The 55166-nt window shown below is 73.3% G+C and carries 55 protein-coding genes and 2 pseudogenes (2 of these 57 cut by a window edge); 31 read left to right on the top strand and 26 right to left on the bottom strand.

Features of this window, described 5'->3' with window-relative positions:
* Positions 1 to 2269, top strand: partial view of a cation-translocating P-type ATPase gene (locus tag C3492_RS32430; protein ID WP_103816209.1) — the 3' portion only. The gene continues 2021 nt to the left of window position 1, outside the view; the window shows 2269 of its 4290 coding nt (coding positions 2022–4290); its start codon lies off the left edge, out of view; it ends in the stop codon at positions 2267 to 2269.
* 40 nt (positions 2270 to 2309) lie between these two features.
* On the opposite strand, the gene C3492_RS32425 is transcribed toward C3492_RS32430, so the two are convergent.
* Entirely contained in the window at positions 2310 to 3389 is a 1080-nt protein-coding gene (locus C3492_RS32425; protein ID WP_103816237.1) for an NADH:flavin oxidoreductase/NADH oxidase, read from the bottom strand.
* A gap of 132 nt (positions 3390 to 3521) precedes the next feature.
* Here C3492_RS32425 and C3492_RS32420 point away from each other — a divergent pair, with 132 nt between their 5' ends.
* Complete coding sequence (locus C3492_RS32420) at positions 3522 to 3878, top strand: helix-turn-helix transcriptional regulator (protein ID WP_103816208.1); 357 nt, start codon at positions 3522 to 3524, stop codon at positions 3876 to 3878.
* On the opposite strand, the gene C3492_RS32415 is transcribed toward C3492_RS32420, so the two are convergent.
* Both C3492_RS32415 and C3492_RS32410 read right to left on the bottom strand, forming a co-directional pair.
* Positions 3795 to 5186, bottom strand: a complete 1392-nt coding sequence (locus tag C3492_RS32415) for a nucleobase:cation symporter-2 family protein (protein ID WP_103816207.1) — start codon at positions 5184 to 5186, stop codon at positions 3795 to 3797. The two genes, C3492_RS32420 and C3492_RS32415, sit on opposite strands and share 84 nt — an antisense overlap.
* Before the next feature lie 124 nt (positions 5187 to 5310).
* The gene (locus C3492_RS32410; RefSeq protein WP_103816206.1) at positions 5311 to 6651 is read right to left on the bottom strand and encodes an FAD-dependent oxidoreductase; all 1341 of its coding nucleotides are present in this window, start codon (positions 6649 to 6651) and stop codon (positions 5311 to 5313) included.
* A gap of 198 nt (positions 6652 to 6849) precedes the next feature.
* Here C3492_RS32410 and C3492_RS32405 point away from each other — a divergent pair, with 198 nt between their 5' ends.
* On the top strand, positions 6850 to 7410 hold the full coding sequence (locus C3492_RS32405; protein ID WP_103816205.1) for a DUF6214 family protein: 561 nt from the start codon (positions 6850 to 6852) through the stop codon (positions 7408 to 7410).
* A gap of 17 nt (positions 7411 to 7427) precedes the next feature.
* On the opposite strand, the gene C3492_RS32400 is transcribed toward C3492_RS32405, so the two are convergent.
* The 4 genes and pseudogenes from C3492_RS32400 to C3492_RS32385 all read right to left on the bottom strand — a co-directional run bounded on the left by C3492_RS32400 (position 7428) and on the right by C3492_RS32385 (position 10328).
* Positions 7428 to 8096 (bottom strand): TetR/AcrR family transcriptional regulator, encoded by a 669-nt coding sequence (locus C3492_RS32400; protein ID WP_103816204.1) that lies wholly within the window; start codon positions 8094 to 8096, stop codon positions 7428 to 7430.
* Between the two features lie 154 nt (positions 8097 to 8250).
* Positions 8251 to 8795: pseudogene (locus C3492_RS32395) on the bottom strand (hydrolase).
* Between the two features lie 10 nt (positions 8796 to 8805).
* Entirely contained in the window at positions 8806 to 9519 is a 714-nt protein-coding gene (locus C3492_RS32390) for a phosphatase PAP2 family protein (RefSeq protein ID WP_258056027.1), read from the bottom strand.
* Positions 9520 to 9722: 203 nt separating this feature from the next.
* A complete protein-coding gene (locus tag C3492_RS32385) occupies positions 9723 to 10328 on the bottom strand; it encodes a DUF5134 domain-containing protein (RefSeq protein WP_103816202.1) in 606 nt (201 codons plus the stop codon).
* A 163-nt stretch (positions 10329 to 10491) separates the two neighbouring features.
* Between C3492_RS32385 and C3492_RS32380 the strand changes: the two genes are divergently transcribed.
* The 3 genes from C3492_RS32380 (at position 10492) to C3492_RS32370 (ending at position 13478) form a co-directional block, all read left to right on the top strand.
* On the top strand, positions 10492 to 12204 hold the full coding sequence (locus C3492_RS32380; RefSeq protein WP_103816201.1) for an FUSC family protein: 1713 nt from the start codon (positions 10492 to 10494) through the stop codon (positions 12202 to 12204).
* On the top strand, positions 12201 to 12794 hold the full coding sequence (locus C3492_RS32375) for a MarR family winged helix-turn-helix transcriptional regulator (protein WP_103816200.1): 594 nt from the start codon (positions 12201 to 12203) through the stop codon (positions 12792 to 12794). The genes C3492_RS32380 and C3492_RS32375 overlap by 4 nt, the downstream gene beginning before the upstream one ends.
* Before the next feature lie 129 nt (positions 12795 to 12923).
* Positions 12924 to 13478 (top strand): GNAT family N-acetyltransferase, encoded by a 555-nt coding sequence (locus tag C3492_RS32370; protein ID WP_103816199.1) that lies wholly within the window; start codon positions 12924 to 12926, stop codon positions 13476 to 13478.
* A gap of 3 nt (positions 13479 to 13481) precedes the next feature.
* Here the strand turns inward: C3492_RS32370 and C3492_RS32365 are convergent, their stop codons facing one another.
* Complete coding sequence (locus tag C3492_RS32365) at positions 13482 to 14795, bottom strand: cytochrome P450 (RefSeq protein ID WP_258056026.1); 1314 nt, start codon at positions 14793 to 14795, stop codon at positions 13482 to 13484.
* A 524-nt stretch (positions 14796 to 15319) separates the two neighbouring features.
* Here C3492_RS32365 and C3492_RS32360 point away from each other — a divergent pair.
* The gene (locus C3492_RS32360) at positions 15320 to 16228 is read left to right on the top strand and encodes a GNAT family N-acetyltransferase (protein ID WP_103816198.1); all 909 of its coding nucleotides are present in this window, start codon (positions 15320 to 15322) and stop codon (positions 16226 to 16228) included.
* 28 nt (positions 16229 to 16256) lie between these two features.
* On the opposite strand, the gene C3492_RS32355 is transcribed toward C3492_RS32360, so the two are convergent.
* Complete coding sequence (locus tag C3492_RS32355) at positions 16257 to 16649, bottom strand: VOC family protein (protein WP_103816197.1); 393 nt, start codon at positions 16647 to 16649, stop codon at positions 16257 to 16259.
* Between the two features lie 70 nt (positions 16650 to 16719).
* On the opposite strand from C3492_RS32355, the gene C3492_RS32350 reads away from it, so the two are divergent.
* The gene (locus C3492_RS32350) at positions 16720 to 17259 is read left to right on the top strand and encodes a GNAT family N-acetyltransferase (RefSeq protein WP_103816196.1); all 540 of its coding nucleotides are present in this window, start codon (positions 16720 to 16722) and stop codon (positions 17257 to 17259) included.
* Positions 17260 to 17299: 40 nt separating this feature from the next.
* On the opposite strand, the gene C3492_RS32345 is transcribed toward C3492_RS32350, so the two are convergent.
* Positions 17300 to 17983, bottom strand: a complete 684-nt coding sequence (locus tag C3492_RS32345; RefSeq protein ID WP_103816195.1) for a glycerophosphodiester phosphodiesterase family protein — start codon at positions 17981 to 17983, stop codon at positions 17300 to 17302.
* A 355-nt stretch (positions 17984 to 18338) separates the two neighbouring features.
* Here C3492_RS32345 and C3492_RS32340 point away from each other — a divergent pair, with 355 nt between their 5' ends.
* The 4 genes from C3492_RS32340 (at position 18339) to C3492_RS32325 (ending at position 22280) form a co-directional block, all read left to right on the top strand.
* Complete coding sequence (locus C3492_RS32340) at positions 18339 to 19736, top strand: DUF6421 family protein (protein WP_103816194.1); 1398 nt, start codon at positions 18339 to 18341, stop codon at positions 19734 to 19736.
* A 38-nt stretch (positions 19737 to 19774) separates the two neighbouring features.
* Positions 19775 to 20530 carry an SDR family NAD(P)-dependent oxidoreductase gene (locus C3492_RS32335; protein WP_103816193.1) on the top strand — a complete coding sequence of 252 codons (756 nt, stop codon included), beginning with the start codon at positions 19775 to 19777 and terminating at the stop codon, positions 20528 to 20530.
* A complete protein-coding gene (locus C3492_RS32330) occupies positions 20527 to 21597 on the top strand; it encodes a low specificity L-threonine aldolase (RefSeq protein WP_103816192.1) in 1071 nt (356 codons plus the stop codon). Before C3492_RS32335 ends, C3492_RS32330 begins: the two co-directional genes overlap by 4 nt.
* Positions 21598 to 21689: 92 nt before the next feature.
* Positions 21690 to 22280, top strand: coding sequence for a transglutaminase family protein (locus tag C3492_RS32325; protein ID WP_103816191.1), 591 nt, complete (start codon positions 21690 to 21692; stop codon positions 22278 to 22280).
* A 322-nt stretch (positions 22281 to 22602) separates the two neighbouring features.
* On the opposite strand, the gene C3492_RS32315 is transcribed toward C3492_RS32325, so the two are convergent.
* Positions 22603 to 23331: a 1-acyl-sn-glycerol-3-phosphate acyltransferase gene (locus C3492_RS32315; RefSeq protein WP_103816189.1), complete on the bottom strand. Its 729-nt coding sequence runs from the start codon at positions 23329 to 23331 to the stop codon at positions 22603 to 22605.
* Positions 23332 to 23641: 310 nt separating this feature from the next.
* On the opposite strand from C3492_RS32315, the gene C3492_RS32310 reads away from it, so the two are divergent.
* The 5 genes from C3492_RS32310 (at position 23642) to C3492_RS32290 (ending at position 28274) form a co-directional block, all read left to right on the top strand.
* On the top strand, positions 23642 to 24043 hold the full coding sequence (locus C3492_RS32310; RefSeq protein WP_103816188.1) for a thioredoxin family protein: 402 nt from the start codon (positions 23642 to 23644) through the stop codon (positions 24041 to 24043).
* A 208-nt stretch (positions 24044 to 24251) separates the two neighbouring features.
* Entirely contained in the window at positions 24252 to 24761 is a 510-nt protein-coding gene (locus C3492_RS32305; RefSeq protein ID WP_103816187.1) for a flavin reductase family protein, read from the top strand.
* Between the two features lie 227 nt (positions 24762 to 24988).
* A complete protein-coding gene (locus tag C3492_RS32300; protein WP_103816186.1) occupies positions 24989 to 25774 on the top strand; it encodes an electron transfer flavoprotein subunit beta/FixA family protein in 786 nt (261 codons plus the stop codon).
* A gap of 52 nt (positions 25775 to 25826) precedes the next feature.
* Positions 25827 to 26789, top strand: a complete 963-nt coding sequence (locus C3492_RS32295; protein ID WP_103816185.1) for an electron transfer flavoprotein subunit alpha/FixB family protein — start codon at positions 25827 to 25829, stop codon at positions 26787 to 26789.
* Between the two features lie 186 nt (positions 26790 to 26975).
* A complete protein-coding gene (locus tag C3492_RS32290) occupies positions 26976 to 28274 on the top strand; it encodes a DUF6986 family protein (RefSeq protein ID WP_103816184.1) in 1299 nt (432 codons plus the stop codon).
* Positions 28275 to 28456: 182 nt separating this feature from the next.
* On the opposite strand, the gene C3492_RS32285 is transcribed toward C3492_RS32290, so the two are convergent.
* The gene (locus C3492_RS32285) at positions 28457 to 29506 is read right to left on the bottom strand and encodes a LacI family DNA-binding transcriptional regulator (RefSeq protein ID WP_103816235.1); all 1050 of its coding nucleotides are present in this window, start codon (positions 29504 to 29506) and stop codon (positions 28457 to 28459) included.
* Between the two features lie 211 nt (positions 29507 to 29717).
* Between C3492_RS32285 and C3492_RS32280 the strand changes: the two genes are divergently transcribed.
* On the top strand, positions 29718 to 30671 hold the full coding sequence (locus C3492_RS32280; RefSeq protein ID WP_103816183.1) for an ROK family protein: 954 nt from the start codon (positions 29718 to 29720) through the stop codon (positions 30669 to 30671).
* A gap of 341 nt (positions 30672 to 31012) precedes the next feature.
* Here the strand turns inward: C3492_RS32280 and C3492_RS32275 are convergent, their stop codons facing one another.
* Complete coding sequence (locus C3492_RS32275) at positions 31013 to 33043, bottom strand: NPCBM/NEW2 domain-containing protein (protein ID WP_103816182.1); 2031 nt, start codon at positions 33041 to 33043, stop codon at positions 31013 to 31015.
* 197 nt (positions 33044 to 33240) lie between these two features.
* Here C3492_RS32275 and C3492_RS32270 point away from each other — a divergent pair, with 197 nt between their 5' ends.
* Both C3492_RS32270 and C3492_RS32265 read left to right on the top strand, forming a co-directional pair.
* The gene (locus C3492_RS32270) at positions 33241 to 33432 is read left to right on the top strand and encodes a hypothetical protein (RefSeq protein WP_103816181.1); all 192 of its coding nucleotides are present in this window, start codon (positions 33241 to 33243) and stop codon (positions 33430 to 33432) included.
* A gap of 154 nt (positions 33433 to 33586) precedes the next feature.
* Positions 33587 to 34630, top strand: coding sequence for an NUDIX domain-containing protein (locus C3492_RS32265; protein ID WP_103816180.1), 1044 nt, complete (start codon positions 33587 to 33589; stop codon positions 34628 to 34630).
* Here C3492_RS32265 and C3492_RS32260 read toward each other — a convergent pair.
* Together C3492_RS32260 and C3492_RS32255 are read right to left on the bottom strand one after the other, a co-directional pair.
* Positions 34600 to 35334, bottom strand: a complete 735-nt coding sequence (locus C3492_RS32260; RefSeq protein ID WP_103816179.1) for an MBL fold metallo-hydrolase — start codon at positions 35332 to 35334, stop codon at positions 34600 to 34602. The two genes, C3492_RS32265 and C3492_RS32260, sit on opposite strands and share 31 nt — an antisense overlap.
* 62 nt (positions 35335 to 35396) lie before the next feature.
* Entirely contained in the window at positions 35397 to 36752 is a 1356-nt protein-coding gene (locus tag C3492_RS32255; protein WP_103816178.1) for a dipeptidase, read from the bottom strand.
* A 128-nt stretch (positions 36753 to 36880) separates the two neighbouring features.
* On the opposite strand from C3492_RS32255, the gene C3492_RS32250 reads away from it, so the two are divergent.
* Entirely contained in the window at positions 36881 to 38122 is a 1242-nt protein-coding gene (locus C3492_RS32250; protein WP_103816177.1) for a geranylgeranyl reductase family protein, read from the top strand.
* On the opposite strand, the gene C3492_RS32245 is transcribed toward C3492_RS32250, so the two are convergent.
* On the bottom strand, positions 38112 to 38561 hold the full coding sequence (locus C3492_RS32245; RefSeq protein WP_103816234.1) for a nitroreductase family deazaflavin-dependent oxidoreductase: 450 nt from the start codon (positions 38559 to 38561) through the stop codon (positions 38112 to 38114). The two genes, C3492_RS32250 and C3492_RS32245, sit on opposite strands and share 11 nt — an antisense overlap.
* A 165-nt stretch (positions 38562 to 38726) precedes the next feature.
* Here C3492_RS32245 and C3492_RS32240 point away from each other — a divergent pair, with 165 nt between their 5' ends.
* From C3492_RS32240 to C3492_RS32230, 3 genes are all read left to right on the top strand, one after another.
* Positions 38727 to 39419 carry a TetR/AcrR family transcriptional regulator gene (locus C3492_RS32240; RefSeq protein WP_103816176.1) on the top strand — a complete coding sequence of 231 codons (693 nt, stop codon included), beginning with the start codon at positions 38727 to 38729 and terminating at the stop codon, positions 39417 to 39419.
* Between the two features lie 172 nt (positions 39420 to 39591).
* The gene (locus tag C3492_RS32235) at positions 39592 to 40812 is read left to right on the top strand and encodes a sensor histidine kinase (protein ID WP_103816175.1); all 1221 of its coding nucleotides are present in this window, start codon (positions 39592 to 39594) and stop codon (positions 40810 to 40812) included.
* Positions 40809 to 41474, top strand: coding sequence for a response regulator transcription factor (locus C3492_RS32230; RefSeq protein WP_103816174.1), 666 nt, complete (start codon positions 40809 to 40811; stop codon positions 41472 to 41474). The genes C3492_RS32235 and C3492_RS32230 overlap by 4 nt, the downstream gene beginning before the upstream one ends.
* Here C3492_RS32230 and C3492_RS32225 read toward each other — a convergent pair.
* Complete coding sequence (locus C3492_RS32225; protein ID WP_103816173.1) at positions 41435 to 41719, bottom strand: DUF6332 family protein; 285 nt, start codon at positions 41717 to 41719, stop codon at positions 41435 to 41437. The two genes, C3492_RS32230 and C3492_RS32225, sit on opposite strands and share 40 nt — an antisense overlap.
* A 79-nt stretch (positions 41720 to 41798) precedes the next feature.
* Positions 41799 to 43289 carry an MFS transporter gene (locus C3492_RS32220; RefSeq protein WP_103816172.1) on the bottom strand — a complete coding sequence of 497 codons (1491 nt, stop codon included), beginning with the start codon at positions 43287 to 43289 and terminating at the stop codon, positions 41799 to 41801.
* A gap of 86 nt (positions 43290 to 43375) precedes the next feature.
* Here C3492_RS32220 and C3492_RS32215 point away from each other — a divergent pair, with 86 nt between their 5' ends.
* On the top strand, positions 43376 to 43777 hold the full coding sequence (locus tag C3492_RS32215; protein WP_103816171.1) for a MarR family winged helix-turn-helix transcriptional regulator: 402 nt from the start codon (positions 43376 to 43378) through the stop codon (positions 43775 to 43777).
* Positions 43778 to 43884: 107 nt separating this feature from the next.
* On the opposite strand, the gene C3492_RS32210 is transcribed toward C3492_RS32215, so the two are convergent.
* On the bottom strand, positions 43885 to 44625 hold the full coding sequence (locus C3492_RS32210; protein ID WP_103816170.1) for a maleylpyruvate isomerase family mycothiol-dependent enzyme: 741 nt from the start codon (positions 44623 to 44625) through the stop codon (positions 43885 to 43887).
* A 114-nt stretch (positions 44626 to 44739) separates the two neighbouring features.
* On the opposite strand from C3492_RS32210, the gene C3492_RS32205 reads away from it, so the two are divergent.
* Positions 44740 to 45213, top strand: a complete 474-nt coding sequence (locus tag C3492_RS32205; protein ID WP_103816169.1) for a hypothetical protein — start codon at positions 44740 to 44742, stop codon at positions 45211 to 45213.
* 41 nt (positions 45214 to 45254) lie between these two features.
* Here C3492_RS32205 and C3492_RS32200 read toward each other — a convergent pair whose 3' ends face one another.
* Positions 45255 to 46616 (bottom strand): aminopeptidase C, encoded by a 1362-nt coding sequence (locus tag C3492_RS32200; RefSeq protein ID WP_219822107.1) that lies wholly within the window; start codon positions 46614 to 46616, stop codon positions 45255 to 45257.
* Positions 46617 to 46841: 225 nt separating this feature from the next.
* Between C3492_RS32200 and C3492_RS32195 the strand changes: the two genes are divergently transcribed.
* A complete protein-coding gene (locus C3492_RS32195) occupies positions 46842 to 47237 on the top strand; it encodes a luciferase family protein (protein ID WP_181140665.1) in 396 nt (131 codons plus the stop codon).
* 38 nt (positions 47238 to 47275) lie between these two features.
* Here the strand turns inward: C3492_RS32195 and C3492_RS32190 are convergent, their stop codons facing one another.
* Positions 47276 to 48055 carry a DeoR/GlpR family DNA-binding transcription regulator gene (locus C3492_RS32190; RefSeq protein ID WP_103816168.1) on the bottom strand — a complete coding sequence of 260 codons (780 nt, stop codon included), beginning with the start codon at positions 48053 to 48055 and terminating at the stop codon, positions 47276 to 47278.
* A gap of 125 nt (positions 48056 to 48180) precedes the next feature.
* On the opposite strand from C3492_RS32190, the gene C3492_RS32185 reads away from it, so the two are divergent.
* Together C3492_RS32185 and C3492_RS32180 are read left to right on the top strand one after the other, a co-directional pair.
* Entirely contained in the window at positions 48181 to 49062 is an 882-nt protein-coding gene (locus tag C3492_RS32185; RefSeq protein ID WP_103816167.1) for an SIS domain-containing protein, read from the top strand.
* Positions 49063 to 49093: 31 nt separating this feature from the next.
* Positions 49094 to 49954, top strand: coding sequence for a class II fructose-bisphosphate aldolase (locus tag C3492_RS32180; RefSeq protein ID WP_103816166.1), 861 nt, complete (start codon positions 49094 to 49096; stop codon positions 49952 to 49954).
* A 24-nt stretch (positions 49955 to 49978) separates the two neighbouring features.
* Here the strand turns inward: C3492_RS32180 and C3492_RS32175 are convergent, their stop codons facing one another.
* On the bottom strand, positions 49979 to 51112 hold the full coding sequence (locus C3492_RS32175; RefSeq protein ID WP_103816165.1) for a methyltransferase: 1134 nt from the start codon (positions 51110 to 51112) through the stop codon (positions 49979 to 49981).
* 67 nt (positions 51113 to 51179) lie between these two features.
* Here C3492_RS32175 and C3492_RS32170 point away from each other — a divergent pair, with 67 nt between their 5' ends.
* Complete coding sequence (locus C3492_RS32170) at positions 51180 to 51830, top strand: alpha-ketoglutarate-dependent dioxygenase AlkB (protein ID WP_103816164.1); 651 nt, start codon at positions 51180 to 51182, stop codon at positions 51828 to 51830.
* A gap of 48 nt (positions 51831 to 51878) precedes the next feature.
* Positions 51879 to 53126 carry an ROK family protein gene (locus tag C3492_RS32165; protein ID WP_103816163.1) on the top strand — a complete coding sequence of 416 codons (1248 nt, stop codon included), beginning with the start codon at positions 51879 to 51881 and terminating at the stop codon, positions 53124 to 53126.
* On the opposite strand, the gene C3492_RS32160 is transcribed toward C3492_RS32165, so the two are convergent.
* From C3492_RS32160 to C3492_RS32145, 4 genes and pseudogenes are all read right to left on the bottom strand, one after another.
* On the bottom strand, positions 53123 to 53521 hold the full coding sequence (locus C3492_RS32160) for a hypothetical protein (protein WP_258056023.1): 399 nt from the start codon (positions 53519 to 53521) through the stop codon (positions 53123 to 53125). The genes C3492_RS32165 and C3492_RS32160 overlap by 4 nt on opposite strands.
* A 321-nt stretch (positions 53522 to 53842) precedes the next feature.
* Positions 53843 to 54025, bottom strand: a pseudogene (locus C3492_RS46190) (DUF1272 domain-containing protein); the annotation flags it as partial.
* 140 nt (positions 54026 to 54165) lie between these two features.
* Positions 54166 to 55077: a phosphotriesterase gene (locus tag C3492_RS32150; protein WP_103816231.1), complete on the bottom strand. Its 912-nt coding sequence runs from the start codon at positions 55075 to 55077 to the stop codon at positions 54166 to 54168.
* Positions 55074 to 55166: the final stretch of a DUF4865 family protein gene (locus tag C3492_RS32145; RefSeq protein WP_103816160.1), read on the bottom strand. The gene runs 486 nt beyond the window's last position; 93 of the gene's 579 nt are visible here — the last part of the coding sequence; its start codon lies off the right edge, out of view; its stop codon occupies positions 55074 to 55076. Before C3492_RS32145 ends, C3492_RS32150 begins: the two co-directional genes overlap by 4 nt.

Below are 55166 nucleotides of genomic sequence, written 5' to 3'. Positions count from 1 at the left end.
GAACGCCCTGGTCGGCGGTATTCAGCGGCTGCGGGCCGAGCGGGCGCTGTCCGGGCTGGTCGCGGAGCAGAAGCAGCGGGCGCGCCTGGTACCGCCGGAGACCGAGGCCCCGGTCGGCGGCACCCGCACCGTGGAGGCGGGCAAGCTGCGACCGGGCGACGTGATCCAGCTCAAGACGGACGACGTGGTCCCCGCCGACGCCAGGCTGCTGTGGCAGGAGGGCCTGGAGGTGGACGAGTCGGCCCTGACGGGCGAGTCGCTGCCGGTGGAGAAGCAGACGGACCCCACCCCGCACGCCCCGGTGGCCGACCGGCGGTGCATGCTCTTCGAGGGCACGACCGTGGTGGCGGGTGATGCCCGGGCCATCGTGGTCGACACCGGCGACCGCACCGAGGCCGCCCGTGCCGTCCACCTCGCCGCCCGTACGCCCCCGGCCGCCGGCGTCCAGGCCAGGCTCCAGGAACTCACCCGCAAGGCGCTGCCGCTGACCCTGGCGGGCGGCGCCGCGGTGACGGGGCTGGCGCTGCTGCGCGGCACCCCGATCCGCGAGGCGGTCAGCGGCGGGGTGGCGGTGGCCGTGGCGGCCGTACCGGAAGGGCTTCCGCTGGTGGCGACGGTCGCGCAGCTCGCGGCCGCCCGGCGGCTGAGCCGGGGCGGTGTCCTGGTGCGCACCCCGCGCACCCTGGAGGCGCTGGGCCGCATGGACACCATCTGCTTCGACAAGACCGGCACGCTCACCGAGAACCGGCTGCGGCTGGTGCGCACCTCCGACGCCGAGGGCACGGTCCGCGCGGTGGACGACGCCGGCTCCGAGGGGACGATCCGGGCCGCCGCGCGGGCCTGCCCGCGGCTGAACGGCGGCTCCGACCGGCCGGTGCACGCCACCGACGAGGCCGTGCTGGCCGCCGCGCCGCCCGACCCCGAGTGGACCCAGCTCGCCGACCTGCCGTTCGAGGCCGCGCGCGGGTACGCCGCCGCTGTCGGCCGGAGCGGGAACGGCCCGGCCGCCCTGGTGGTCAAGGGCGCCCCGGAGACCGTGCTGCCCGCCTGCACCGGACTGCCCGCGCACGCCTCCGAGTCCGCCCACGCCCTGGCCGGGGCCGGTCTGCGGGTCCTGGCGGTGGCCGAACGCCGGCTCGGCGCGGGGGAGCGGGAGTCGGACGTCCTCGAAGAGCCGCTGCGGGACCTGGAGTTCATCGGTCTGCTCGCGCTGTCCGACGTACCGCGCGAGACCTCCACGGCACTGGTGAACGGGCTGAACGGGGCGGGTGTACGACCGGTCATGCTCACCGGCGACCATCCGCAGACCGCGCGGGCCATCGCCGCCGACCTGGGCTGGCCGGAGGACACCGTGGTGGTGACCGGCGACGAGCTGGCCGCTGCCGACCGCGCGTCCCGGGCCCGGATGCTGCGCGACGCGGGTGTGGTGGCCCGGGTGGCGCCCGAGCAGAAACTCCAGGTCGTGGAGGCGCTGCGGGACGCGGGCCGGGTGGTCGGCATGGTCGGCGACGGCGCCAACGACGCCGCGGCCATCCGCGCGGCCGACATCGGCGTCGGCATCAACGCGCGCGGGTCCGCCGCCGCGCGCAACGCCGCGGACATCGTGCTGACCGACGACGATCTGACGGTGCTGATCGACGCGGTGGGCGAGGGACGCGCGCTGTGGCACAGCGTGGCCGACGCGATCGCCATCCTGATCGGCGGCAACGCGGGCGAGGTCGGGTTCGGCATCCTCGGCACACTGCTGTCCGGCCGGGCGCCGCTGTCCACCCGGCAGATGCTCATGGTGAACCTCTTCACCGACCTGTTCCCGTCGATGGCGGTGGCGGTGACCGAGAAGGAGGGCGAGGCGGACCTGGGCCATGTGGAGGAGGCTGCCGGAGTGCTGGGCGACCCCCTGCTGCGGCAGATCCGGCACCGGGCCCTGACCACCTGCCTGGGCGCGCTCACGGCCTGGCTGATCGGCCGCTTCACGCCGGGCACCGCCCGCCGCTCCAGCACCATGGCGCTGTGCGGGGTGGTCGGCACCCAGCTCGTGCAGACCCTGCTCGACCGGCGCGACAGCCGCCTGGTGCAGATCACCTCGCTGGGTTCCGCGCTGGCCCTGGTGGCCGTGGTCCAGACCCCCGGCATCAGCCGCGTCTTCGGCTGCACCCCGCTCGGCCCGGTCGCCTGGGCGGGTGTCGTGGCCGCGATCGCCCTCGCCCTGGCGGGCCAGCGCACACTGCCCCGGCTGGAGCGGACCGTCGGGCGGCTGCTGCCGACCTGACCCGTGCCGCCGACCGGGGAACCGGACCGGCGGCCCTCGCTCAGACGGAGCGGTGGTACTGGTCCGGGACCCGGACCTGTGCCTTGAGTTCGCGTGCCGCCTGGCGTGCCCAGGACGGGTTGCGCAGGAGCTCCCGGCCGAGCAGGACCGCGTCCGCCTCGCCGTTCGCCACGATCTTCTCGGCCTGCTCGGGCTCGGTGATCAGACCCACGGCGGCGACGGGCATCGGAGTCTCGTCCTTCACCCGGGCGGCGAACGGGACCTGGTAGCCCGGCCCGGTCGGGATGGTGACGCCGGAGGCGTTCCCGCCGGTGGAGACGTCGAGCAGGTCGACACCGTGGGTGTGCAGGTCGCGGGCGAAGCGGACGGTGTCCTCGGGGGTCCAGCCGCCGTCCTGGAGCCAGTCGGTGGCCGAGATGCGGAAGAACACCGGCTTGTCGGCGGGCCACACCTCCCGTACGGCGTCGACGACCTCCAGGGCGAACCGGGTGCGGTTCTCGTACGAGCCGCCGTAGGCGTCGGTGCGGTGGTTGGAGTGCGGGGAGAGGAACTCGTTGATCAGATAGCCGTGGGCACCGTGGATCTCGACGGCCTGGAACCCGGCGGCGAGCGCCCGGCGCGCGGCGGCGGCGAACTGCCCGACGATCTCCGTGATCTGATCCACCGTCAGCTCGGTCGGAACCGGGTGGCGTTCGTCGAACGGCAGCGCGCTCGGGGCGAGCGGCTGCCAGCCGTGCGCCTCCGGCCCGACGGGCGCACCGCCCTTCCACGGCCGGTCGGTGGACGCCTTGCGGCCGCTGTGGCCGATCTGGACCGCCGGCACGGTGCCCTGGGCGGTGAGGAAGCGGGTGATCCGGCGGAAGGCCTCCACCTGGGTGTCGTTCCACAGCCCGAGGTCGTACGGGGAGATCCGGCCCTCGGGCGAGACCGCGGTGGCCTCCACCACGATCAGACCGGTGCCGCCGGCGGCCCGCGCCGCGTAGTGCGCGAAGTGCCAGTCGTTCGGAGCACCGGCGAGCGGCCCCTCCGGGTCGGCCGAGTACTGGCACATCGGGGGCATCCACACCCGGTTCGGGATGGTCACTTCGCGCAGGGTGATCGGCTCGAAGAGCGCACTCACGACGGACTCCATTCGTCACGGACCGCTGATCGGTGCTCGTACGGTACTCCTCGTACTACGACAGGTGTCAAACTACGATGGCTCTCGTACAATGCAGTCAGTCGAGCCACCTGTCAGGAAGGGGCGGTCGCCGTGACCGACACCGCCACCGCCGGCCGCGCGCTGCCGCATCCGGTACGGGAGCAGATCCGGCTGGAGTCCGTGCTGCACGCGCTCTCCGACCCGATGCGGCTCCAGATCGTGCGCGAACTCGCCGCGAAGCAAGCCGAGCTGACCTGCTCGCAGTTCGACCTGCCGGTCACCAAGTCCACCAGCACGCACCACTTCCGGGTGCTGCGGGAGAGCGGGGTCATCCGGCAGGTCTACCGGGGCACGGCCAAGATGAACGGCCTGCGCCGGGACGATCTAGACGGCCTCTTCCCGGGGCTGCTCGACAGCCTCCTCACCGCCGCCGACCGGCAGTCCGGCCGACTTCGCGCCGGCGGCTGAACCGCGCTTTCCCGGAAGGTGGTTGAAGAGCAGGTTCAGCACGACCGCGGACAGACAGCCCGCGCTGATGCCGCTGTTCATCACCGTCTGGAACCAGTCCGGGAACTTCGCGTACACCGTGGGCACGCCCACCGGCAGCATGCCGACCGCCACCGAGACGGCCACCACGGTCAGGTTGTCGTTGTCCTGGAAGCCGACCCGGGCCAGCGTCCGCAGCCCGCTCGCCGCGACCGTCCCGAACATCACCAGGCCGGCCCCGCCGAGCACCGGTGCCGGGATCGCCGCGACCACCGCGCCCAGCTTGGGCAGCAGACCGAGCAGCACCAGCATCCCGCCGGCCGCCGCCACCACCCAGCGGCTGCGCACCCGGGTCATGCCGACCAGCCCCACGTTCTGCGCGTACGCCGTGTACGGGAAGGTGTTGAACACCCCGCCCAGCACGGTCGACAGGCCGTCCGCGCGCAGCCCGTCGGCGAGGGGGCGCGGCTCGACCTGCCGGCCGGTCAGCTCGCCGACGGCGATCAGGTCACCCGTCGTCTCGGTCATGGTGACCAGGGCGACGACCAGCATGGACACGATCGCGGACACGCGGAACTCCGGCGCCCCGAAGTGGAACGGCGTGCTGACGCCCAGCCAGTCGGCGTCCCCGACCCCGCCGAAGTCGGTGAACCCGAACGGCACGGCGACCGCCAGACCGACCGCGATGCCGAGGAGCACGGCGATCCGGGAGAGGAAGGCGGGCGCGAACCGCTGGACTCCGAGCACCACGGCCAGCACGAAGCCCGCCAGTGCCAGGTTCTTCGGCTCCCCGAAGTCCTCAGCCCCGGCGCCGCCCGCCGCCCAGTTGCCCGCGACCGGCAGCAGCGAGACCCCGATGATCAGGATCACCGTGCCGGTGACCAGCGGCGGGAAGAAGCGCAGCAGCCGGCCGAAGAGCGGCGCGAGCAGCATGATGGCCAGCCCGGCGACGATCACCGAGCCGTAGATCGCGGGCAGCCCGCCCCCCGTCGTCCCGATGAGCACCATCGGTGACACGGCGGCGAACGTGCACCCCTGCATGATCGGCAGCCGGACCCCGAACCGCCAGAAGCCGACGCACTGGATCAGCGTGGCGATGCCGCACACCAGCAGGTCCGCGGTGATCAGATACGCCAGGTCGGCGGGCGACAGCTTCAGCGCGCCGCCCACGATCAACGGCACGGCGACGGCGCCCGCGTACATCGCGAGCACGTGCTGCAACCCGAAGGCGGCGAGCCGGCGTACCGGCGGTATCTCGTCGACGGGGTGCACGTCTGCGGTCGTGGCCATGGGAGCTCCCTCAGCGGCGGGTGGGGGTGGCATGCGGACAGGACGAGACCGTAGGCGCCTTGAACAGTTTGTTGATTTCCGGTCTGTTGCCGGTGTGTGTCCTGCCCGCCCCGGGACAGCCGCGCTACGACAGCACCCGCGCCGCTCCGAGGAGCGCATCCCAGTCGGAGAGTTTGACCACGCCCCGCCCCAGCCGAGCCCCCAGCTCGGCCTCGGCCTGCTCGATCGCCAGCCAGCCCGCCCAGGGCACGGGCTCGACGCCCGCCGCCCGCAGGGCCGCGACCGGGTCCTCCGGCACGTCCGCGCGGGCGAGAGCGGACGCGTCCGCGAGCAGCGAGGTCACCGTCTCCTTGGCGCAGGGCCGGTTGGTGCCGATGACCCCGGTCGGACCCCGCTTGATCCACCCGGCGACGTACTCGCCGGGGCAGGGGACGCCGTCGCGCAGCACCCGGCCCTCCTGGTGCGGGACGGTGCCGCTCGCCGGGTCGAACGGCAGGCCTTCCAGCGGCACTCCGCGATAGCCCACCGAGCGCAGCACCAACTGGGCGGGCACGTCCTCGTACCGGCCCGTGCCCGTCACGCCGCCCGTGCCGTCCGGCGCCGTCCGTTCGAAGCGCACGGCACCCACCCGGCCGCCGTCGGCGAGCAGCTCCACCGGCCGCAGGAAGAACCGCAGCCGGATCCGCCGCGCGGCGGCCACCGCGGGAGGCCGTGCCGCCCAGTCGCGCAGCACCTCCACATTGCGGCGCTGCCCCGCCGGCAGCGCTCCGGGATCGGCCGGATCGAGCGCCAGTTCGGCCTTGTCCACGATCACATCGGTGCCCGGCAGCCCGCCCAGTTCGCGTAGCTCCTTGGTGGTGAAACGGGCCTGTGCGGGGCCGCGCCGGCCCACCATCTGCACCTCGGTGAGTCCGCTCGCCGCCAGCGTGTCCAGCGCGGCCTGCGGGATGTCCGTGGGCCGCAGCTCCGCCGCACCCCGGACCAGCATCCGGGTGACGTCCACCGCGACGTTGCCCACTCCGACGACGACCGCCGAGCGCACCCCGCGAAGGAAGCCCGCGTCGGCCGCGTCCGGATGCGCGCTGTACCAGGACACGAACTCGGTCGCCGACCAGCTGCCCGGCAGGTCCTCGCCGGGGATCCCCAGCCGGCGGTCGGTGGCCGCGCCCACGCAGTACACCACCGCGTGGTAGAGCTCCCTCAGCCGCTGTGCCGGCAGCCCGCCGGGGCCGCCGACCCGGACCCCGCCGAGGAACCGCACCCGCTCGTGCTCCAGCACCGTCCGCAGGCTGCCCTGGAGGGACTTGATCTTCTCGTGGTCCGGAGCGACGCCGTAGCGGACCAGGCCGTAGGGGCACGGCAGCCGGTCCAGGACGTCCACCCGGACCTCCGGATCACGCTGAACGAGGCTCTGGGCGGTGTAACACCCACTCGGCCCGGAACCGACGACGGCGACACGCAGCACTGCGGTACTCCTCGCCCGAAGGAGGGGGTGGCGACGCCTCCAGCATGGCACCGCGGGGACCCCGGTGGCAGGGGCCGGTGGGGTGACCCGGGTGCGTGTCCATACGTATGGGTGTGGTCACGACGTTACGTTGCGTGTGTGCCAGAAGCATCCTTTCTTGATCTTCCTGATCGGAACGCGGAGGATGGCGCGGTCTCCGTGTGGCCCGCGTGGCAGGTGCGGGAGCACGACGGCGTCACGTCCTGGTTCCAGGTCCGGCTGGCCTTCCCCGACGGGGCCCGGGTCGACGCCCTGGCCGTGGTGAGCGCGGGGCGTGTCTCCATCGAGGACGTCCAGGCCGAGCCAGCCCTGTCCCTCGCCGACCTGACGGCGCTCGCCGCCTGGATCGAGGGACCGCTGTCCGAGGCGTGCGGTGTCGTCGCCGAGGCTGACCCGGAGTGCGGCGCGGACACGGCCGGGGCGGGTGACGGCGCGACCCTGGGCGCTTACGACGCGACCCCGGACGCCGAATGCCCGCGGGCAGGGGAACCCGGGCCGGACGTCGGCCACCCCGTGGCGCGCCGTGCCCGGCCGCCCTGGCCGCGTGGGACCGAGGGCCGCCGGCTGGTCGCGCGGGAGTACCGCGCGGCGCAGGACGAGGGCGCCGACCCGGTGCTCGCCGTGATGAACGCGACCGGACGCGGTCGCCGGCGCGCCCTGCGGCTGATCGCCCAGGCGCGGGACGCGGGTCTTCTGGCCCCCCGTCACGCCCGGCGCTGACCAGCGGCCGGGCCCCGTCAGGGGGTGCCCGGCCGCTCCTCCGTGGCGAAGAACCGGGACAGGTCCTCCTGCCCCGCCCCCGGCTCCGCATCGCTCTCCGGAGGCACGCCCGACTCCCAGTCGAGCCCGTACCGCTGGAACAGCTCCGCCCGCAGCACCGGCACGGGCATCGGCACGCCCGGCACCAGCGCCGCGAACACCGCGCCCATCAACAGGGCCCGCAGCATCGGGTAGTCGGCCGGGACGTTCTGCGCGCCGTACCGGGCGACGGTGTCGCCGAGCAGCTCCGCCAGCCGGCGCTGCTCCGGGCACTGCACGAAGCCCTCGGCCTGGAGCAGGCCCGCCATGTGCTGGCGCATCAGCACGGGCCGGTCCCGGGCGAGGCCCAGGATCGCGTCGATGGCCCGGGCCAGCCGCTCCCGGCCGTCCTCGGTGCGCGGCTCCCGCTCCAGCGCCTCCTCCAGCGTCCGGTGCATCAGCCGGTGCACGGCGGACTGCACCAACTGGCGTTTGCCGGGGAAGTAGTACGACACCAGGCCGCGCGCCGAACCGGCCCGGTCCGCGATGTCGCCCAGCGTCGTGGCCTCGAACCCGCGCTCGCCGACCAGCTCCACGGCGGCCTGCAGCAGCCGCTCCCGGGAACGCCGCCGCAATTCTTCATTGACCGAGGCGCTGCGCGGGGACATTCTGTAACTCCTGCGTTGACTGGCTGCCAGCCAACTATACTCAACGCAGCGGGCGCCCCCATGCCTGGGCCCGCCCGGGAACAGCCGTCCGTCTGGGGCGACGCGGGGGATCGTCTCAGACGGACGGTGCGGCATGCCCGTCCGCGGCTGGCGCTCAACCCACGAGATCCAGCACGGGCAGCAGCGCGTCCGGGCGCAGGGACGCCGGCAGGTGGTCCACGAAGTGCACCCGGCAGCCGAGCGCCGTGGCGCCGCCGTCCGCCGCCCGGTTGTCCGGGCGCGGATCCCAGCCGATGTTGCTGACCACGCCGACGCCGACCACGCGCCCGCGCAGGGTGCGCGCACCTTCTCGGCGTCGGGGTACGGGGTCCAGGCCGCGGGGGACATGTGCCGTTCGTACAGGGCGTCGTGCAGCCCGGGATCCGGCAGCTGCACCCGGCGCGACAGGCCCGTGCAGGCGGCCCGGTGCAGCTCCGCGCTCTCGTCCCGCACCGCTCACAGTGCCGCGAGGTCCGTCGGCGGTTCCACCGGCTCCGCACCGCCCGGCGGCGCACCGGCCGCCTCCAGAGCCCGGGCGCAGCCGGCCAGTTCGGGCCCGGACAGGGTGTGACCGGTCTCGTCCAGCACCGCACGCAACCATGACTCGGCGGACTCGGCGCGGAACAGCGTCCCCGAGAAGTCGAACAGCACGGCGGTCATGCGCCGGACTCTACCGGCCGCGCGGCGGCCGCACCCGGCCGTCGCGCGGCCACTCGTGAACCGTCACCGCCGCCGCGACCAGTGCCGCGCCGGCCAGCCACCCGCCGAGCACGTCCGACGGCCAGTGGACACCCAGCCACACCCGGGTGACGCCCACGCCCACCACCGAGACGAGCGCCGCCGTCACCGCCGTACGCCACAGGGCGGGGCGTGGGCCGTGGCGGTGCAGCAGCCACAGCAGCAGGCCGCAGACGACCGTGGCGGTCAGCGCGTGACCGGACGGGAAGGCCGCGTAGTGCGCCGAGTCGACCGGGTCCGGCCAGACCGGGCGGGACCGGCCGACGACGGCCTTCACGGTCTGCTGCACGAGCGTGGCCACCGCGCAGGTGATCCCCAGCCACAGCGCCGTCCACCAGGCCGCCCGCCGCCAGACGAGCCACACCGCCGCCGCCGTGCAGACCAGGCGCATGGTGGTCGGGTCCCACACCCAGTCCGTCAGCACCCGGAAGACATGCGTCACCTCGTGGTCGCGAACCGCCCAGCGGTGGGTGGTCCGGGAGATGTCGCCGTCCACCGTGACCAGGGGATGCCAGCGCAGGGCGACGAGGACCAGCAGCACCACGAAGCAGGCGCCGAGAGCGGCGGCCACGCGGGCGGCTCTGCGGAGCGTCGCCGGTGGCTCGGGTACGGGGGGCGAGGGGGGAGCGGAGGGTCGATGGTGCATGCCGTGATCCTTGTGGAAGCGAGACGCCGTGGCCAGCCCCGGTGCGACAGGCTGCCATGGCCACGGTGCCAGTGGGTGAGCCCGCTCGGGCGAACGGCATCGGCCCAGCACCCGCGGCCCGGGCAATGCGCCGCCCGAGGGGCACCCCCGGCCGCGTCCACAGGCCCACGGGGACCGTCATCGTCGGCACCCGAGTCCGGCCGTCACATCGCCAGCAGCATCGCCACCATGCCGATCCCCATCGACAGCCGGCACGCCCGGGCCAGCTCGGGACGGTCGCCCCAGTGGGCCGGGCCGCCCCCGCCCGCCGGCCCGCCCCCGCCCGCCGGCCCGCCCCCGCCCGCCGGGCCGGTGCCGCCCGCAGGGGCGGGGGCGGGCACCAGTCGGGCGCCCGAGAGCAGCACGTAGCCCGTGAAGTACAGCAGCAGGGCGCCGGTCAGCAGCGGCACTCCGGCGCCGCCGTGCCCGTGGTGGGCGGCGGGCGGTGACGCGGCCATCACCACGGCCATGTAGACCATCGCGGCGCTGCCCACCAGGTGGTGCAGATGGTGCGGGGCGCCGCGCGCGGCCCACAGCGCGCGCAGGGCCGCCGCGCCGAACACGGCCGCGTACACCGGCCACGCCCATCTCGGCGGCGTGAACACCGCCGCGGGGACGGCCATCGCGGCCATGCCGAAGCCCATCAGCGCCTCGCCGCCCGCGGCCCGGCGCTGCTCCTCGACGGCGCTGCGCATCCGCAGCAGGCAGTAGGCCCCGGTCAGCGCGCACAGCGCGACCAGCAGCCAGGCGATCGACACCGGTCCGTGCACGCGCACCTCCACGCTCGACGGTCGGTCGAGGGTGCGATGCCCACCGTCGGCGGAGCGCACGCAAGCGCAAGGATGTACACGGGGAGCATGTGGGGGAGCACGGTCGGTGACCAGGCCCTCACCGCAATTGTTTTACTGATAAAACACATGCTAATTTAATGCTATGAGCAGTGCGACCCCCCACCGTCTTCCCCTCGTCACAACCCTCCGCCTCGGGCGCCCCTCCGACATCTGGTTCAAGCCCGCGCTGAGCGTTGTGGCCGCGGTCGCCCCGCCCAACCTCACCCTGCTCGCCCTCGGCCGCCTCGACCTCGCGATGTACACGATGGCCGGCTCGCTGTGCGCGCTCTACGGCCACAACCGGCCGTACGCCGCCCGGGCCCGTGCCCTCGCCTGGGTCGTGCTCGGCATGGTCGGCGGCCTCGCCGTCTCCCTGCTCGCGGCGGCGCTCACCACGAACGCCGTCGTCCTCGTCACCGTCGGCGCCGCCCTCGCGGCGGTCCAGAAGACCGTGTGCGACGCCACCCGGATCGGACCGCCCGGCAACGTGGTCCTCACCTTCATCAGCTCCGCCTCGCTGTTCGCGCCGCAGACACCCGGCCAGGTCCCCGGCCACCTCGGGCTGGCCCTGGCCGCCGGTGCCTGGGCCTGGCTGGTCGGCATGGCGCCCGGGCTGCTCCGCCCGCACGGCCCCGAGCGCCGCGCCACCGCCCAGGCCCTGAACGCCGCCGCCGCGTACGCCGACACGCGCGGCACCGCCGACGGACACGCCCGGGCCCGCGCCGCGACCGCCGCCGCGATCCACGCCGCCTGGCAGTCACTGCTCGCCGCCGGCGCCCGCCCCGACCGCACCCGGCGCGCCCTCGAACAGCTCCTCGTCCGCGCCGAGGTCGCCCTGGCCGCGCCCGCCGACACCGACCCCGCCCGGCTGCGCGCCTGGGCCCGCGACCTGCGCGGCACCGGCCGTGTCCCGCGTGTCGAGGCGCCGCGCGAGTCCGCCGACGAACTCCTCGGCCTGGCCGCCGAACAGGCCCTGCCGCCCCGCTCGCCGTGGCACCGCCTGGCCCCCCTCGCCCCGCTCGCCGTGCGCACCGCGCTCGGCTGCGCCCTGGCCGGATACGCCGCCCTGGCCCTCGGCGTCGGCCGCCCCTACTGGGCACTGGTCACCGCGGCCTCGCTCTACCAGGCCAACGTCACCCTCACCTGGAACCGGGGCGTCCAGCGGGTCGTCGGCAACCTCCTCGGCGTCCTCCTCTTCGCCGCGCTCGCCCCGCTCACCCATCTGCACCCCGCCGTCCTGGTGCTGTGCTGCCTCGCCCTGAACTTCGGCGCCGAGGCGCTGATCGGCCGCAACTACTGGCTGGGCAGCGTCTGCGTCACCCCGATGGCCCTGCTCATCACCGAGTTCGCCCGCACCCAGGACGCGGCCGAACTGATCACCGACCGGATCGCGGACACCCTCGTCGGCGCCCTGGTCGGCTTCGTCGCCGCCGTCGCCGTCACCAACCGCCGTGCGGGCGACCGCCTGGAGCACGCGCTGAGCACGGCGGAGCGAGCCCGCGAGCACGCCGCCCGCCTGCTCGCCGAGCCGCGCCCCGAGCCCCGCGCGCTGGAGTCCGCCCGCCGCGGCCTCGCCGCCGCCCTGGTCGATCTGCGCGCCACGGCCGACGCCGCCGCCGGCGAGTGGTGGCAGCGCGCCCTGCCCGAGGAACGGGTCGTGCTCACCGAACAGGCCGGACACCGTACGCTCGCGGCGACGGTACGGCGTCAGGGCCTCGTACCGCAGGACCGGGACAGCCACCAGGCCCCGGGCCGTGACCAGGAACGGGACCGGGTCCAGGACCCGGGCAGGACGACGGAGGACATACGGCCATGACGGCGACGAACGGCGGACCGACGCCCGGAAGCGACGCGCCCGGTACCCGGTCCGGGGCCGGCACCGACCCCGCGCGCGGCGACACCGTCTCCGCCGTCGTCCGCCAGTGGCGGTCCGTCCACCCCGAGCTGGACACCGGTCCCATGGAGATCATCGGCCGGATCAACCGCTGCGCCGCCCTGCTCCAGCAGGCCGAGGACGCCCCGCTGCGCCGGGCCGGCCTGAGCCGTGCCGAGTTCGACCTGCTCGGCGCGCTCCGCCGCACGGGACACGAGCTGACCCCGGGTGAGCTGGCCCGGGAGACCTTCTCCTCCGGAGCCGCCGTCACCAAGCGGATCAAGCAGCTCACCGAGCGCGGCCTGGTCGAACGGCGCGGCGACACCCGCGACCGCCGCGTGGCCCACGTCCGCCTCACCGACACCGGCCGCGACCTGGTCGACGGCATCCTCCCCGAGCAACTCGCCTACGAGACGGCCGTACTGTCCGTCCTCGCCCCGGCGGACCAGGGCGAACTCGCGGCCCTCCTCGCGGAGTTGCTCAGCCGCCTGGAGGGCCGGATGAGCGGCCTGCGGGTCAGTACACCCGGCTAGTACGTCGGCGGCACCGCGGACGGCGGGCCGGGGCCGGAGACCACCGGCGGTGGGACCGGGAACGGTGGGCCGCGCCTGTCCCGGCGTGCCTCTGGGCCCCCCGCGCACCGCGGCGTGTTCCAATCGGGCATGGCATCGTCCTGGACCGGTGAACGGGTACGCCTGCGTGCCGTCGAGCCCGACGACTGGACAGCGTTCGCGCGCTTCGCCGACGACGGGCGGCACGGGGGCCGGCTGGAGCTGCCCCGGTCCGCCGAGAGCTACCGTGCATGGGCCAGGGAACAAGCCGTCGCCGAGGACGAGGGCGACCGCTTCCGGCTGGCAGTCGAGACGACGGCCGGGGAGGAGCTGGTCGGCACGGTCGCCTCGCAGCGCACCGGCCGTCACTCAGGCTGGTTCGAATTCGATGTCATGATCGGCGCCGAGCACCGGCGCAGGGGCTACGCGGCGGAAGCCCTGACGCTGCTGCTGCGCTTCATGTTCGCCGAGCGTCGCTACCACAAGTGCCTGGGAGCGATCTTCGCCCACAACGAGGCGTCGCTGGCACTCACACGCCGGCTCGGCTTCACCGAGGAGGGACGCCTGCGGCAACACGTCTTCTTCGCCGGCCGGCACCACGACCTCGTCATGATGGGCCTGCTCGCGGGCGAGTTCGACCAGCGGCACACCACGAGCCAACCGTGACGGTCACCGGGGACGGGGCCGTCCCGGATCTCGCGGGGTGGCACGCAGGCGCAGGCCGGCGGTCGCGAGACCTTCGAAGGTGGTGACCTGGTAGCCGGGTTCAGGTCCGGACGGCTCGCTCAAGCGGTGGCAGCGGGCCGTGTGTGCGGTCAGGAGCGTCAGCATCGCCATCGCCAGCGCGGCTCCCTCGCAGCCGTGCGGCCCGGTGCCGAAGGAGAGGAAGGCCCCGGGATCCGCCGGCGAGCCCGGTTCGTCGAGCCAGCGCTCGGGCCGGAACGCGTCCGGCTCGGGGTGTTCCCGTGCGTCCCGGTGCGCGGTGTAGGGGCAGACGAGGACGGTGGACCCGGCGTCGATGGTGTAGTCGGCGAGCTGGGTCTGCCGAGCGGTCTGCCGGGTCAGCAGCCAGCTCGGGGGGTGCAGCCGGAGCACCTCGCGTACCAGTGCCTGGGTGTATCGCAGATCGTCGAGGTGGGCGCTGGTCGTCGCGGCCGGGTCCGCCGGCAGCGAGGCCGCTTCGGCCGCGACGCGGTCCGCCGCCCGTGGGTGCCGGGCCAGGTGGAGCAGGATCCATCCGGCCGCACGGGTGGGTGCCTCGAAGGTGGCGACGGTGATTCCGGGGAGGGTGTCGAGAACGGCCTCGTCCGGCAGTGGGCCGTAGCGCGCGGACGGCTGGAGCATCTGCCCGAGCACGTCGTCGCCGAGCCGGCCCGATGAACGGCGCCGGCGGACGATGGGCCGCAAAGCCTCGGTGAAGGCGGCCTGCTGCCGCGTGCGGAACCGACGTGCCGGTGTGGGGACCCACCGCGGCCATTCCCAGCGGGAGGGGCGGGCGAGCACCTCCCGGGCCAGGAAGAGCTGTGCGGCGAAGGGCAGCAGGGTGGGAGCGTCCTCGGAGAAGAGGTAGCGGACGCCGATCTCTGCGAGGGTGTGCCGGGCCACGGGCAGGACCTCGACGTCCCGGCCGGTGGGCCACCGGTCGGCGAGGAGTGCGGCTCCGGGCGCGATCTCACCGACCCGGGCCGCGACCGCCTGCGCGCGCAGTCCGCGCATCCGGGCGGCGTGGGCGTGCGCACGCTCCTCAGCCGTCGGTGCTCGGTTCGACCCCTTCAACGGCGGGAAGAGGGGCGAGGGTGCCTTGGGGAAGTCCTCCGCGCGGCGCAGAACCGCTTCGCACGGTGCGGCCGTGGCGGCCACGTAGACACCCGGCTCAAGCTGCCAGACGTCCCCGCACTCCTCGGCGCCTCGGCGTGCCACGGCCAGCCGGTCACGGCTCCAGGCTGCGAAGCCGGCTCCGGGCAGCCGCGGGGGCTCGTTCATCCGGCCCATGAGATCGTCCCCGACCTTCGAACCTGTCCAGGCCGATGTCGTCTCCGGCGCGACTCAGAGCCGGCGGGCGCCCGGTGCGCCCGCCGGGAGTCCCGTCAGTCGCCGGCGTACGCGTCCCACTCGTGGGCGCCGTACGCGCCGTAGCGGCGGGTGAAGGACAGCTTGCCGAGCAGCTTGGCGATCATGATGCGCTCCTCTCGCCGGTCTGAGCCCTTCCAGCCGAGGGTTCCGATGAACCCGCCAGCACCAGATGCCACATACACCATTTTCCCCCACATGCCATATATGTCATATCCAGCCCATCGGCCGCATGACGAGCCCGACCCGCGCGCGGCGGGGCCCGGCGATTCCGGCGCTCGGGCTTCGGCAGCTCTGTCCGGTGGCCCCCGCCGGGCGCACCGTGCGGCGCACGAGGCGGAAATCGCCGGTCCGTCCCGCCCGCACCGGCGTAGCATCTGCGGCGTACCGCATCGCACGGCGGCCCTCCCGATCCCTTCCGAGACCGGAGGTCAACCATGCCCGAGGTACGTCCCTTCCGCCGCGACGACCGCGACCAGCTCACCGACCTGGTGAACGCCCACGTGGCCGCCGTCGTGCCAGGCGTCTCCGTCTCCGTGAACACCGTGCTCAGCTCGCTGGAACGGGAGTCCGAGGAGTTCGTGACCGATCCGTGGGTGGGCGAGCGGATCACGCTCGTCGCCGAGGAGCGCGGGCACGTCGTCGCGGCGGCCCACCTGAAGCGGTACCGCGCCGACGAGGAGGTCGGCCCGCACCACCGGGACGCCGGCGAGATCGACTGGTTCCTCTGGCATCCGCCCGCCTCCTTCCGGCCGGGCACCGAGCAGGCGGCCGACCTGCTGATGAGCGCCTGTCTGGCCTGCCTGTCCCGCTGGCGGGTCCGGGTCCGGCGCGCCTGCGGAGACCTGCCCGCCCCGGCCGTGTACGGCCTGCCCCGGCCCTGGCCGCACGTCCGGGCCCTCTACGAACGCGCCGGATTCCGCCACACCGGGGTCACCGAGGTGATCCTCCTCGCCCGCACCGCCGACCTGCCCGGGGCAGAGTCGTGCCCCGGGGTCACGGTGGAGCGCACGGTGGGGGAGTGCGGCACCCGTTTCACCGCCCGCACGGAGGCGGGCATCGTCGGCTTCGTCGAGACCGACACCTCCCTGGTCCGCCCCGAACGGCACGCGCGCGGGGCCGGCCTGGCCGACATCGGCAACCTGCACGTCGAACCCGCCCACCGGGGGCGGGGCTGGGAGCACCGGCTGCTGGGCCACGCCGCCGACTGGCTGCGGCTGTGCGGAACGGACCGGGTGCTGGCCTACGAGCCCGCCGAGGACACGGCCGCGATCGAACGCCTCCTCGACGCGGGCTTCCACGAACTGACCCGAACGGACCGCGGCTGGGAACACCACCCGCGCTGACCGGACCCGCCCCGTACCGTCGGCCGCCCTAGATCCCCGGCCGGTACCGCAGTGGATGGTCCGACGGGACCTCCACCAGGACGATCGGGGTGCCGTCCGGGTCGGCGATCCACATCTCGACCAGGCCCCACGGCTCCCGCACAGGAGGCCGGACGATCTCGACGCCCCGCGCCCGCAGATCCTCGGCCGCGGCCTTCACGTCCTCGACCTGCAACCACAGCCGCACCGCGGGCGAGGGCGGGCCCTCCGACCGGCCGGACACCTCCAGGAACCCGCCGCCGAGGAAATAGACCGTGCCGCGCTCGGGGCCGGTACCGAACTCGCGGTAGACGGACAGCCCCAGCTGCTCGCCGTAGAAGGCACGGGAGCGCTCGGGGTCGGTGGGCCGGAGCAGGATCCGGCTGCTGAGTACATGCACCATGCGGGGGGAGCCTAGCGGCAGGGTTACCCTCATCCGTGGCTCAGCCACGCCCGAGATCGGAGACCGCACCATGGACACCCTCGCCACCGGACTCACCTTCCGGGATGCCACCGACGCCGACGTCGACGCCCTCGTCGCGCTGATCGAGTCGGCGTACCGCGGGGACAGCAGCCGGGCCGGGTGGACCACCGAGGCGGACCTCCTCGATGGGCAGCGGACCGATCCGCAGGGCGTGCTGGAGGTGATCAAGGCGCCCGGGAGCCGGCTGCTGACCGTCGAGCGGGACGGCCGTGTCGTCGCCTGCTGCCAGCTGGAACACCGTGGCGACCACGCCTACTTCGGCATGTTCGCGGTCAGCCCCGCTCTCCAGGGCGCCGGCCTCGGCAGGACCGTCATGGCGGAGGCGGAGCGCCTGGCCCGGGAGACCTGGGGCGTCACCGAGATGCAGATGACGGTGATCGCCCAGCGCGAGGACCTGATCGCCTGGTACGAGCGCCGCGGCTACCGCCGTACGGGCCGGACGCAGCCGTTCCCGTACGGCGACGAGCGTTTCGGGGTGCCGCGGCGCGCCGACCTGCGGTTCGAGCTGCTGGTCAAGCCGCTGGTGTGACGTCACGGCGGGCGTCCGGGCCCGTGCCCGGACGCCCGGGTCAGGCGGTGAAGCGGCCCGTGCGCTTGATCTCCGGATAGTCGGTCGTCGCCCCGTCCAGCTCCAGGGCGCGGACCAGCCGTAGCTGGTCCTGCGTGTTGACCACCCAGCCGATGATCCGTAGCCCGGACGCGCGCGCGTGCTCGACGATCTCCAGGGTGAGCCGGCGGATGTTCAGACACACCGTGGCGGCACCCACGGCTACGGCGCGGTCCACCACGTCGGTGCCGTACCGGCTCGCGACGAGCGCGGTGCGCACGCCCGGCACCAGCCGCGCGATCTCGGCGACCGCCTCGTCGTGGAACGAGGACACCTCGATCCGCGCGGTCAGGTCACGCGCCCGCATCACCTCGGCCAGTGCCCGCGCCGCCGCGACATCCTTGATCTCGGCCTGCAACGGCGCGTCCACCGCCTCCAGGACCTCCTCGAACACCGGCACCCGCTCGCCGCGGCCCGCGTCCAGGGCGCGCAGCTCCGCGAGGGTCTTCTCGGCGATCGGTCCCGAGCCGTCGGTCGTACGGTCCACTTCCGCGTCATGCATGACGACCAGGGCGCCGTCCTTGCTGAGATGCAGATCGAGTTCGATCAGGTCCAGGCCGGCCTGCTGCGCGGCGACGAAGGAACGAAGGGTGTTCTCGGGCTCGACGCCCATGACACCGCGGTGTCCGATGGTAAGGAAGTTCAAGGTTCAACTCGCTTCCGTCGACGGCGGCTCGGCGACGCGCGGACCGACGGCCCCCGTACCGGACGTCGTCGTCCACGCGGCAGGCTCGCAGCCTAATGGCCGGGCCGCGCGTTGAACCCGTGGCTGCGCCGGGCATCCGGCACCCGGACGGCCGCCCGCTGGCCGGTACCCATCGGATCATGACCGCCCCCGGCTCGCATGTTGTCGCCGAAGTGAGCGTCGTCACGGTTTACGACAGGAAAAACATCGGTGACCAAGGGGGCGGACAGAATAATTTCCCGATCCAGCTCTTGCTGAGAGAAACCGGGTATGCATACGGTGTCCATACGCGAGGTTCTCCTGTGGAGGATGGGACATGACGGAAATTCTTGTGCAGTCGGGCGCGGAGGATCGGGTTTCTCCGCTGACCAGGGTGGTGGAGCACCCGGCCTGGCCCGTGCTCAAGGATGCCGTGGAGCAGATCCGGCCATGGCAGTCGAAGGACGGATCGATCGACTTCGACGCCGAGGGCGCCCCGGAGCGGGCCGACGCCGTGGCGGCCGTCGGGCGTGTCGCCGGTGCGGTCGAGCGGCTCTCCCCGCTCCTGCCGCATGACGCCGCGTACCACCAGGCGCTGGTGAAGGACCTCCGCCGCTGGGCCGAGGGCGGCTTCCAGGTGCCGGACTTCCTGGACTCCCTGCTGGCCTTCAACCCGGCCGCGAACCGCGCGGACGGCCTGCAGCACCTGGTCGTCTTCCCGATGTACACCCAGAACGGCAACCCGGACCGCAACCTGGAGGCGGTCGTGCTGCGCATGGTCTGGCCGGACTGGCTGGCCGAGCTGGAGCGCACCCGGTACGACAACCCGCTCTTCTGCGGCATCACGTTCGAGGACTTCACCTCGGGCTACGACACCAACTCCGCCGTCCTCTTCCCGGAGACAATCGCCGTACGCGAGGCGCCGGAACGTTTCTCCTGGGGTGGCATCTTCTGCGACCGCGAGGCCGCCCGCTTCCGCCGCGTGACCGAGGCCGCCGTCGACCTCCTGGGCCTGGAGCTGCCCGAGGACATCGCCGCCATGGTCCACGACCAGAAGCGCTGCGAAGAGGCCTTCGTGCTCTGGGACATGGTCCACGACCGCACCCACAGCCACGGCGACCTGCCGTTCGACCCCTTCATGATCAAGCAGCGCCAGCCGTTCTGGATGTACGGCCTGGAGGAGCTGCGCTGCGACCTCACCGCCTTCAAGGAGGCCGTGAAGCTCCAGGCCGACGGCGTCCCGCAGGCCCGTGACGTGCAGTACGCGGTCCTCTTCGACCGGATGTTCCGCTTCCCGGTCACCGGTGACCGCAACCGCAACTACGACGGCCTCGGCGGTCAGCTGCTCTTCGCCTACCTGCACAAGCACGACGTCGTCCGCTGGACCGACAACAAGCTCTCCATCGACTGGGAGCGCGCCCCGCAGGTGACCAACCAGCTGTGCGCCGAGATAGAGAAGCTCTACCGGGACGGCATCGACCGCCCGAAGCTGGTGCACTGGTTCGCCGGCTACGAGCTGGTCTCCACCTACCTCGCCCCGCACCCCGGCTCCAAGTGGGCCAAGGGTCCGGACGCCCTGGACCTGACCCAGCCCCCGCGCAAGCTCGTGGACGACGTGCTTCCGGACGAGTTTCCGCTGAGCATGTTCTATGAGGCGCTGTCCAAGAAGCTGAAGAATGTGATCGCCTCCACCAAGGGCATCACGGCGGACACCGCCGAGCGGATCGCCGCGTGAGCGACCGCGTCCAGGACACTGCTTCAGAGGGGAAGAACATGAGGAACGGCGCGAACGGGCCTCTCAGCGGTGCGGTGATCGCGGTGGCCGGTGCGGGCGGACCCGCCGGCCGCGCGGCCCTGCTGCGCCTGGCCGAGGCCGGGGCGACCGTCGTCGGGGCGGACAACGACCCGCAGCGGCTCTCGGAGGCCGTCGACGCGGCCCGGTACGCCTCCGGTGGCGCGACCGTCACCGGTGACACGGTGGACCTGCTCGACCTGCAGTCCACCCGGGACTGGGCGGCGCACATCGAGAAGGACTTCGGCCGGGTCGACGGGCTCGTGCACCTGGTCGGCGGCTGGCGCGGCAGCGAGACGTTCACCAAGACGAGCCTGGACGACTGGGACTTGCTGGAGCTGCTGCTCGTCAAGACCGTGCAGCACACCTCCCTCGCCTTCCACGAGGCGCTGCAGCGCAGCGAGCGCGGCCGGTACGTGCTGATCAGCGCGGCCGGCGCGTCGAAGCCGACCGCCGGCAACGCCGCGTACTCCGCGGCCAAGGCCGCGGCCGAGGCGTGGACGCTGGCCCTGGCCGACTACTTCCGCAAGGCCGGCGGCGCCGAGGGGCCGACGTCCGCGGCTACCATCCTGGTGGTGAAGGCGCTGGTGCACGACGCGATGCGCGCCGACCGCCCCAACGCGAAGTTCGCGGGCTTCACGGACGTCAAGGATCTGGCCGAGGCCATCGCAGACGTCTGGAACAAGCCCGCCGCGGAAGTGAACGGAACCCGTCTGTGGCTGACCGAGAAGCCGTGAACCCTCCGAAGACCGACGCGCGTCGCCACCACGACCCGCAGGTCCGCGGTTTCGCCAGTGACAACTACGCGGGCGCCCACCCGGAGGTGCTGGCCGCCCTGGCCCTGGCCAACGGCGGCCACCAGGTGGCGTACGGTGAGGACGACTACACCGAGAACCTCCAGCGGATCATCCGGAGCCACTTCGGGGCCACCGCGGAGGCCTTCCCGGTCTTCAACGGCACCGGCGCGAACGTCGTCGCGCTCCAGGCGGTCACCGACCGCTGGGGCGCGGTGGTCTGCGCCGAGAGCGCGCACATCAACGTGGACGAGGGCGGTGCGCCCGAGCGCATGGGCGGGCTCAAGCTGCTCACCGTGCCCACGCCGGACGGCAAGCTCACGCCCGAGCTGATCGACCGGCAGGCCTGGGGCTGGGAGGACGAGCACCGGGCGATGCCCCAGGTCGTGTCGATCACCCAGAGCACCGAGCTGGGCACCCTCTACACGCCCGAGGAGATCCGCGCGATCTGCGAGCACGCCCACGCCCGCGGCATGAAGGTGCACCTGGACGGCTCCCGGATAGCCAACGCCGCCGCCTCCCTGAACGTGCCCATGCGGACGTTCACCAACGCGGTCGGCGTCGACATCCTCTCCCTGGGTGGGACGAAGAACGGCGCCCTGTTCGGCGAGGCGGTCGTCGTCCTCAACCAGGACGCGGTGCGGCAGATGAAGCACCTGCGGAAGATGTCGATGCAGCTGGCCTCCAAGATGCGCTTCGTCTCCGTGCAGTTGGAGGCACTCCTCGCCAAGGACCTCTGGCTGCGCAACGCCCGGCACGCCAACGAGATGGCCCAGCGGCTCGCCGAGGGCGTCCGCGCGGTGCACGGCGTGGAGATCCTCTACCCGGTGCAGGCCAACGGTGTCTTCGCCAGGCTGCCGCGCGACGTGAGCGAGCGGCTCCAGAAGCGGTTCCGGTTCTACTTCTGGGACGAGGGCGCCGGGGTGGTGCGCTGGATGTGCTCCTTCGACACCACAGAGGACGACGTCGACACGTTCGTGGCGGCGCTGAAGGAGGAGATGGCGCGCTAGCGGCCGACTTCCGGCCCCCGACTCTGCATAGGTATGCGATCACTCGAAAAATAATTGACGCTCGGGTGATCGCATTCCTATGCTCTGCGGGCATGGAGCTCATCCAGGACACCGCTGATCTGTCCGCCTACTTGGCCGCCGACGACGCCATCGACCACCATCATCCGGTGGTCCGGGAGACCGCCGCCCGCCTGGCGGCGGACGTCGCCGACTCGTATGACTATGCACGGGTCGCCTATGAATACGTCCGGGACGCCATCCCGCACTCCCAGGACTCCGGTGACCTCCGCGTCACCTGGCGCGCCTCCGACGTGCTGGCCCTCGGTACGGGCATCTGTTACGCCAAGTCCCACGCCCTGGCCGCCCTGTTGCGGGCCGAGGACATCCCGGCCGCCCTGTGCTACCAGCGGCTGGCGGACGGCGAGGGCGGGCATGTGGTCCACGGCCTGGTCGCCGTCCGCTTCCGCGGTGCCTGGCACCGGCAGGACCCTCGCGGCAACAAACCGGGCGTCGACGCCCGGTTCTCCCTGGACGGCGAGCGGCTGGCCTGGACCCCCGACCCCTCGTCCGACGAGATGGACTACCCGGTCCTGTACGCCGCGCCGCACCCGGTCGTCCTCACCGTCCTGCGGGCCGCACCCGACCGGCCGTACCTGTGGAAGACGCTCCCCAGCGCCCTCTGAGGCGGAACGGTGGTGAGGTATGCCGAGGAGGATGAACGTGTCGAGTACGGATCTGTCCGGGCCGACGACGAGCCACCTGCTCTCGTGTTCGCCGGCGATGGTGGCGGCCATCTGTTCGCGGTGGCGGGCAGTGGACGAGTCTGGAGGTCGGCCACGGCTTCCTGGTCCGGCGCGTTCGAGGTCGCCGCGGTATCCATCCAGGAGTTCCTCGAACAGGTGTGGCGGTCCATGCTCCACGGGCAGGCGCGGCGCGCCGTGAACCGACGGCCGGGCTGAGCGTTGCGTTGGCCGGGCCCCGTTTCCTCAGCCGGCGCCGGAGGCCTCAGTGTGCCTGGACCGTGCGCAGTTCCTCGGTCGTCGGTGCCGTGCCGCCCAGGTGGGTGGGGAGCCACCAGGTGTCCTCCGGGCCCTTGGGGCGGCCCGGGTACGCGCGCTGGGCGGCGTCCAGGAGTTCCTGGACGCGTTCGCGCAGACGGCGGGTGATCGCGCCGGCGTACTGGTCGCGCGGTGCCTCCACCGGGTCGCCGACGCGGATGGTGACGGGCAGGTGGTTGCGCTTGAAGTTGCGGGGGTGGCCCTTCGTCCACAGCCGCTGCGTGCCCCACACCGCCATCGGGACCAGCGGGACGCCCGCCTCCTGGGCCAGCCTGGCCGCGCCCGACTTGAAGCTCTTGAGCGTGAAGGACTGCGAGATGGTCGCCTCCGGGAACACCCCGATGACCTCACCGGAGCGCAGCGAGTCCAGCGCGTGCTCGTACGCCGCCTCGCCCTGCGCGCGGTCCACCGGGATGTGCTTCATGCTCCGCATCAGCGGCCCGGAGACCTTGTGCCGGAAGACCGACTCCTTCGCCATGAACCGCACCAGACGCTTCTGCGGCAGTGCGGCCAGTCCGTTGAAGATGAAGTCCAGGTAGCTGATGTGATTGCTCACCAGAACCGCGCCGCCCGTGCGCGGGATGTTCTCCGACCCCTGGCAGTCGATCTTCAGATCCCAGACCTTGAACATCGTCTTGGCGAAACCGATGACGGGACGGTAGACCAGCTCTGCCATGGGCGGGGTGGACCCTTTCTGCTCTGCTCGGGAAAGGGGCTCCCGGCGGGAAAGTTACGCAGCCGTAGGTTTACGGCGTCTCGCAGATCGTGCCCGAAGAACGGACGGGGAGCCAGTCCTGGTGCCCCGCGGCGGCGAGATCCTCGTCACGTCGGCCTACATCCCACCGTGGATGCTCATATCCCTTTACTCCACTCGTGTCCTCGTTCCCCGGGGAGGCGGGAACATGCCGGACGGTGACGGCGGCCGCCGCCTCCGGCACGGTCCGGGAATCTTCGCGGTCGCGGGAACGCTTATAGGTGATTGACCGGTGGTGTGCCGGGCGGTGCCCGCGTCGGCGGGCGCCCGGAAAGAGCCGCACGAGCGGCGGAAGGGGAGAACGCGGGTGCGCGGGCACGACGACGGCAGGCGGCTCGGCGCGGCGGAACTCGGCGGTGAACTGGGGGAGCGGGCCACGCTCGTGCAGTTCTCCAGCGCATTCTGCGCGCCCTGCCGGGCCACCCGGCGCGTCCTCGCCGAGGTCGCCGGAATGGTCCCGGGTGTGACCCACGTCGAGGTCGACGCCGAGGCCCACCTGGACCTCGTACGCGAACTGGAGATTCTCAAGACGCCCACCGTCCTGGTCCTCGACGCCGGTGGACGGGTGGTGCGGCGCGCCACCGGACAGCCACGCAAGGCCGACGTCATCGCCGCGCTCGGGGAGGCCCTATGAGCCGGTGTCAGGGAACGGCGGGACATCTTCCACACCCCGGAACCAGCTTGACTGCACACGCCACCTATCGTCAGCCTGACCGTATGCCGACCGAACTCCTTCTCCACGGCCGGGTCCACGTCGACCTGGCCCGCACCGCGAGCGCGCGCTGTCCGGGCCGTTGAGCTGCCACGGACCCACGCCCCGACTCTCGCAGAAGGACAGCCCCATGACGGCCACGCCCGACCTCGGCACCGCCCAGCTCGCCTCCCCCGACCTGCTGCGCTCCACCTTCCGCCGGCACGCCGCCGGCGTGGCGGTGATCACCGCACGTGGCGCCTCCGGCCCGGTCGGCTTCACCGCCACCTCCCTCACCTCCGTCTCCGCCGACCCGCCCCTGGTCTCCTTCGGCATCGGCACCGGCGCCTCCAGCTGGCCCGCGGTCGCCGAGGCCGACCACGTCGGCGTGCACATACTCGGCGAGCACCAGAGCGAGCTGGCCGCAACCTTCGCCCGCAGCGGCGCCGACCGCTTCGGCGCGCCCACCGTCTGGCGGGAGGGCCCGGAAGGCGTACCCGTGCTGGACGACGTGCTCGCCTGGCTGGTGTGCCGGATCGTCGGGCGGGTCCCGGCCGGTGATCACCGGATCGTGCTCGCCGAGGTGGTTCTCGGCGACCCCTCGGGCGCCGGCCGCCCGCTCCTCTACCACCAGGGCCGCTTCAGCGGCCTGCGGGATTGATCACCTTCTGATCGCCCCGCCCCCTCCTGCGGAGCCGTCGAGTTCCGGTTACGCTGCGTTGCGAAGGTCACAGTTCAAAGCGCTTGCTTAGCGGGCATTCACTAGGTGTACTGGCGAGTAATATTTCGTTCGGAGCGCGCGGACGCCCCGACCGGGATCGGCCGCTTGAGGCGCCTATGCTGCCTGCAAGAGGCAGCCCGAAATGACGATGCAGTAGGAGAGCCGGCGTGAGCTTGAGGATCGTTGTCACTGTGAAGTACGTGCCCGACGCCACTGGCGACCGGCACTTCGCCGATGACCTGACCGTCGACCGCGACGACGTGGACGGTCTGCTCTCCGAGCTGGACGAGTACGCGGTCGAGCAGGCCCTCCAGATCGCGGAGAACGCGGACGACGCCGAGGTCACCGTCCTGACGGTCGGCCCCGAGGACGCCAAGGACGCGCTCCGCAAGGCCCTCTCGATGGGTGCCGACAAGGCCATCCACGTCGAGGACGACGACCTGCACGGCACCGACGCCATCGGCACCTCCCTGGTCCTGGCCAAGGCCATCGAGAAGGCCGGCTACGACCTGGTCATCTCCGGCATGGCCTCCACCGACGGCACCATGGGTGTCGTCCCGGCGCTGGTCGCCGAGCGCCTCGGCGTCCCGCAGGTCACCCTGCTGTCCGAGGTCTCCGTCGAGGACGGCACGGTCAAGGGCCGCCGCGACGGCGACGCCGCCTCGGAGCAGCTGGAGGCCTCCCTCCCGGCGGTCGTCTCCGTGACCGACCAGTCCGGCGAGGCCCGCTACCCGTCCTTCAAGGGCATCATGGCGGCCAAGAAGAAGCCGGTGGAGTCCTGGGACCTGTCCGACCTCGACATCGAGGCCGAGGAGGTCGGGCTGGACGGCGCGTTCACCAAGGTCGAGACCGCGACCGAGCGTCCGGCGCGCACGGCCGGCACCATCGTCAAGGACGAGGGCGAGGGCGGCAAGCAGCTCGCTGAGTTCCTCGCGAGCCAGAAGTTCATCTGAGGCTCGCCCCCGCTGACCGCCCCTCAACTTCGTTTCGCAGGAGAGCAATCCCATGGCTGAAGTCCTCGTCTACGTCGACCACGTGGACGGTGCCGTCCGCAAGCCCACCCTGGAGCTGCTGACCCTGGCCCGCCGCCTCGGCGAGCCCGTCGCCGTCGCGCTGGGCAACGGCGCCGCCGACACCGCCGCCACCCTCGCCGAGCACGGCGCGGTGAAGGTGCTCACCCACGACGCGTCCGAGTACGCCGAGTACCTGGTCGTGCCGAAGGTGGACGCCCTGCAGGCCGCCCACGAGGCCGTCTCCCCGGCCGCCGTGCTGGTCCCGTCCTCCGCCGAGGGCAAGGAGATCGCCGCCCGCCTGGCGCTGCGCATCGGCTCCGGCATCATCACCGACGCCGTCGACCTGGAGGCCGGCGACGAGGGCCCGGTGGCCACCCAGTCGGTGTTCGCCGCGTCCTTCACCACCAAGTCCCGCGTCATCAAGGGCACGCCGGTCATCACGGTGAAGCCGAACTCGGCCGCCGTCGAGGCCGCCCCGGCCGCGGGCGCGGTCGAGGCCCTGTCCGTCACCTTCTCGGACAAGGCGACCGGCACGAAGATCACCGGCCGTACGCCGCGCGAGTCGACGGGCCGCCCGGAGCTGACCGAGGCCGCGATCGTGGTCTCCGGTGGCCGGGGTGTGAACGGCGCCGAGAACTTCTCGATCATCGAGGCCCTCGCCGACCAGCTCGGCGCGGCCGTCGGTGCCTCGCGTGCCGCCGTCGACGCCGGCTGGTACCCGCACACCAACCAGGTGGGCCAGACCGGCAAGTCGGTCTCGCCGCAGCTCTACATCGCCAACGGCATCTCCGGTGCGATCCAGCACCGCGCCGGTATGCAGACCTCGAAGACCATCGTGGCCGTCAACAAGGACGCCGAGGCCCCGATCTTCGAGCTGGTCGACTTCGGTGTGGTCGGCGACCTGTTCGACGTCGTCCCGCAGCTCACCGAGGAGATCAAGACCCGCAAGGGCTGAGTCTCCCCAGGGCACGCCCGAGGCCCCGGTGACCGATCCGGTCACCGGGGCCTCGGTGCATCCTGGTGCCGGGCGGGCGGATGCGGTGGCCAGGGTCCGGACGGGGTGTTGACCAGGCAGTATCCGCCGGATAACTTCATTCTACGGATTGTTGATTCCGTAGAGCGGAAACTTGGAGGGTGTGGGATGGGTCAGCAGGAGAAGGTGGCGACGAGCCTCGCGGGTGCCGTCAGCGAGGAGATCAGCGCCTCCCTCGCACCGGTCGACGCGGAGCTGGAGCGCCGCTACCCCGGGGACCCCGGCACCCGGCAGCCCGTCCACACCGTGTACGTCCCCGGGGACGCCTTCGCCGCCGGCACCCTTCGCTCCTGGGGCGACCAGGCGCTCGCCCTGCTCGACGAACACGCCCCCGACGCCGCCTCCTTCGCGGCGGTCCTCGGCCTGTCCGACGAACTGGCCGAGCCGGTCCACTCCCGCGTCCGCGCCAAGCTGGAGCGCGAGCCCGTCGAGGACCTGCGCGTCGACTTCGAGGACGGCTACGGCCCCCGACCCGACGCCGAGGAGGACGAGACGGCCGCCCGAGCGGCCCGTCTGATCGCCGAGGCGTACGCGAACGGCACGGCGGCGCCGTACATGGGCATCCGCATGAAGTGCATGGAGGCCGCCGTACGCGACCGGGGCATCCGCACCCTCGACGTCTTCCTCACCGGCCTGATGGAGGCCGGCGGCCTGCCCGAGGGCCTGGTCCTCACCCTTCCCAAGGTCACGTACCCCGAGCAGGTCGGCGCCTTCGTCCGGCTCCTGGAGGCCTTCGAGAAGGCGCACGGCCTGGACGCCGGACGCCTGGGCTTCGAGATCCAGATCGAGACCAGCCAGGCCATCCTCGCCGCCGACGGCACCGCCACCGTCGCCCGCATGATCCAGGCCGCCGAGGGCCGCGCCACCGGGCTGCACTACGGCACCTTCGACTACAGCGCCTGCCTCGGCGTCTCCGCCGCCCACCAGGCCGGCGACCACCCGGCCGCCGACCACGCCAAGGCGGTCATGCAGGTCGCGGCGGCCGGTACCGGAGTCCGGGTGTCCGACGGCTCCACCAACGTGCTCCCCGTCGGCCCGACCGCCAAGGTCCACGACGCCTGGCGCCTGCACTACGGCCTCACCCGCCGCGCCCTCGCCCGCGCCTACTACCAGGGCTGGGACATGCACCCCGGTCACCTGCCCACCCGCTACGCGGCCGTCTTCGCCTTCTACCGCGAGGGGTTCGAGCAGGCGGCGGCCCGCCTCGCCCGGTACGCCAACCGGGCCGGCGGCGACGTCATGGACGAGCCCGCCACCGCCAAGGCCCTCAGCGGCTACCTGCTCCGCGGCCTGGACTGCGGCGCCCTCGACCTCGCCGAGGTCGCCGGCCTCACCGGCCTGACCCGCACCGATCTGGAGGGCTTCGCGTCCCCCCGCCGCGGCGGCCTGACGGCGTCCGCGCAGTAACGAGGGCGCGGCCATTCGGGGGGAGGAGGGCCTGCGGTGACCGGGCTGCTCCTCCCGGGCGACGGCGGAGGCGGCGGCTCATGACCGCCGGCTCCGGGGTGGCGAGGGCGGCACCGTCCGCGTCGCCCGCGTGCGGGGCCCGACCCGGGCGTACGGCCGCGGAGCCCGCCGCCGGTACCCCCTCAGACCGCCGGCGGCAGCTCGCCCGAGCCGCGGGTGATCAGGCGGGTCGGCAGTTCGATGCGTTCGGGGGCGAGGAGGGTGCCGTCGAGCTGGCGGAAGAGGCGTTCGGCGGCGGTGCGGCCGAGGGCCGCCGCGTCCTGGGCGACGACCGTGACGCCGGGCTGGAGCAGGTCGGCGAGCTCGATGTCGTCGAAGCCGACGAGCGCGACCGGGCGGGACTGCTCGGCGAGCACCCGGATCACGGTGACCGTCACGCGGTTGTTGCCGGCGAAGACCGCGGTGACCGGGTCGGTGCCGGACAGCATCTCCTCCGCCGCCCGGCGCACCCGCTCCGGGTTCGTCGCGCCGAGGGACATCCAGCCCTCCTCGACGGCTATGCCCGCGTCCTCCATGGCCGCCCGGTAGCCGCGCAGCCGCTCCGCCGCGGTGTGGATGCGGGGCATGTCGCCGATGAACCCGATCCGGCGGTGGCCGTGCGCGATGAGGTGGGCGACACCGTCGCGGGCGCCGCCGTAGTTGTCCGACAGCACGACGTCCGCGTCGATCCGCCCGGCCGGACGGTCCACGAACACGGTCGCGACACCCGCCCTGATCTCCGGCTCCAGATAGCGGTGGTCGTCACCGGCCGGGATCACCACCAGACCGTCCACCCGGCGCGCGCACAGCGCCAGCGCCAGCTCCTGCTCGCGCTCGGGGTCCTCGGCGCTGGAGCCGTTGATCAGAAGGGCGCCGTGTGCGCGGGCCACCTCCTCGACGGCGCGGCTGAGCGGGCCGTAGAACGGGTCCGCGAGATCCTCCAGCACCAGGCCGATGCTCGCCGTCCGGCCCTTGCGCAGCACCCGGGCGCTGTCGTTGCGGCGGAAGCCGAGCGCCTCGATCGCCTCCTGCACCCGGCGCTCGGTGTCCGGGGTGACCCCGGGCTCACCGTTGACCACCCGGGAGACCGTCTTCAGTCCGACCCCGGCGCGCGCCGCCACGTCCTTCATCGTCGGGCGGTTGCCGTACCGGTTTCCGGGAAGGCGGTCTGCGCGGCGGGTGGTCTCGGGCACGATGCGTCTGTCCTGTCTCTCGTCCGACTCGTCCACGGGGGTGGTGCGCGAACCGTGGGCTTGTATGAGGATGTGGCGTCGAGCATAGAGCCTGGACAACGTTGTCAGATGCGCGAGAGACTGTCCACCGCTGTCTCCGGCCTGCGCCCCCACCGCCTGACCGGCCTGCCTCTCTTTGGTTTTCAAGCTTGAACGGGGAGATCTGACTCTTATGCACACCGACCTCGTGGCGGCCCTGGACATCGGCGGCACCAAGATCGCCGGCGCGCTGGTGGACGGCGGCGGCCGGATCCTGGCCCGAGCGCAGCGCGCCACGCCCGCCCAGCAGGACGGCGAAACGGTCATGCGCGCCGTGACGGACGTGCTCGGCGACCTCGCCGTGTCGCCCCTGTGGGGGCGCGCGGCCTCGGTCGGCATCGGCAGTGCCGGGCCGGTCGACGCCTCCGCGGGCACCGTGAGCCCGGTGAACGTGCCGGGCTGGCGCGACTTCCCGCTGGTGGACCGGGTGCGCACGGTCACCGGGGGCCTGCCGGTGGAGCTGATCGGCGACGGTGTCGCGATCACCGCGGCCGAGCACTGGCAGGGCGCCGCGCGCGGCCATGACAACGCGCTGTGCATGGTCGTCTCGACGGGTGTCGGCGGGGGCCTGGTGCTGGGCGGACGCCTGCATCCCGGTCCGACCGGCAACGCCGGGCACATCGGCCACATCAGCGTCGACCTGGACGGCGATCTCTGCCCGTGCGGCTCGCGTGGCTGCGTGGAGCGGATCGCCAGCGGTCCGAACATCGCCCGCCGGGCCCTGGAGCACGGCTGGCGCCCCGGGCCCGACGGTGACACCTCGGCCGCCGCGGTGGCCGCCGCCGCCCGTGCGGGCGACCCGGTGGCCGTGGCCTCCTTCGAGCGGGCGGCGCAGGCGCTCGCCGCCGGCATCGCGGCCACCGCGACGCTGGTCGAGATCGACATCGCGGTGATCGGCGGGGGTGTCGGGAAGGCGGGCGACGTCCTGTTCACGCCCCTGCGCAAGGCCCTCACCGACTACGCGACCCTGTCCTTCGTGCGGCACCTCACCGTCGTGCCCGCGCAGATGGGCACCGACGCGGGTCTGGTCGGCGCGGCCGCGGCAGCCCTGACCCGCACCCCGGACGCGACGGCGGCGAGCCGCTAGGGTTCGCCGGTTCCGGCGGCGAGGCGAGCCGGGGACCGCTGGACCGGGTGGGCGACCGCAGCGAACTTCCGGGCCCGGCTCCCGGCGAAGCGCTGGGTCCGGCTCCGGGCGCAATTCCGGCCCCGGCTCCTGGCGGAGTCCCGGGCGGGGTGCCGGAACCAGCCGCCGGCGGAGCCCCTGACCCAGCTCCGCGCGGAATCCCGGGCCAACTCCTGGGCGGAACCCCGGCCCCAGCTCCTGGCGGAGCCCCCGGCCCCAGCCCCGGGCGGGACCCGAGGCGGAGGCCGAAAGCGGAGCCGGGCTCGGAGCCCGGAGCGGGGGTCGGGTGGAGCTTCGGTGGGTCAGCAGGTGAGTTGGGCGTTCGCCCAGTCCGCGTGGTCCGAGTCGACGCCGTCGCCGCCGTCGGTGACGACCAGCCGGACCACCTGGGCGCCGGTGACGTCGGCGGTGAGCGGCTGGGCGGGCATCGCGTTGGTGAGGACGCCGGTGGACGCGGCCTTCGTGCCGTCCGCCCAGATCTCGAAGGCGACGGAGCCCTTCGTGCCCTTCTCGTCGTCCACGCCGACCTCCGCGGTGACCTTCTCGCAGGCCCTGCCGGTGTAGAAGGAGATGTCGCTGAGCGCGTGGACGCCGAGCCCCTTGGCGTACACCGTCCCGCCGATGGTGAGCGGATTCCCGTCACCGGCGGCGTTCTCCCCGTTGCTGGTGTTCCGCTCCACCGGCCCCCAGCCGCTGGTCGCCGACAGCCACGGCAGGTCGCCGAGGTACGACGTCCCGGCGGGCGGCGGCACGACGACGGACGCGTTCAGTGGAAGGGTGCTGGTGACCGGTGTGCCGGACGGCGAGCGGTAGTTCGCCGTGAGCGTGAGGCCGTAGGAGCCGGCCGGGGTGCCGGACGGCACGGTCACCCGCCAGCCGGTGCGCAGCGTCGCACCGGGGGCGAGAGCGGAGGCGGAGGTCGCCGAGGTGGGCCGTACCGTCCAGCCGGCGGGACCGGTCAGCGACACGGAGACCCGTCGGGCGGGTGTCCGGCCGAGGTCGGTGACGGTGCTGGTGAGCGTGGCCGGGCCGGCCGCCTCCAGCAGCGTGCTGCCGTCCAGGCCCAGTTCCACGGCCGGCGGATGGTCGGCCCAGCGGGTGTCGGCCGAGACGCGCAGCAGGACCGTGCCGTGGGCCGGGACGGTGGCGGCGATGGTTCCGGCGGTGTTGTACGTGCGGTGCTGCCACAGGTCGCGCAGGGCGTAGGCGTCGGCGTCCGGCAGGCCGACGGCGCCGGCGCTGGTGGCGATCCGCTGGGCCGTGCCGGACTCGTTGAACAGGGCCACCGCGCGGCTGCCGTCCTTCATCTCCTTGGCGACGACCCAGCGCCCGCCCCCGGAGGAGACGACGGTGCCCTGCTTGCCGAGCGGGTCCTGGTCGACCGCGATGACCTCCTTGTTGCCCAGGATGTCGTAGGTCGCCGGGGAGGCCTTGCGCAGGTCGGTGCCGATGAGCAGGGGTGCGGCCATGACCGACCAGAGCGAGAAGTGCGAGCGGTACTCGGTGTCGGTCATGCCGCCGTTGCCGACCTCCAGCATGTCGGGGTCGTTCCAGTGACCGGGTCCGGCGTACGGCGCGAGCGGGAGGTTCTGCTTCAGGATCGACAGCATCGAGCTCCAGTTGTCGCTGATGTCACCGGTGGTCCGCCACAGGTGGCCGACGTCCGAGGCCCACTCCCAGGGCTTGTTCTGCCCCCACTCGCAGATGCTGTAGACGATGGGCCGCCCGGTCGCCTTCAGCGCGTCACGCATGGTCCGGTAGCGCTGCTGGGCGTCCACGCCCTGGTTGTTGCAGTTGTCGTACTTCAGGTAGTCCACGCCCCAGTCGGCGAACTGCCGCGCGTCGCTGTACTCGTGGCCCAGGGCGCCCGGGAAACCCGTGCTGTCGCAGGTCTTGGTGCCGGCGCTGGTGTAGATGCCGAGCTTGAGCCCCTTTGCGTGGACGTAGTCCGCGACCGCCTTGATCCCGTCCGGGAACCGGGCGGGGTCGGGCACCAGCTTGCCGTTCGCGTCACGGTCCGGCAGGGCCCAGCAGTCGTCCAGGTTGACGTACTGGTAGCCCGCGTCCTTCAGGCCCTTCTCCACGAAGAGGTCCGCGATGCCCTTGACCATGGACGCGTTGAAGTCGGCGCGGCAGTGGGTGGAGTTCCAGTTGTTGAAGCCCATCGGCGGGGTGAGGGCGAGCCCGTCGGCGAGGGCGGGCGCGGCGGGGGTCTCGGCGGGGGCCGCCAGGGCGGGGGCGGCGAGGCCCGCCGCGCACAGCAGGGCGGCGGTGAGCGCTCCGGCCGCTCTTCCGCGCATGGTGCGGGTCGTGCGGGTGTGAGGGTGACGCATCGTTGACGTTCCTCCGACTCGCGATACCGGGATGACTGCATGTACGCGTCATCGGTGCGCGTTTACGGTAGGACGTGTCTGACTGTGTTGGAAGAGGGCTGTCGGGTGTTCGGGTGTGTTTGCTTGCCGCGGATCCACGTCCTGGTGCGCGCGAGCGGCAGCGTGACCCCCCGGCCCCCCGCGCAGTTGATCAGCGCATGAAGAAGCGCAGCATGCTCGCCATCGCCACCCTCGCCGCCGGATTCGTCGTGGCCGCCGTCACCCCGTCCCACGCGGCGGACGAGGCACCCCTCGGCGACCTCAACGTCTCGGACACCGTCGACTCGGCCGGCCACCTCGTCGCCCAGGACAGCCTGGACGTCGACCACGGCGCCCTCGGACACGAGTAACCCCCGACGGCGTACGGCGTGCGTGCCGGTGCCCCCGCCGCGGGGGGCGCCGGCACTCCCGTGCGCGCGCGGACAGGCGCCCTCAACGGGAGGGGGTTTCCGTGGCAGGGTGGAGCGGGCAAGCCTCAGGGGGCCGACACAGGAGGGGGAGTCCGTGACCGTCGTCTGGATCAACGGCGCGTTCGGTGCGGGGAAGACCACCACGGCACGCGAACTGATCGAACTGATCCCGAACAGCGCGCTCTTCGACCCCGAGGTCATCGGCGGGGCGCTCACGCACCTGCTGCCGCCCAAGCGCCTGGCCGAGGCCGGCGACTTCCAGGACCTGCCGATCTGGCGCCGGCTGGTGGTCGACACCGCCGCCGCGATGCTCGCCGAGCTGGGCGGCACCCTCGTGGTGCCCATGACCCTGCTCCGCCAGGAGTACCGGGACGAGATCTTCGGCGGTCTCGCCGCCCGCCGGATCACCGTGCACCATCTGCTGCTCACCCCGGCCGAAACGATCCTGCGCGAGCGGATAGCCGGGCGGGAGATCCCGCCCGAGCTGCCCGACGGCGCGATGCGCGTACGGCAGTGGTCGTACGACCACATCGAGCCCTACCGCGCCGCCCTCGCCTCCTGGCTCACCGCCGACGCCCACCCGGTCGACACCAGCGACCTCACCCCGTACGAGACCGCCGTCCGCATCGCCGACGCCGTCGGCAGCGGGGCCGTGCCCGCCTGCGACATCGTGCAGACCCCCGAGCCGACCGCCGAGACGCTCGCCGCCGGCGTGCTGCTCTTCGACGAGCACGACCGGGTGCTGCTGGTCGACCCCACCTACAAGCCCGGCTGGGAGTTCCCCGGTGGCGTGGTGGAGCGGGGCGAGGCCCCGGCCCGCGCCGGGATGCGCGAGGTCGCCGAGGAGACCGGGATACACCTGCGCGAGGTGCCCCGGCTGCTCGTCGTCGACTGGGAGCGGCCCGTCCCGCCCGGGTTCGGCGGACTGCGGCTGCTGTTCGACGGGGGCCGGCTGGGGTCGGGGGAGGCGTCGCGGGTGCTGCTGCCCGGCCCGGAACTGCGCGCCTGGCGGTTCGCCACGGAGCAGGAGGCCGCCGCGATGCTGCCACCCGTCCGCTACGAGCGGCTGCGCTGGGCGCTGCGCGCCCGGGAGCGGGGCAGCGCGCTCTACCTGGAGGCGGGCGTGCCGGTCGGCTGACCCGGCGCCGCGACGATCGCGCGGAGTGCGGTGGTGGCGCCGCTCAGCACCGGATCCCCGTGGCCGAAGCAGGCCACCTCCGCCCCGAGGTCCGCCAACCGCCCGATCGAGGCGAGCAGTTGGGCCCGGTCCAGGTTGAACACCCCCGCCATCGGCGTCCCGTCGTCCGGTGCCGCCGCCACCGTGTCCCCGGTGAAGAGCACACCGTGCGCGGGCAGGAACAGCGCGATGCTGCCGTCCGTGTGCCCCGGGACGTGCACCACCCGGGCCCCGCCGCCGAAGCCGAGGACGTCCCCGTCCGTCACCTCGGTGAGGGCGGGCGGGGGCACCGCGGGGCCCTCGGGTAGGTGGCGGGCCGCCTTCGCGTGGATCGGCAGCTCCCACTCCTCGAACCGCGGCGGCGGACCCGGCCGTTCACCCCGCACGAACGGCGCGTCCAGAGGGTGCGCCAGCACCTCGGCCCCGCTCAGCGCGGCGAACTCGCCCGCCCCGCCCGCGTGGTCCTCGTGGAAGTGGGTCAGGACGACGCGTCGTACGTCCTGCGGGGCGCGCCCCAGAGCGGTGATCGCGTCGGCGATCGTCCGGCCGGAGCCGATCGGACCCGCGTCGACCAGCGTCAGTTCGTCGCCGTCGCGCCAGAGGTGGGCCTGGCCGACCGGGAAGCGCAACAGATGCAGTGCGGGCAGCAGTTCGATGACGTCCATGCGCCGACCGTAGGGAGGGCCCCCGCCAGGGGGCGAGGGCCCTCTGCCCTGGGCAGAACGGTTCAGCCCGCGGCGTAGTTGCGCAGGAACAGCGCCTCCGCGACCGACAGCCGCTCCAGCTCCTCGGGGGACACGCTCTCGTTGACCGCGTGGATCTGCGCCTCCGGCTCGCTCAGCCCGATGAGCAGGATCTCCGCCTGCGGGTAGAGACCGGCGAGCGTGTTGCACAGCGGGATGGAGCCGCCCTGGCCCGCGTACTGCATGGTCTCGCCCGGGTAGGCCACCGCCATCGCGTCGGCCATCGCCTGGTAGGCCGGGCTGGAGGTGTCGGCGCGGAACGGCTGGCCCTGGCCGATCTGCTCGGTGCTGACCCGGGCGCCCCACGGGGTGTGCGCCTCGAAGTGTGCCTGGAGCAGCTTGGTGGCTTCCGCCGCGTCCACGCCCGGCGGCACCCGCAGGCTGACCAGGGCGCGGGCGCTCGACTGCACCGACGGGGTGGCGCCCACGACCGGGGGGCAGTCGATGCCGAGGACGGTGACGGCCGGGCGGGCCCAGATGCGGTCGGCGACCGAACCGTCACCGATCAGCTCGACGCCCTCCAGCACCTTGGCGTCCGTGCGGAACTGCTCCTCGGCGTACTCCAGGCCGTCCCACCGGGCCGTGGCGTCCAGGCCGTCGACCGTGGTGGAGCCGTCCTCGGCGCGCAGCGAGTCCAGCACCCGGATGAGCGCGGCCAGCGCGTCCGGGGCGGCGCCGCCGAACTGGCCCGAGTGCAGGTTGCCGGCCAGGGTGTCGATCCGGACCCGGACCATGGTCATACCGCGCAGCGTGGTGGTCACCGTCGGCAGGCCGACCCGGAAGTTGCCCGCGTCGCCGATGACGATGGTGTCCGCCTCCAGCAGCTCGGGGTGCTGCTCGGCGTACCGCTCCAGGCCGCCCGTGCCCTGCTCCTCCGAGCCCTCCACGATCACCTTCACGTGCACCGGGACGCCGCCGTTCGCCTTGAGGGCGCGCAGCGCGAGGAGGTGCATGATGAAGCCGCCCTTGCAGTCGGCGGTCCCGCGGCCGTACCAGCGGCCGTCCCGCTCGGTCAGCTCGAACGGCGGGGTGGCCCAGCCGGACTCGTCCAGCGGGGGCTGCACGTCGTAGTGCGCGTACAGGAGAACCGTTTTCGCACCCTCCGGGCCCGGCAGGTGGCCGTACACGGACCGCGTGCCGTCCGGGGTGTCCAGCAGGGCCACGTCCGTGAAACCCTCGGCGCGCAGCGCGTCGGCTATCCAGCCCGCGGCGGCGTCGCTCTCGCTCTTCGGGAACTGCGTGAAGTCCGCCACCGACTTGAAGGCGACCAGTTCGGTCAGCTCCGCCTTCGCCCGGGGCAGCAGCGAGGCGACGGTCTCGGCGACCGGATTCGACGGCATGGGCACGCTCCTCGTAGGTGCGACGTTGTACGGGGTGGGACCGATCCTCCCACAGTGGCCTGCGCGGACGGCCGCCGTAGGATGCGACAGGACACTCGGCAACGGCTTGATCGGAGCGGTAGACCATCGTGAGCGGCGAGAACTCTTCGGCGGACGACGTGCAGCGGGTCTGGGACGTCGTCGTGGTGGGCGCGGGCCCGGCGGGCGCCTCGGCGGCCTACGCGGCGGCGGTCGCGGGACGGCGCGTGCTGTTGCTGGAGAAGGCCGAGTTGCCCCGCTACAAGACGTGCGGCGGCGGCATCATCGGCCCCTCGCGCGACGCGCTGCCGCCCGGCTTCGAGCTGCCCTTCCGGGACCGGGTGCACGCGGTGACCTTCTCCAACAACGGCCGCTTCACCCGCACCCGCCGTTCCAAGCAGATGCTGTTCGGGCTGATCAACCGCCCCGAGTTCGACCAGCAACTGGTCGAGCACGCCCAGAAAGCGGGCGCCGAGCTGCGTACGGGCGTCACGGTGCAGCGGGTCGAGCAGCACGGCTCGGCGGTGCCGGACCGGCGCACGGTCGCCGTCGTCCTCCAGGGCGGGGAGACGGTGCTGGCCCGCGCGGTCGTCGGCGCCGACGGCAGCGCCAGCCGGATAGGAGCCCACGTCGGCGTGAAGCTCGACCAGGTCGACCTCGGCCTGGAGGCGGAGATCCCGGTGCCGGAGACGGTCGCCGAGGACTGGAAGGGCCGGGTCCTGATCGACTGGGGTCCGATGCCGGGCAGTTACGGCTGGGTCTTCCCGAAGGGCGACACGCTGACGGTCGGCGTGATCTCGGCGCGCGGTGAGGGCGCCGCCACCAAGCGTTACCTGGAGGACTTCATCGCGCGGCTGGGCCTCGCCGGCTTCGAGCCTGCCCTCTCCTCCGGGCACCTGACCCGCTGCCGGGCCGACGACTCGCCGCTGTCCCGGGGCCGGGTGCTGGTCTGCGGGGACGCGGCCGGCCTGCTGGAGCCGTGGACCCGCGAGGGCATCTCGTTCGCGCTGCGGTCGGGCCGGCTGGCGGGGGAGTGGGCGGTCCGGATCGCCGAGGCGCACGACGCCGTCGACGCCCGCCGCCAGGCCCTGAACTACGCGTTCGCGATCAAGGCGGGGCTCGGCGTCGAGATGAGCGTGGGCAAGCGGATGCTGGCCGTGTTCGAGAAGCGCCCCGGTCTCTTCCACGCGGCCCTCACCGGGTTCCGCCCCGCCTGGCGGGCGTTCCGGGACATCACCCAGGGCTCGACCTCGCTGGGCGAGCTCGTCCGCTCCCACCCGATCGCCCAGCGCGCGCTGACCGCGTTCGACCGGGGCCAGGCCGCCCCGGCGGAGGAGCCCGTCAGTTCGTGACGGTGATGCGGAAGACCGGGTGGTCGGGGGCGATCCGGCGCAGCTCCGCGTCCGGGGAGTCGGGGCCGACGCCGTTGAAGAAGACCCCGACCTCCGCCTTCCAGCGCTTGAGGTAGGCCCGCAGCAGCGGGACCTTGTCGTCGTCGGCGACCTCGGTCGCGGTGAAGACGTCCACGTTCTTCCCGAGCCGCAGTTCGCCGCCGCCGGCCGCCCGCATGTTCCGGGTCCACTGGACGTGGCCGCGCGGGGCGACCAGGTACTGCTGCCCGTCCACCGTCAGCAGGTTGACCGGCGTGGTGCGCCACTGCCCGCTCTTGCGCCCCCGCACCGCGAGGACCCGGGAGCCCCAGATGCTGATGCCGCGCCGGGTGAGCCAGGAGACGGCCCGGTTGAGGACGTTGACGGTGAACCAGCCCGGCTGGACGACGTGTGTCGACATGGTGACCCCCACGGATTGAGAGAGCGGTGCTCTCGTGCGACTCCAGTGTGAGGGAGACGGGTGCTCCGTAGCAAGAGCAGTGCTCTCTTTTGTAGTCACTGTTCTCGACTGCGTCTGCCGCTCTCGTCCGTGTGCACTGCTCTCTCCGCGTGGCACACTGCTGGCATGACCACCGCACAGGGTGCCCGCGCCCGGGCCAGACAGGAAGTCACCGCGGCCATCAAGGAGGCGGCACGCAGACAGCTGGCGGCGGAGGGCGCGGCCAAGCTCTCCCTGCGGGCCGTGGCCCGCGAGCTGGGCATGGTCTCGTCGGCCCTGTACCGCTACTTCCCCAGCCGGGACGACCTGCTGACCGCCCTGATCATCGACGCCTACGACTCCGTCGGCGAGGCGGCCGAGCGGGCCCGGGACGCCGTGGCCGACGCCCCGCCGCCGGACCGCTGGATCGCCGTGTGCGAGGCGGTACGCGACTGGGCGCTCGCCCATCCGCACGAGTACGCCCTGATCTACGGCTCGCCCGTGCCCGGCTACTCCGCTCCCGAGACCACCGTCCCGGCCGCGGCCCGCGTCGGCATGGTCTTCATCGGCATCGTGCGGGACGCCCACGAGGGTCAGGGCCTGTCCGCGCTCTCCCTCCCGGCCGGCCTGCGCCCCGAGGGCGCGCGCATGGTCGCCGACTTCGCCCCCGACGTACCGCCGGAGGCTGCGGTGGCGCTGGTGGCGGCCTGGGCCCAGCTGTTCGGACTGATCGGATTCGAACTGTTCGGGCAGTTCAACCGGGTGGTGGAGGATCGCGAGGCGTTCTTCCGTCACGCGGCCGGCCGACTGGCGGAAGGCGTGGGGCTGGGGCGGGGCTGAGTGAGGCGTCGCCCCCTTCGGGGTGGTGCGGTGGCGGACCCCTGCCGGGCCGGCCACGGCCGTGGCCGGCCGGGCGTCAGGGCGTCCCGAGCCGTGTACTCCCCCGGGAGTACGCCTGATCACCTCGCCCGGCTGACGTCGTCCCGGTGCGACGGCGTCTAGCGTGGCCCGCATGGACGAGCAGCACGGCGGCGGTCCCTGGCACGGGTGGCGGTACGGGCCGCCCGGGTGGAACCGCCCGGACGACGGCGAGGCGCACCGCGCCGGGCTGCCGTGGCGTTCCACCGTGCTGATCACCGCGTTCGTCCTGGTCGGCAGCCACTTCGCCGCGCACAGCCAGCCGGACCGGGTGCCGCTCGACGGCTATGCGCGCGTGCTGCTGCTCGTCGCCTCGGCCCTGTTGCTGTGGCGGCACCGCCACCCGGTGGCCGTGGCGTTCGGCGCGGCCGCCGCGACCCTGGCCTATCTGGCCCTCGGTCACCCCTACGGACCGGTCTTCCTCGCCGTGGCGGTCGGCTGTTTCGGCGCGGTCGTCGCCGGGCACCGGCGGGCGGCCTGGGCGGCCGTCGCGCTGCTGTGGGCGGGACATGTGCTGGTCGCGCTCTGGCTGTACCGCTGGCTCCCGCCCGCCGGGGACCGCGGCGCGGGCATCGGCCAGGAGATCGTCGTCGCCACCTGGGTGCTGGCCGTCGTCGCCCTCGCCGAGCTGGCCCGGGTGCGGCGCGAACAGTGGGCACGGGAGCGCGCGGACCGCGTGGAGGCGGCGCGACGGCGCGCGGACGAGGAGCGGCTGCGGATCGCCCGCGAACTGCACGACGTCCTCGCCCACAGCATCTCCGTCATCAACGTCCAGGCGAGCATGGGACTCGCGCTGCTGGACAACGACCCCGAGCAGGCGCGGGCCGCGCTCACCACGATCAAGGCCGCCAGCAAGGAGGCGCTGGGCGAGGTGCGCCAGGTCCTCGGCACCCTGCGCGCCCCGGGCGCCGCGCCGCGCGCCCCCGCGCCCGGTCTGGACCGGCTGCCGGAACTGGTGGAGCAGGCCGCGGCGGCCGGCCTGACCGTCGAGACCGAGGGCGAGCCGCCCCGGCTGCCGCCGGGCGCCGACCTGGCCGCCTTCCGCATCGTGCAGGAGGCCCTCACCAACGTCGTACGCCACTCCGGTTCACGGCACGCGCGCGTGTGCTTCGCGTACGCCGACGGCGTTCTGCGGCTGCGGATCGACGACGACGGACCGGCGACGGGCGCGGACGCCGGGGGCAGCGGCAACGGGCTGGCCGGCATGCGGGAGCGGGCCGCCGCGCTGGGTGGCACCATCGAGGCGGGCCCGCGCCCCGACGGCGGCTTCCGGGTGCTCGCCGTCCTGCCGTCACAGCTCAGGGAGGACCGGTGATCCGGGTACTGCTCGCCGACGACCAGTCGCTGGTGCGCGCCGGTTTCCGGGCGCTGCTCGACGCCCAGCCGGACATCGAGGTGACCGGGGAGGCGGCCGACGGCGAGGAGGCGCTGCGCCGGGTGCGCGAACTGCGGCCGGACGTCGTCCTCATGGACATCCGCATGCCGCTGCTGGACGGCCTGGCCGCGACCCGGCGCATCACGTCCGACCCGGCGCTGGTGGACGTGAAGGTGGTCATGCTCACCACCTTCGAACTGGACGAGTACGTCTTCGAGGCGATCCGCGCGGGCGCCTCCGGCTTCCTGGTGAAGGACACCGAGCCGGAGGAACTCCTGCGTGCCGTACGGGCGGTGGTCCAGGGGGACGCGCTGCTGTCGCCGGGCGTCACGCGCCGGCTGATCGCCGAGTTCGCGGCACGGTCCAAGCAACCCGCGGCCGCGGACGCGCTCGCCCGGCTCACTGAACGGGAGCGGGAGGTGATGGCGCTGGTCGGCATCGGCCTGTCCAACGAGGAGATCGCCCGCCGGCTGGTGGTCAGCCCGCTCACGGCCAAGACGCATGTGAGCCGGACCATGGTGAAGCTGGGCGCCCGGGATCGCGCCCAACTCGTCGTCCTCGCCTACGAGTCGGGGCTGGTACGGCCCGGCTGGCTGGGCTGAGCGGTCCGCCGGAAGCGCACGAGCACGCTGACCACCCGGGCCACGAACACGACCGGCGCGACCGTCATGCCGAGCCGCAGCAGGACCTTCGACAGCAGGCCGGGCAGGTCGAAGAGGAGCGCGGGCCCGGCCACGGTCCCGAGCAGCACCGCCGCCGCGAACGCGGCGCTGACGAGCGCGTAGCCGGTCTCGACCGTCGCCGCGTCCCGCTCCGCCTTGTTGCGGCGGCCCCCGTAAGCGTCCATTCCGTGAGTTTCACAGGCGTGCGCCCGGCGGGGCAAGCGATCCCCGCCGGGCGCACGTGTGGAGGCGTCCCCCTCTTTCCTAGTCGCGGACCGGTACGCGGTCCGCGTCCGCCTCCTTCAGGGTGGACCTGGCGACCACGACCGACCGTCCCCGCCGGGGCCGGCGCAGCCCGCTGAGCGACAGCAGCAGCCCCACGACGGCGATGACCGCGACCACGACCAGACCGGGCCGGTAGCTGTCCAGGACGGCCCGCGGGGTGGCCTGCGCGGGAGCGTGCGCGGTCACCACCGCCGTCACGACGGCCAGGAACAGCGCGCCGCCCACCTGCACGGAGGTGTTCAGCAGACCGGAGACCATGCCCTGCTCGTGCTCGTCCACACCGTTGGTGGCCTGGACGTTGAGGGACGGGAACGTCAGCGCGAAGCCCGAGCCGACCAGCAGCATCGTCGGCAGGATCACGGCCGCGTACACCGGGTGCAGGTCGACGCGCAGGAACAGCGCGTACCCGACCGCCAGCAGGACGAAGCCGACCACGATCAGCCGCGCGGTCCCGAACCGGTCGATGACGGCCCCGACCTTGGTCGCGGAGAGCGCCACCAGCGCGCCCGCCGGCAGGAACGCCAGTGCCGTGTGCAGGGCCGACCAGCCCAGCACCTGCTGCATGTAGAGCGTGACCAGGAACTGGAAGCCCGTGTAGCTGCCGACGAACGTCAACGCGCCGAGCTGGGCCCGGACCTGCGGTCCGGAGCGCAGCACCCCGAGCCGGACCAGCGGGCTCGGGCTGCGCAGTTCGACGACCACGAAGGCGACCAGCATGAGGGCCACGGCGACGAAGGACAGCAGCGTCCGGACCGAGGCCCAGCCGGCCCCGGGCGCCTCGACGACGGTGAACACCAGCAGCAGCATCGAGGCGGTGCCGAGGACGGCACCCGGGACGTCGTAGCCGCCGTGGTCACGTTCGCGCTCGCTGCGCGGCAGCAGCCTCGTGCCCACGAGCAGGGCGAGCAGGGCGACGGGGGCGGGCAGCAGCATGGTGAACCGCCAGCTGGCCTCGGTGAGCAGCCCGGAGAAGACGAGGCCCATGGAGTAGCCGGCGGCGGCGCAGGTGGTGTAGATCGACAGGGCCCGGTTGCGCAGCGGACCCTCCGGGAACGTCGTGGTGATGATCGACAGGCCCGCCGGTGCCGTGAAGGCCGCGCTCAGGCCCTTGATGAAGCGGCTGGCGATCAGCAGCGGGCCGGAGTCCACGAGTCCGCCGAGCAGCGAGGCCAGCGCGAAGACGCCGAGCGCCACCAGGAACACCTGGCGCCGGCCGAGCAGGTCGGCGGTCCGGCCGCCGAGGAGGAGCAGGCCGCCGTAGCCCAGGATGTAGCCGCTGACGACCCATTGCAGGGTCGACGTGGACAGGCCCAGATCGGCACCGATGGAGGGCAGCGCGACGCCGACCATCGACACGTCCAGTGCGTCCAGGAACATCGCGGCGCACAGCACCAGCAGGGTGCCCCACAGTCTGGGCGTCCAGCGGACCGCCGGGGACGGGGCCGTGGAGGTGGTGAGCGGAGAGGTCATGCCGCGTACACTTGCATGCACATGCATGAGATGCAAGTGCATTTAATGACGGTGCAATAAATGCGTCTTTCTGCTACCGTGCGTTCATGGCGGCGAAGAAGCAGGCCGAGCAGGCGCTCGTGGAGCAGTGGCGGGACATCCTGGCCCTGCATGCGCGCACCCAGTGTGAAGTGGACCGGGCGCTGCACGGGCACGGACTGTGCGCGAGTGACTTCGAGGTTCTCGACCTGCTGGCCGAGGGCTCGGCGGCGGACGGCGGCTGCGCCTACCGGGTGCAGGAGATCTCCGACCGGGTCCACCTCAGTCAGAGCGCGCTGTCCCGGCTCATCGGCCGCCTGGAGAAGGACGGCCTGGTCGAGCGGGCCATGTGTCCGGAGGACCGGCGCGGGGTGCGGGTGGTCCTCACGGCGAAGGGACGCGCGCTGCACGGTGAGGTACGGCCGGTGCAGCGCGCGGTGCTGGCCAGGATGCTGACCGAGGCGGACTGACGGCTCCCGGTGCCGGCCGGCGCCGGGGGAGGAGCCGTCGGGGTCGTCGGACCGACCCCGGGCCGCCTGGACCGCCGGTGCCCGGGACGGGCAACTGTGGACGGTCGTCAGATGCGGGACCGCTCCCGCCACAGCGCGGCGAGTGACGGGTCGCCGGTCACGCGTGGCACCGCCGTCCGGTTCCACAGCGCCAGGTACAACTGGTCGGCCGGTCCGGAGAGTTCGGCCTCGGCCGGCCTCTCCTCCGCCCGCACCGTCACCGGCGGCCCGTCACCGAGCCGTACGGTCCACACCGCGTCCGGCCCCGCGTCCACCGCGCGCACCCGGAGCGTACGCGGCTCCTCGGTGCGCACGCGGCTGCGCGGACGGGCGTGGAAGCCGCGCAGCAGTTCGTCGATGCCGTCCACCGCGAAGTCCGGCGCGATCGGGGACGGCGTACCGCCGCGCGCCGCCTCGGCGTCGTAGCGGTGCACGGTCGTCTCGTGCGCCTGCCGCCGGGTCCAGAAGGCCAGCGGCGAGGGGCTGGGCGCGGGATGGAAGGTCCAGCACTCCAGGTCGGCGGGCGCGGCGGCCAGCGTCTCCACCAGCAGACGGTGCGCGTCCCGGTACCAGGCCACCAGCTCGGCCCCGTCCAGCGCCGGTGGCTCGTCGAGGGGACGGGGCGCGCTGCGTCCCTCCGCGACCAGGGCGGCGGCCCACCGGTGCACCGTGCCGGTGTGCCGTACCAGGTCCCGCACCTGCCACTCCGGGCACGTCGGCACCTTGGCCTCGGCCCCCGCCGCGGCGGCGGCCGCCGCGAGCAATCGGCCCTCGCGGTCCAGGATCTCAAGGAACTCGGCAGTCTCCATGCGCTGAGTGTGCCGGATGGAGCGGGCTCCAGCGGGAAGCGGGCACGGCACGAGTCCTCGGCCGGGGCCGACGTACCGGGACGACGCACGGCGGCCGTCCGCCACCCCCTACGGATGCACGAGCAGACGTGTGCCGGCATGCCCGAGGACAGCGGCGAGTCGGCTCCCGCACAGGCCGGGACGCCGGGCGCGGCCCGGGAGCGCGCGGAGTCGCTCACCGGGCGGGGGCGGCTGGACCGGGCCCTGCCCTGGTGGGAGAAGGCCGCCGAGGAGGGGGACGCGCAGGCGCCCGTACCCCCGCCATCGTCCACCGGGTCCGCTGGGACTTCGCGGAGGCCGAGCGGTGGTACCGCACCCGCCGCCGACCGGGACGGCGGCGGTGCGCCGGTCGTCGCCGCGGTCCTCGGGGAGTGTCCGGGGCGGCTGGACGGCAACCGCGTCGCGGGCGGCCTGGCCCGCCGCGGGGGCGACCTGGAAGCGGCCGGGAGGCACTTCACGCAGATCGCCGACCGCGACGACGACGGCAGTACGGCGATCGCGCCGCACGAGATCCGCCAGGCGTTCCAGCGGGTCTGTCTCCAGCACTGACGTCACCGACAGGGGTGAGGCGGCGGCCCTCACCGCCGGGCTCAGTCCGCGAGGGCGCCCATGGGGTCCCAGGCGGGGAGGACGATCGGCGGCTGGTCGAGGGCGGCGGACAGCTCCGGCGGCAGCGCGGAGCGACGCACGGCGATCTCGAAGACGTGCTCGCCGAACCACGAGTCGTTCATGGTCCAGAAGCCCTTGTCGGCTCTCTCCTCACCCCAGCTGTTCTCCACCCGCCAGCGGCGCGGGCTCCCGTCCACCACGTCGACGCCGGTGAACAGCATCGCGTGGGTCATCTGCGTGTCGTGGTGCAGCAGCCGGTCGGCCTTGTCCAGGGTGAACGGGGCGTCGTAGACGGCCGCGTAGTCGAACAGCGCGGCGTCCCAGACGCCGGCGTCCGCCCGCATCATCTTGGCCACGTCGCAGCCGAACCACACCGGCTCGCCGCCGACGATCGCCTCCATGGCCAGCCGCTTCAGCAGCTCGATCGGCGCGTTGAGATAGACCACCGGCGGGGCGTCCACGACATTGCCCAGGTACTCGACGGTGAACGTGCGGCCGACCGGGCTCGACTCCCGCGGATCGTGCACCAGGCAGACGTACTCGTCCAGCGGGAGCTCGACATAGGCGGCGGCGAACTCCGCCGGGGTGAGCCAGCCGTCGCGGTGGAACTCCTTGTTGCTGTCCTCCCACTGCCACAGGAACCGCTGCGGAGGCGTGCCGAGATGGATGCTGAGCACCCGGTGCACGGCGGCCAGCACCTCCCGCTTGTGTGCCCGCTGGGCCTCGACCCCCTCGGCGGCCGGCCGGCGCAGATCGCGGGCGCCCTGGCGGAGCAGGGTCTCCAGGGCCCGGTTCATCGCCCGGGTCGAGGAGGAGCTGTCGGTCTCCGGCATGGCCGACTTCGGGACCAGGCCGTGCTTGGCGACCAGGGCGACGAACATGTTCCACTGGCCGCCGTCACCGATCGGATCCGCCAGCAGGTGCGCCACCGTGCGGTCGTCCACGTCACGGCCGGACGTCTCGATGACGGCCTCCAGGAAGTGGTTCGCCCGCTCGAACTTGTCCCACCACAGCAGGTAGTTCTGGGAGAACTCGAAGTCCTTCACGCCCAGCTTCCGCGCGGCGCCGACCCGCAGCAGGTTGAGCCCGGCGAACATCCAGCAACGCCCGCTCTGCTTCTGGTCGGTGACCTTCCAGTCGTCCAGGTGGTGGGAGACCGAATGGTCGATGCCGGTGAGGATCCGCCGGTCGAGGGCCACATCGTCCACGGGAGTCTGGGTGACCGCGTTCTGCATCAGCCGGTTCACCGGGCGCGCGGTGAACTCCTTCTCGAACAACTCCAGCTGGTCCGGTGTCAGACCGCGCTCCATGGGCCGGCGGGAGTCATCGTTTCCGAAGGTCACAGCGGTCTGCCTCCAGTTCCCAGGGATGGTGAGGGGGGCGCGCCCTCACCGTCGCACGGCGGTTCGGCCGGAGTCAACGGAGTGTCGAAGCCCGGTCACCTGCTGCGTGTCGGCCTGTTCGGTGGGCGGATTTCCGTGCGGGTTCCTGAACGGGCGGCGGATACAGGTCGGTTAATGCTTGCTCACGAGCTGGTTGCGGGCGGGTGAGCGCGCCATGATGGGCCCATGACGTTGGCCTCGCGCGCGCTCGCGCAACTGGCGACCTGGCCGGACCTGAGACGGTCCGTCCCGAGCTGCGGCCTGGGACAGGCCGTGAGGTCGGCCCAGGGGGAGATCGCGCACTTCCACTCCGAGCGCGATGTCGACCTGCGGCTCACCGACCGGGCGGTCCGGCGGTTCGCCAAGGACCTCAGGGGCTCGGACGCCATCAGGGTCGTGCCCGGCTCGCAGTGGGTGACCCTGCGCCTGGACGCCGCGAGCGACGTCGACCTGCTGTTGACGCTGGTCAGCGTGGCGCTCCAGGCCCAGCAGACGTGGCCCGATCCGGCGGACCGGGCGGTCGCTGACTGCAACGACCAGCGCGGCGCGGGGTTCGTGAAGGCCGACCTCGGCGGTCTCTGAGGCGGCGGCCGGAGCCGGAGGCACCGGCCGGCGCCGTCTCAGACCGTCAGCACCCGGACGCCCGCCTCCTCGAACCGCCGTACCGTCTCCCGCTCCGCCGCCGTGTCCGTCACCAGCGTGTCCACCAGCTCCGTCCCGCAGATACGGGCGAAGGCCCGGCGGCCCAGCTTGCTGGAGTCGGCGGCGACCACCACCCGCTCGGCGCGCTCGCACAGCAGCCGGTTGATCGCCGCCTCCTCCTCGTCGTGCGCCGCCGCCCCGTGCGTCACGTCGAAGCCGACGACACCGAGCACCGCCACGTCGAGCGTGATCCGGCCCAGCACCCCGTCCGCGAGCGGGCCGACGAGCTCGTACGACTGCGCGCGCGCCACCCCGCCCGTCACCACGATCTTGAACTGAGGGCGTACGGCGAGCTCGTTGGCGATGTTGAGCGCGTTGGTGACCACGGTGAGCGCCGGTGAGCCGGTGGCGAGGTCGCCGCGCACGGCCAGCGCCCGGGCCACCTCCGTGGTGGTCGTACCGCCGGTCAGTCCCACCGCTTCGCCCGGAGCGAGGAGTTCGGCCACCGCCTTGGCGATACGCTGCTTCTCCGAGGCGCGCCGGGCCGTCTTGTAGCGCAGCGGGAGTTCGTAGGACACCCCGTGCACCACGGCTCCGCCCCGGGTGCGGACCAGCATCTGCTGTTCGGCGAGCTGGTCGAAGTCCCGGCGGATCGTCGCCGCCGACACCGCCAGCTCGGCCGCCGCCTCCTCGACCTCCAGCCGGCCGCGCTCCACGAGCAGTTCCAGCAGCGCCTGCCAGCGGGCGTCCCGGGACATCCGACGCCTCCTTCCGTTCGATCTCCCGGCGACCCTAACGCACCCGGTCCGGCGTCCGAATGCTTGATTGTGTTCGAAAGCTCGCTATATCTTGCAAGAACGATCAGCCAGGGGAGGGTCTGGGCATGACGCATGCCGAGAACGAGCTGAACAGCCAGCCCGAGTGCTGGATACGGGCGGCCGAGCAGGCGGGGCGGCACCGCGGCGCCCTGCCGGAGCCGGGCGAGCGGGTCGCCGTCGTCGGGTGCGGGACCTCGTACTTCATGGCCCAGGCCGTGGCCGCCCTGCGCGAGGGCGCCGGACAGGGCGAGACCGACGCGTTCCCCGCCTCCGAGTTCCCGCACGGGCGGCGGTACGACCGGGTCCTCGCCCTGACCCGGTCCGGCACCACCACCGAAGTACTGGAACTGCTGGCCGAGTCGGCGGGGCGGACCCGCACCACCGCCGTGACCGCCGACCCGGACACCCCGGTCGTGTCGGCCGCCGACGACCTCGTCGTGCTGGACTTCGCCGACGAACGCTCCGTCGTCCAGACCCGGTTCGCGACCACCGCGCTCACGCTCCTGCGCGCCCACCTCGGCCTGCACACCGACGCCGTCGTCGCCGACGCGCGCACCGCCCTCGCCGCTCCCTTGCCCGAAGGGCTCGTGGAGTGCGCGCAGTTCACCTTCCTCGGGCGCGGCTGGACCGTCGGACTCGCCCACGAGGCCGGGCTGAAGATGCGCGAGGCCTCCCTCTCCTGGAGCGAGTCCTACCCGGCGATGGAGTACCGGCACGGCCCGATCAGCGTCACCACCGAGGGGACGGCCACCTGGATGCTCGGCCCGGCGCCGGACGGACTCGCCGAACAGGTCCGCGCCACCGGCGGCCTGTGGATCGAGGGCGGGCTCGACCCGCTCGCCGAACTCGTCAAGGTCCAGCGGCTCGCGGTCGCCGTCGCCACCGCCCGGGGCCTCGACCCCGACCGGCCGCGGCACCTGACCCGCTCGGTGATCCTCGCCCCCTGAACCCGTCGGCCCTCCCGGAAGGACACCTCACGTGCCCCTCGCGTCCACCGGCGAGCTGATCACCCGGGCCGCCGCCGCCCGCTCCGCCGTCGCCGCGTTCAACGTCATCACCCTGGAACACATCGAGGCCGTCATCGCCGGCGCCGAGGCCGCCGGCGCACCCGTGGTCCTCCAGGTCAGCGAGAACGCCGTCAAGTTCCGCCACGGACGGCTGCTGCCGCTGGCCCGCGCCGCCGTCGCCGCCGCCGAACGGGCCGCCGTACCCGTCGCTCTGCACCTGGACCACGTGCAGAGCGACGACCTGCTGCGCCAGGCGCCCGGCGCCGGGTTCAGCTCGGTGATGTACGACGCGGCCCACCTCCCGTACACCGGCAATCTGGCCGCGACCCGGGCCGCCGTCGACTGGGCGCACGCCCAAGGCCTCTGGATCGAGGCCGAGTTGGGGCAGATCGGGGGCAAGGACGGCCGGCCACCGCTGGACGCGCACGCCCCCGGCGCCCGCACCGACCCCGGCCGGGCGCGGGACTTCGTCGCCGACACCGGCGTCGACGCCCTGGCCGTCGCCATCGGCAGCACGCACGCCATGACCACCCGCACCGCCGTCCTCGACCTCGGACTGCTGGGGCGGCTGTCGACCGCGCTGACCGTGCCGCTCGTCCTGCACGGCTCCTCCGGGGTGCCGGACGACGGTCTGGTCGCGGCGGTCGGCGGGGGCATCGCCAAGGTCAACGTCGGGACCGCGCTCAACGCGGCCATGACCGGGGCGATCAGGGAATTCCTCGACGCCCGCCCCGCGGCCGTCGACTCGCGCAGCTACCTCGGTGCGGGGCGGGAGGCGATGGCCTGCGAGGTACGGCGGATCATCGGGGTCCTCTCCCGGGCCGGGGGCTGACCAGCCCGGCTTCCGGCAGAGCGCCTAACCCCTCTTGACCGCCCTCAGCACCACGAACTTCGGGTCGGAGGCGACCAGTTCACTGTTGCCGAACAACCGCCTCAACTTCACGTGGTACCCCAGGTGCCGGTTCCCGATCACCCACAGCTCACCCCCCGGCCGCAGCGAGCGCAGCGCCCCCGCGAACATCCGCCACGCCACCGCGTCCGTGGTCGCCTGGTGGGAGTGGAACGGCGGGTTGTTCAGGACCAGGTCCACACTGCCGGGCGCCACCCCGGCCAGCCCGTCCCCGACCCGGAACTCGGCGTGCCCCGGCACCCCGTTCGCCTTGTACGTCGCCTCCGCCGAGGCCACCGCCTGGTACGACTCGTCCACGAACAGCACCTCGGCCGCCGGATCGGCCAGCGCCACCGCCGTACCGACCACGCCGTTGCCGCAGCCGAGGTCCACCACGCGCCCGGCGCCGGGGCCGGGCAGGTGCCGGAGGAAGAAACGGGTGCCGATGTCCAGCCGCTCGGCGCAGAACACGCCCGCGTGGTTGACCACCGTGCGCCCCGACACCGCGCCGACGCCGTCCGGCAGGGCGTAGCTGTACGGCCACGGGTTCGCGGGCCGCTCCAGCGCCGGGTCCGGGGTGCAGAAGATCAGCCGGGCCTTCTGCCGGGCCAGGGAGGTCCGGGTCGGGCCGAGGATCCGCTCGAACAACCGGAGCGTCGAGCTGTGGATCTCCTTCACCATGCCGGTGCCGACCACGACCGTCTCCGCGTGCACGGCGGGCGCCAGCCGCAGCAGCTGGTCCTCCAGCAGTGCCAGGCTCTTCGGCACCCGCACCAGCAGCACGTCCACCCGCTCCGGCGGCGGATCCTGCGTGGTGAGCAGCCGCACGGCACCCGGCTCCACGCCCGCCCGCGCCAGGTTCGCCCGGGTCGCCTCCTGGCCGAGGAAGGAGTCGGTGATCTGCGTCGGCCGGTGCTCCGCCAGCGCGGTCACCAGCGCGCCCCAGCGGTCCCCGACCACCACGACCGTGCCCGTGAGCGGCACCTTCTCCTCCGCGAGGTGGCGCAGCAGGTACGCGTCGGAGGCGTCCCAGGCGCGCAGCCGGTCGCGGGGGTCCTCGGGGAAGCGGGTCAGTTCGACCTCGCCCCACGGTGTCGTCATACGGTCGCTCATCGTGCGTCCAGGCTAGCGGAGCCGCAGATCAGAGGGCGTGGGGCAGGATGGGGGCATGGAGGACGAGCTGTTCCCCCGGGAGCGTGCGGAGGTCGCGCCGGGCGCCGTGCACGTCGTGGACTGGCTGGACGCCGAGCGGCAGCGCGCCCTGCTCGCCGCCTGCCGGGACTGGGCCCGGCCACCCGCCGGGCTGCGCACGGTCCGCACGCCGGGCGGCGGCACGATGACCGCGCGCCAGGTCTGCCTGGGCTGGCACTGGTACCCGTACGCCTACGCCCGCACCGTCGTCGACGGCGACGGCAGCCCCGTGAAGCCGTTCCCGGACTGGCTCGACGCGCTGGGCCGCCGCGCGGTGGCCGACGCACTCGGCCCGGACGCCGTACCGGCCGCTCCGTACGACATCGCGCTGATCAACTTCTACGACGGTGACGCCCGCATGGGCATGCACCGCGACGGCGACGAGAAGACCGACGCGCCGGTGGTCTCGCTGAGCCTCGGGGACACCTGCGTGTTCCGCTTCGGCAACACCGTGACGCGCGCGAAGCCCTACACCGACGTGGAACTGCGCAGCGGCGACCTGTTCGTCTTCGGCGGCCCGTCGCGGTTCGCCTACCACGGAGTGCCGCGCGTCCGCCCGGGCACGGCCCCTGCCTGGCTGGGTCTCGCCGGACGGCTGAACATCACCCTGCGGGTGAGCGGCCTGTAGCCGGCGGCGCAGGCCACCCGGGGTGCGGATCATGGGAGACTCGCCCTCATGAGCGGCAAGGCGGATCCCCGGGCAGCGGGGGAGAGGACCACGTCAAGGGCGCGGCTGGACCGCGGGCGCGGGGCGCTCGGGCCGGCGCTGGAGCTGGTGCACACCGGACGGGCGCCGACCCGCGCCGTGCTCACCGCCGAACTCGGCGTCACCCGGGCGACGGCCGGCGCGGTCGCCGCCGAGCTGGAGGCGCTGGGCCTGATCCGCGTGGACGCCCGGCCCGGTTCGGCGGCCGGCTCCCAGGGGCGCCCCTCGCACCGGCTGGAGGTCGCCGAGGACGGGCCGGTCGCGCTCGCGGCGCAGATCCACGCCGACGGCTTCCGGGCCGCGCTGGTCGGCCTCGGCGGACGGATCGTGGCGACCGCGCCCGGCTGCGAGACCGTCGACGCCGACCCCGCGAAGGTGCTCGGCTCCGTGGTCGAGGCGGGCGCGGAGCTGCTGCGCAGCACCGGGAGGCGCTGTGTGGGCGCCGGGCTCGCGGTGCCGTCCGCCGTCGCCGAACCCGCCGGTCTGGCCCTCAACCCACTGCACCTGGCCTGGCCCGCGGGCGCCCCCGTCCGGGAGATCTTCGCGGAGCGCGTGCGGGCCGCGGGCATCGGCGGACCCGCGTTCGCGGGCAACGACGTCAACCTCGCCGCCCTCGCCGAACACCGGCACGGCGCCGGCCGGGGCGCGCGGGATCTGCTGTGCGTGGCCACCGGGCACCGGGGCGTCGGTGGCGCGCTCGTCCTGGACGGTCGTCTGCACACGGGCAGTTCGGGGCTCGCGCTGGAGGTCGGCCACCTCACCGTCAACCCCGAGGGCCGCCCCTGCCACTGCGGCAGCCGGGGCTGCCTGGACGTCGAGGCGGACCCGCTGGCCCTGCTCGTGGAGGCGGGCCGGGAGCCCGGCCCCGAGGTGTCACTCGTCCAGCAGGCAGGCGACCTGCTGCGCACCCAGTACGACGACCCGGCCGTGCGCAGGGCCGCAGAGGTCCTCATCGACCGTCTCGGCCTCGGCCTGGCCGGCCTGGTCAACATCCTCAACCCGGACCGCATCATCCTCGGCGGTCTGCACCGCACCCTGCTGGCCGCGGACCCCGGCCGGCTGCGCGCGGTGGTCGCCGACCGCAGCCTGTGGGGCCAGAGCGGGGGCGTCCCCATCCTGCCGTGCACCCTGGACCACAACAGTCTGGTCGGCGCGGCGGAACTGGCCTGGCAGCCGGTGCTGGACGATCCACTGGAGGCGCTGGCCGGGAGCGACTAGTCCGCGGTGACGCCCCAGTACGCGATCCCCGCCGGGCCGTTCTCGTCGTACAGCACCGTGCAGTTCCCGCAGGCGCGGTCGGGGAAGGACAGCCGGTCCGAGTCCAGCGCGTCGAGCCATGCGGCGTGCGTCGGCCGGCCGTCAGGTGCCCAGGCTCTGACCTCGGCGTCGGTCAACGGCCGCATGAAGGGCCCGCCTTCGGTGTCCGTGGGCTCCACCATGACCGCCTGGTCGAGGACCGAGGCCGTACCACCGGTGTAGACGTACTCCATCCACTCCGTGTCCCCCCACAGCTCCTCGACGCTACGTCCCGGGAAGCCGTGGTCGTCCCGCGCCAGCTCCGCCTCCTGCTCCTGCCGGAACGCCGCCGCCAGATCGGGCTGATACCGCCCCACGTGACACCATGCGTTGCCACCCATCACACGCCTCCCGCCCCACGTTCACCGATCACGGGCAGCGTAGGACACGGCACTGACAACGGGCCCCGCCTCCGGCTCCGCCGGCGCGACGGCCGTCGGGGTGGGGTCGGGCCGGCAGAGCCGTGCGGGTGCGTGCCGTCGTCCGGCGCGTGTCCGACCCTCTGGAGGAGGCCGCGGAGGTCATGGGTGGTCGGCGTGTCCGTCAGCGCGCTCACCGGCACCGTCGCTCAGGCCGTGCACGAGGGCCCGGCCGGTCTCGCCCACCCCGATGGCGCCGGCGCGTGCCACGGCGGCCGTGGCCGCGGGCGCGCGGCGCGGCCTCGGCACGAGTTCGCCGCCACAGTTGGGGCAGACCTGACCCAGGGCCGCTCCGCACGCCTCGCAGAACGTGCACTCGTACGAGCAGATACGGGCCGGACCGTCCGGTGGCAGCGCGGTGGTCTCACAGCGCTCGCAGCGGGCGCGCATCTCCAGGCCCATGCTCTCCCGTCCCTTCGGACAGCGGTCGGTGGTCGGTGATCGGTGACTCTCGTGCTCCGTCGGCTCCCATCCTCCCGGCCACGGCCGGCGGCGAAACCGTCCGGAGGGACAGGGATCCACGGGATCGGGCCACGGCCCGCTCAGGTCCAGTCAACCCCGAACGCTCGCCCCGGGTGCTCCGTGAGGACGCGGTCCACCAGCTCCGCCCCCACCGCCTGGACCAGCCGCTGCCGTACCCGGCGCAGCAGGTACGGCATCCCCGGCCCGCCGTCGACCGAGCGGGCCCCGGCGGTCACCGTGTCGCCGCCGAGCAGCAGCCGGTTCCCGAACCCGGCCTCCGCCAGGGCCCGTACGGCCTCCGGCATCCGCCAGTCGGTGGCGTGGTGGGCGCGGGACGGGCCGTCGAAGGCCAGCCAGCAGCCCGACGCGGCGGCCTGCCGGTGCGTCACCGGGTCGGGCGACCGGTTCAGGTGCCCCAGGATCACCCGATCACCCGGCACGTCCCACTCCCCGCACAGCAGGTCCAGCACGTCCAGGGCGCCGGTGCCCAGCTCCAGGTGTACGGCGATGGTGGCGCCGGTGGCGTGGTGCGCCTCGGCCGCCGCCGCCATGGTGCGGCGGGCATGCGCGTCGAGCCCGTGGAAACCGCCCGCCACCTTGATGAAACCGGCCCGCACACCGGTCGTGCCGATCCCCTCGGTCAGTTCGGAGACGAACAGGTCGGCGAGCCGGCCGCCGCGCAGCCGGGCGAGCGACTCGGGGTCGTAGTGCGCCGCTTGGTGCAGTCCGGTGGCGCAGACGATCCGCACCCCGGTCGCGCGGGACAGCTCCGGCAGGTCCGCCGCCCGCCGTCCCATGCCGTACGGCGTCCACTGCGCGACGGCCGCCCCGCCCGCCGCGCGGAAGGCCGTCAGCTCGGACCGCGCGGCGCAGAGGTCGTCCAGCTCCTGACCCGGCAACCGCGGGCTGCGCAGGAAGAGATGGTCGTGCGCGTCGCACACGCCCAGCTCCTCGGGCGGGATGTCACCGAGGACCGTACGGACGCGGGTCACCACTGCCGTCCGCGCGGGAGCCGGTCCCGGCCGGGTGCGGACAGGTGCAGCACCTCGAAGACGTCCCCCTCGGCCTCGGGCGCCTCGTG

The organism is Streptomyces sp. Ru62, from assembly GCF_002920615.1.
GTDB lineage: Bacteria > Actinomycetota > Actinomycetes > Streptomycetales > Streptomycetaceae > Streptomyces.
This window is presented reverse-complemented; position numbering and strand designations above follow the sequence as displayed.

Bases quoted from the DNA above. Each gene is read 5' to 3' on its own strand.
- C3492_RS32190 (WP_103816168.1), bottom strand. From the start codon at position 48,055: ATGTCCCGGGACGCCCGCTGGCAGGCGCTGCTGGAACTGCTCGTGGAG.
- C3492_RS32400 (WP_103816204.1), bottom strand. From the start codon at position 8,096: ATGTCCCCGCGCAGCGCCTCGGTCAATGAAGAATTGCGGCGGCGTTCC.
- C3492_RS32185 (WP_103816167.1), top strand. From the start codon at position 48,181: ATGACGCATGCCGAGAACGAGCTGAACAGCCAGCCCGAGTGCTGGATA.
- C3492_RS32360 (WP_103816198.1), top strand. From the start codon at position 15,320: ATGCCCGAGGTACGTCCCTTCCGCCGCGACGACCGCGACCAGCTCACC.
- C3492_RS32335 (WP_103816193.1), top strand. From the start codon at position 19,775: ATGAGGAACGGCGCGAACGGGCCTCTCAGCGGTGCGGTGATCGCGGTG.
- C3492_RS32175 (WP_103816165.1), bottom strand. From the start codon at position 51,112: ATGACGACACCGTGGGGCGAGGTCGAACTGACCCGCTTCCCCGAGGAC.
- C3492_RS32340 (WP_103816194.1), top strand. From the start codon at position 18,339: ATGACGGAAATTCTTGTGCAGTCGGGCGCGGAGGATCGGGTTTCTCCG.
- C3492_RS32240 (WP_103816176.1), top strand. From the start codon at position 38,727: ATGACCACCGCACAGGGTGCCCGCGCCCGGGCCAGACAGGAAGTCACC.
- C3492_RS32235 (WP_103816175.1), top strand. From the start codon at position 39,592: ATGGACGAGCAGCACGGCGGCGGTCCCTGGCACGGGTGGCGGTACGGG.
- C3492_RS32195 (WP_181140665.1), top strand. From the start codon at position 46,842: ATGACGTTGGCCTCGCGCGCGCTCGCGCAACTGGCGACCTGGCCGGAC.
- C3492_RS32170 (WP_103816164.1), top strand. From the start codon at position 51,180: ATGGAGGACGAGCTGTTCCCCCGGGAGCGTGCGGAGGTCGCGCCGGGC.
- C3492_RS32315 (WP_103816189.1), bottom strand. From the start codon at position 23,331: ATGGCAGAGCTGGTCTACCGTCCCGTCATCGGTTTCGCCAAGACGATG.
- C3492_RS32245 (WP_103816234.1), bottom strand. From the start codon at position 38,561: ATGTCGACACACGTCGTCCAGCCGGGCTGGTTCACCGTCAACGTCCTC.
- C3492_RS32205 (WP_103816169.1), top strand. From the start codon at position 44,740: ATGCACGAGCAGACGTGTGCCGGCATGCCCGAGGACAGCGGCGAGTCG.
- C3492_RS32270 (WP_103816181.1), top strand. From the start codon at position 33,241: ATGAAGAAGCGCAGCATGCTCGCCATCGCCACCCTCGCCGCCGGATTC.
- C3492_RS32290 (WP_103816184.1), top strand. From the start codon at position 26,976: ATGGGTCAGCAGGAGAAGGTGGCGACGAGCCTCGCGGGTGCCGTCAGC.
- C3492_RS32165 (WP_103816163.1), top strand. From the start codon at position 51,879: ATGAGCGGCAAGGCGGATCCCCGGGCAGCGGGGGAGAGGACCACGTCA.
- C3492_RS32295 (WP_103816185.1), top strand. From the start codon at position 25,827: ATGGCTGAAGTCCTCGTCTACGTCGACCACGTGGACGGTGCCGTCCGC.
- C3492_RS32215 (WP_103816171.1), top strand. From the start codon at position 43,376: ATGGCGGCGAAGAAGCAGGCCGAGCAGGCGCTCGTGGAGCAGTGGCGG.
- C3492_RS32365 (WP_258056026.1), bottom strand. From the start codon at position 14,795: ATGAACGAGCCCCCGCGGCTGCCCGGAGCCGGCTTCGCAGCCTGGAGC.
- C3492_RS32275 (WP_103816182.1), bottom strand. From the start codon at position 33,043: ATGCGTCACCCTCACACCCGCACGACCCGCACCATGCGCGGAAGAGCG.
- C3492_RS32370 (WP_103816199.1), top strand. From the start codon at position 12,924: ATGGCATCGTCCTGGACCGGTGAACGGGTACGCCTGCGTGCCGTCGAG.
- C3492_RS32225 (WP_103816173.1), bottom strand. From the start codon at position 41,719: ATGGACGCTTACGGGGGCCGCCGCAACAAGGCGGAGCGGGACGCGGCG.
- C3492_RS32350 (WP_103816196.1), top strand. From the start codon at position 16,720: ATGGACACCCTCGCCACCGGACTCACCTTCCGGGATGCCACCGACGCC.
- C3492_RS32355 (WP_103816197.1), bottom strand. From the start codon at position 16,649: ATGGTGCATGTACTCAGCAGCCGGATCCTGCTCCGGCCCACCGACCCC.
- C3492_RS32380 (WP_103816201.1), top strand. From the start codon at position 10,492: ATGAGCAGTGCGACCCCCCACCGTCTTCCCCTCGTCACAACCCTCCGC.
- C3492_RS32220 (WP_103816172.1), bottom strand. From the start codon at position 43,289: ATGACCTCTCCGCTCACCACCTCCACGGCCCCGTCCCCGGCGGTCCGC.
- C3492_RS32415 (WP_103816207.1), bottom strand. From the start codon at position 5,186: ATGGCCACGACCGCAGACGTGCACCCCGTCGACGAGATACCGCCGGTA.
- C3492_RS32325 (WP_103816191.1), top strand. From the start codon at position 21,690: ATGGAGCTCATCCAGGACACCGCTGATCTGTCCGCCTACTTGGCCGCC.
- C3492_RS32260 (WP_103816179.1), bottom strand. From the start codon at position 35,334: ATGGACGTCATCGAACTGCTGCCCGCACTGCATCTGTTGCGCTTCCCG.
- C3492_RS32375 (WP_103816200.1), top strand. From the start codon at position 12,201: ATGACGGCGACGAACGGCGGACCGACGCCCGGAAGCGACGCGCCCGGT.
- C3492_RS32280 (WP_103816183.1), top strand. From the start codon at position 29,718: ATGCACACCGACCTCGTGGCGGCCCTGGACATCGGCGGCACCAAGATC.
- C3492_RS32305 (WP_103816187.1), top strand. From the start codon at position 24,252: ATGACGGCCACGCCCGACCTCGGCACCGCCCAGCTCGCCTCCCCCGAC.
- C3492_RS32390 (WP_258056027.1), bottom strand. From the start codon at position 9,519: ATGCACCATCGACCCTCCGCTCCCCCCTCGCCCCCCGTACCCGAGCCA.
- C3492_RS32255 (WP_103816178.1), bottom strand. From the start codon at position 36,752: ATGCCGTCGAATCCGGTCGCCGAGACCGTCGCCTCGCTGCTGCCCCGG.
- C3492_RS32210 (WP_103816170.1), bottom strand. From the start codon at position 44,625: ATGGAGACTGCCGAGTTCCTTGAGATCCTGGACCGCGAGGGCCGATTG.